Genomic DNA, 57,671 nt, shown 5'->3' with positions numbered 1-57,671 from the left:
CGTGGAGCGTGAGGTTTGAAATCGGGACGAACTTCGGTAAGGGCTTTCTTCATTTCGTTCAGAATATGAAGACGACCCCGCTTGGCCTGATTCAAAGCTTCGGCAACCACTTCGTACGAAAGGCCGTCGATTTTCATATCCATCTGGCAAGCCGTGATTCCGTTTTCCGTACCCGTTACTTTAAAGTCCATATCCCCCAGGTGATCTTCATCGCCAAGGATATCGGAAAGAACGGCGTACTTACCCGTCTCAGGATCGGAAATCAGACCCATGGCAATACCGGATACGGGAGCCTTGATTTTTACTCCGGCATCCATCAGAGCCAGCGTACCCGCACAAACGGTTGCCATCGACGACGAACCATTGGATTCCAGAATGTCAGAAACGACCCGAATCGTGTAAGGGTTGTCCGCGTCAGCGGGCATTACCTTTTTCAGGGCACGCATCGCCAGGTTACCGTGACCTACTTCCCGGCGTCCGGGTCCACGGTTGGGTTTTACTTCACCCGTAGAAAAACCGGGGAAGTTATAGTGCAACAGGAATTTGCTGTAACCAGAAACTAAGGCCTGATCCACAATCTGTTCATCCAGTTTCGTTCCCAGGGTTGCGGTCGTGATTGACTGCGTTTCCCCACGCGTGAACACGGCTGATCCGTGGGCACGGGGTAAGTAATCGACTTCGCACCAGATGGGACGAACTTCATCCAGAGCCCGACCATCCAGACGACGACGCTCGTTTAATACCAGGTTACGAGCCGCGTCTTTTTCAATATCGTGGAAATACGTGCCAACGAGCCCCAGGTCTACGGTATGATCTTCGGGTAAAGTCTCCAGGTATTCTTTGCGAACGGCCTTGAATCCTTCTTTACGGATTGATTTATTGGCGTTACCCTGTGCGGCTACGGCATAAACCTTCTCGTAATAATTATCGTATAAAAACTTCTTCAATTCGAGGTCATGGGTTTCATGACTGTATTCTCGCTTGACCGTTTTTCCTACTTCTGCTTCCAGTTCTTTCTGAGCCGCACACTGAAGTTTGATGGCATCATGGGCCGTCTTCAATGCCGTCAGCATATCATCTTCGGACACCTCATTGCTTTCACCCTCTACCATCAGAATGTCCGTGCTATTACCCGCAACGATCAGATCCAGTTCAGCCCGGCTCAACATGGAGGTCGGCGGATTGATCAGATACAGGCCATCGATTTTGGCTACGCGTACTTCAGAGATGGGACCATTGAAAGGAATGTCGGATACCATCAAAGCAGCAGAAGCGGCCAGACCCGCCAATGCGTCGGGTTGTACTTCAGGATCAGCCGAGATCATGATCACGTTGACTTGTACATCCGCGTGAAAATCACCGGGGAACGTCGGACGTAAGGCCCGGTCTACCAATCGGCTTATTAAAATTTCGTAATCGGAAAGACGGCCTTCCCGGCGTTGGAAACTTCCGGGGATTTTACCCGCAGAAGCAAATTTTTCCTGGTAATCTACCGAAAGAGGTAAGAAATCAGTACCCGGACGGGCTTCCGGTGCGGCTACGGCCGTGGCCAGTAACATCGTATCACCCATACGGACTACTACTGATCCATCGGCTTGTTTAGCCAGTTTGCCAGTCTCGATGGTAATGATTCGACCATCGGGAAGACTGAGTTTTTTGGTTACAACGTTCATAGTTTGTCGTTTTGACCGCTTTTGAGACCGCTCTCCACCAAGTGAGGGACCGCTGTGTAGCTCATCCTGAGGAGGAACCGCTTTCAAGAGGTTAGCCGGGGAAACTCCCCGTAGTTGCATTCAGTTACCTCAACTATTCTATAAGAGTACAAAAACGCGAAGAAGTAATCAATTTGTCGAAGAAAAATTTTCAGGACAAACATAAAACAAGTCAGGGAATCCACTAAACGGAATTCCCTGACTTGCGTATCAACCGATTATTTACGGAGACCTAATTCAGCAAGAATTGCCCGGTAACGGGTAATATCTTTTTTGTGTAGATAGTCGAGCAGACGACGACGCTTACCTACCAATTTCAACAGACCTGCACGCGTAGCGTAGTCTTTTTTGTGTACTTTCAGGTGCTCAGTTAATGAGCTAATCCGATACGTAAACAGAGCAATTTGCGATTCAGCCGAACCAGTGTCGGTTGCTGACTTGGCATGCCCCTGCGATTCAAAAATTGCTTTTTTCTTGTCGGCAGTCAGATACATGTATTGCAGCTAATTTTAGTTGTGAAACGCAAAGGTACGAAAATAATGCTGCAAACGCTTACATTGCTTCGCTTTTTTTCTTAAATAAGGGCGTCTTTTCTCGCCAGGCCATAAATCGCTCTTTTAAACGGTTTAGAGCTATACGATATACGTCAGCTTCAAAGAGTCTGGAATCGTTCAAAGCTTTAGTCAGGAAGTAGATTCCAAAACCTAAGAGAACCAGATTCGACATCCAGGCGGCCAGGGGTACCCACATGGTGCCCTCCTTGGCGTACTTATCCCCCTGAATGGTGAGTACGTACATCAAGATAAAGAAGATGATCGCCACCAATACGGGTAATCCGAACCCCCCTTTTTTAATGATCGCTCCCAGCGGTGCCCCAATGAGGAACATCACCAGACAGGAAATGGCCGTCGTGAATTTGTGATTCCATTCCAGATCATTTTTGTACATTGTTTTGCGACGGTCGTACATGAGTAAGTCGTCCGTCTCAATAGACGTCAAACGTGATTTAGCCGAACTCAAAGCGGAAGCCGTTAGATCGCTATTCTGTAACGTCGCCGGTAATTTCTCGCGAGCGGTGATTAATGAATCTACCCAGGTCGTAGGCATTTTTTTAGCCCCTTCCCCCAGCGTCTGAAAATGATAGGAATAGTACTGCGATGCCATCGTCACCATACTCTTTACGGCTAACTGATAATTCCGCCGTAACGAATCGCCATCATCCGACAACTGCCGAATAGATTTCATAATGGCGTGGTTCTTGAACTGATCTTCGTCAGTGGGTGTCATTTTGAAGGACCGCATATTAATGAACTTCTTGGTATGGCTAAACGAGTTCTTAGCGAAGTCACTCGTATTTCCATCCCCCGAAGATTTATCTACGTCCTCTACGTAATCAACCCCTTTGAATAGTTCAAAGACCAGATACGTTCCTCCCAGAATAGTATACGTCCGGGCTGAATCGGCCACGGTTACATGGCGATTGCCACTATTTTCCGCGTGGTCGTAGATGAGTACGTTCTTGAGTGAACCATCGGCGTACTTCTTGGATATTTTTATACTGTACCCCGGCAGATCATTATTAAAAACCCCCTCCTTAAAGCTCAGCGTAGCTTTCGTGGTTTTAATATCCCACAGCAAACTGTATCCTTTTAAGTTAGCCCAGGGCTGAATCGTATTATTAAACCATAGAATGAAGCCGGTAATGAAGACAATCACTACGGAGATGGGCCGAATTACCCGGCCCACGGAAATACCAGCACTTTTGACGGCGGTCAGCTCGGAAAACTCCCCCAGGTTTCCGAAGCACATCAGCGAGGAAAGCAATACGGCCAGCGGCATGGAAACCGGCACGACCATCAGACCGAAGTAAAAGAAGAGTCTTCCGTACACGTCAAAGCCTACATCACGCCCGGCAATTTCATCAAAATAGAGGAGGATAAAGCGGGTCAGGAAAATAAACTCCGTTACCGCGAAGGTGACCAGAAAGGGTCCCCAGAAAGCCTTTAATACTAATTTATCTAATTTTCTCATGGCAACTCCGTCAATCAGACACAAGTATAACCCGAAACAAACGCATTCATTTCTTTACTGGTTCTGATTTAACAATTCCTAACAATCATCCCCCAACGACTTCCCGCAGCGTATCGATGAGTCCATCCCAAAGTGCCCGCAAGTCTTCTTCGTCCGTATTGTCTGAGTAATCGGTGATCTTCAAAAACGTCGAATTCGTCAGATCGCTCTGATCCAGCCGAAACTCCATGTAATTGTGCTCCTCTTCATTGGCATCAGGCATGAAATCATATTTGATGCTTTTGTTCTGACGCATGGAAACGATCTTAGCCGGGTGATTTTCGCCATCCCACTCAAAAATCATGGACTGGTTTGATCCCACGTTCACTTTGTTAGCAAACCATTGCTGAAGACCCGAAGCCGTACTAACGTAGGGAAAGAGCATTTTAGGAGAAGCCCGCAACTCGTACTCGGTAACAAATTTATGCTTCGTCATAATTTTTTTTGTCAAAGACGTATCCCGTCAATTTACTCAAAATCAGTCCAGTATCAAGTGCGTTGCCGACACGGCCTGAAAAAATTAAGTTTTTTTTTTCACAAGGTATGGATTTTGGCCGAAATACGTATACTTTTGCACCACAAAAAAACGGCGGGGTAGCTCAGATGGTTAGAGCGTCGGATTCATAACCCGGAGGTCACGAGTTCGATTCTCGTCCCCGCTACAAAACCGGAGCAGTGAAAACTGTTCCGGTTTTTTCTTTTCACAAGGTTGACTCCAGTCGCTGGACGCCCCACCCTTCTTCTTCAGCAACCTTTCGTGTTCCTTACGGCTTTCCTACACCAGCCGTACCCAGACCAGACAAATCCGCCCCATATATAGGCTGCTAAATCAACGTACTAAAAGCTCTTTTATAGTTCCAAAACGGGATCGAGTATACCAAACCGCACTTTTACACACGTATCGGCTAGGCACAGTTTTATTAATTATTTTCAGCCCTGAATCAGGCCCATATATTGGTTAAACTTCTGAGAATGAACGATTAATTTTTTTAAACACTACCTAAAAAAGGTAATCTGTCATATTGTCCGCTGAAAGAAAAAGCTACCCATTCCTGGGTAGCCCTTCCTTTTTGATGCTAATCCAGCACAATTGAGTTAGTTTAGTGTAAGATTTTAAATATCAAGTCTTTAAGAATTATTTCTTCACTTACTGCTCCTACTTCTACCCCTTTGGACTGGGCATCGGCCTGTCTCAAATATTTAATCACGCTTACCGTTTTATCGAGTGAGAAATTGCGACTAGCCGTTACGTAATCTTTCGCAAAAAATGGATTCACACCCAGTGTACTCGCCAGATTACGTTCGCTTTTGTCGGGCGTTGCGTGGGTCAGTAAAAGTTTGCTAAAAAAGTTATAAAGGATAATCAGCGTAGGCTGTATGGGATTGTCTTTGGGGTTACGGGAAAAGTGGTAGGCAATGAGATTAGACCGAGCCACATCCCGGTTCAATAGGGCTTTCTGTAATTCAAAATTGTTAAATTCCCGACTGATGCCCACGAAGCGTTCGACCGTTTCAGCCTGAATGGATTCATCGGCTCGCAGGTTCAGAATGATTTTATCCAATTCATTGGCAATTCGCTTTAAATCGTTTCCAATGAATTCAGATAACATTTGTAACGCCTTGGGGGATATCTTTACGCCTTTTTCATGACAATAAGAAGCAATCCAGTCGGGCACTTTATTGTCATACAGCTTCTTGGAAGGAACGTATACACCTTTTTTATCCCAGGCTTTTACCCAGGTCTTCCGTTCATCCACGTTCGACTTAAAACAGAGCACCAGAATGGTAGAAGAAAGTGGGTTAACAATGTAATCTTCCAGAAAACGGACCGTATCCTTCGCATCGAGGCCCTGCATATCCTGGGCTTCCTTCACCAGAATCAGCTGGCGGTCGGAAAGCATGGGGAAACGCTTGGCGTAGCTGAGCAGGGTACCTACATTGGTGTCTTTTCCATACAACACAAACTGGTTGAAATCCCGGGCCGAGGCTGGCAGAGCATTTTCCTCCAGGTACGAAGCAAGCTGATCCGTATAGTAAGGTTCATCGCCCGCCAGTAGGTACAAGGGTGCGAACTGGTTCTTTTTTAATTCTTTCCAGACGGCTTCAAAAGTCTGAGGCATACCTGCTAATCAATTAATGGAAGATAGATAATCGAAGCACCGCTGACTTAAGTCGGGCCAGAACTCTTCGAAATCGGCTTTAAAAAACGCGTATTCCCGTTCCAGTTGCGTAATGCTTCGCTCAATACCAGCAGCTGGAGGAAAGCGACGGCCAATTCCCCGCAACGACCATTCGATACCCTCCAAGGTGGCGTAGTTGGTGAACCAGTCGCGGGAAATCAGGGATTGAACCGTACTCTGCATAGAGGCTGGCAGAAAGGGCCGCTGTCGCTCGACTGCTTCGTAAAACTGCTGGGCAAAGAGCGGAAGCGGGAGGGCCGAATACGTCGCCCATTCGCGGGCCAGTACATAGTCATAAAACATATCGACCAGAATACCCGACAACAAGCCGTACTCCTCGACCAGGCGACTTTTGCTCCGACGGGTTATGGGATGGTGATCCGTAAAATCATCAATAATACGGTGCAGCCGCACGCCCACGAGCATGTCCGTGGTAATGCCCGGCGGATGGTAGTTTTCCAGTCGTCCCTTCACAAACTCACCCAGCAAATTGCCCACCTGCACGTCGGAATTAGATCCGGAAAGTACCGTATGTGCCAGAAAATTCATGAATCAGGGGTTATAGGCGTTTCTTTGGAATGGTTATTTGTGATACAAGGTTCACTCAAAACGGCCTGATATAAAAATCTTTTTGTCGGTTCTTTTTAATTACCCGGCGTATTTACGGTACGTTTGCAAAAAAACAACGCTCATGGAAATCACAAAAAACAAGGTAGTTCTTCTTACGTACGACTTATCCATCAAAGGTCCCGATGAAGAGGAATTTGAATTGGTAGAAGCCATTGGAGAAGACGAACCGATGGGCTATATACATGGAATGAGTGGCTATCCAGAACGGTTTGAAGACAGTTTGGAAGGACTTAAGCCAGGCGATACCTTTGACTTCTCTATTTCACCCGACGAAGGATACGGACAACGCGATCCGGAAGCCGTTGTCGATCTTCCGCTGGATGTTTTCCGGGTGAACGGGGAAATCGATCAGGAACTGATTCAGGTAGGCAATGTATTACCGATGACGAACGATGAAGGCCAGCAAATGAATGGTCGTATCGTGGAAGTTAGCAATGATGCCGTATGGATGGACTTTAATCACCCACTGGCTGAAATGCAACTTCACTTCACGGGTAAAATCCTCGACGTTCGGGAAGCTACGCCTACCGAACTGAGCCACGGACACGTTCACGGTGACGGTGGCATCCATCACTAAGAAAGTCCGTCAAAGAAAGATTATGAATCAAATCATAATCTTTCTTTGTTTACAGGCCTACCGTACTCTTCAACCTGCACCCCAAACTTCCGCAGGAACTCTACTCCCTCATCCACGCCGATGCCTTTGTACTTTGCGTACGAATCTTTGAAAACCACGCGGCGAATCCCCATCGAGTAAATAATCCGGGCACAGGCGATACAGGGCGAAAGCGTTACGTAGATCGTTGCTCCTTCGATGCTGGCTCCGAGTTTAGCCGCGTACAGAATGGCGTTTTGCTCGGCGTGCAGGGCTAATGAACAGCTGCCTTTCGAATCACGGGGACAACCCACTTCCGGAAATTCTTCATCACAATTGTGCGTACCCGCTGGCGGTCCATTGTAACCGATGGAAATAATTCGCGTGTCTTTGGTAAGGACCGCTCCGACCTGAGCTTTAATGCAGTGGGACCGCTTGGCCAAGTTCACGGCCAGATCCATAAAAATATCGTCAAAATGGGGTTTCAAAGGATTCCAATCTTCGTAGGTATCAGCCGATTGATTCTCAGCGATCTACCTTACTGGTTTAATAAATTTGGCAGCAGCGTATCTCACACTGGCCCTTTCCATCGTTTATTTTTGCCGAAAGTTCCGACAATAAAACGACGTACGCTTACTTAAACTATGAAATTATTTCATTTCGTTGGCATGGGCTGTTTAATGGCTCTCTCCGTACAGGCCCAAACGGATTCCACCGCCAAGAGTACCGCCGCTGAAATTATCCAGCCGCAGCTACGGCCCAGTCCGCTGGCTTTAGCCCAATACAAAACCGAAACCTGTTACCTCAAGCTTACGTACGGACAACCCATGCGAAAGGGACGGGAAATTTTTGGGAAACTGGAACCCTACGGAAAAATCTGGCGGACCGGAGCGAACGAAGCTACGGAACTAACCATTACAAAAGAGGTGAAATTGGCCGGACGATCGGTTCGACCGGGTACCTATACCCTTTTCACGATTCCGAACCCGGACTCCTGGACGATTGTTCTTAATTCGGAACTGGGTCAGTGGGGTGCTTTCAACTATAAAGCCGAAAACGATTACTTACGCGTGGACGTTCCCGCTCAGAAAAACGATCAGGTTTACGAAGCCCTTACCTTTCGCTTCGAGGAAACCGAAGCCGGTGCCGATCTTCATCTGATGTGGGACGACGTTCGGGTACGCATTCCTTTCGCGTTCGTTAAATAAGGAAAAGGCCCGAGGCATTCGAATGCCTCGGGCCTTTTCGTATCAAAGCGTTTGTTTAACCCTGGCCAGGCCGTAACCAGTCCGGGCGATTGGTCGTTACGACGGCTTTTAATTCGTTCAGAATCGAATACAGACCAAAGTAGGTACGATTCACGTACAAACCATGCTGACTCCCCCGGGCTACTTTAGACTTTCGGATCTCTTCGATTCGCTGTAACTGATCGGCAAAGGCATACACCTCCTGGAAATACGCATCGTTGCCAAAATCAAAGGTTTCCTCCTTGAAGGGTCGTCCCAGCAGGTGAATCATTTGGATGAACAGACCCGAGAATAACTGCTTTTCGTGGTCTGAATCGGACGGATACAGGAATTCCAGATTATAGAAAATTTGTTCCGTCCGCTCGCGATCCGCCACCGTATCGGGGTTGATCAGGGCGAAATAGTTGTCGTAATAAAAGGTCGGAATGTCTTTGATACAGCCGAAATCGATTACGCCCGTCGTGCCGTCCGGCCGCAGCAGAAAATTACCCGGATGCGGATCGGCGTGTACCTGCCGAAGCGTGTGAATCTGGTAGTCGTAAAAATCCCAGAGCGTCTGTCCAATCCGGTTGCGTACCTCCTGACTGGGGTTGGTTGCCAGAAAATCGCTAAGGTGTTTGCCCTCCAGCCAGTCCATTGTCAGAATCCGGCGAGCTGAAAGTTCCGGATAGTAGGTCGGAAATACCAGGCCCTCAATGTGAGCACAGGCCTGAGTAATTTCACCCCCCCGGCGTAGCTCCAGTTCGTAATCGGTTTCTTCCAGCAAACGCAGCTCTACCTCCGCCGTGTAGCGGTCCACATCCTTTTCATTCAATCCGAAAAGGGTTTTCGCCATGGGCTTCACCATCTTCAGATCGGAACTGATACTATCTGCCACACCGGGATACTGCACCTTTACCGCTAGGTTTTTCCCGTCTTTCGTAGCCCGGTGTACCTGACCAATGGAAGCCGCAGCAGTCGCTTCCACATCAAAAGTGTCGTACAAGGCCGAAGGCGATTTACCGAAAAACTTTTGGAAGGTTTTCACTACCAGCGGAGCCGATAACGGAGGAGCCGAGTACTGCGACAGTTGAAAGCGTTCGGAATACTGCCGGGGCAACAGATTCCGATCCATGGACAGCATTTGGGCCACTTTCAAAGCCGAGCCCTTTAACTGGCTCAGGGACTCGTAAATGTCAACGGCGTTATCCTCGTGTAGCTCATCCCGACTCAGATCCGGGTTCACCAGCTTCTTTACATTATGCTTCAGGTAATTTCCTCCAATTTTGACTCCTGTTTTTACGAATTGCGTCGCACGGGCTACTTTGGAGGTTGGAATTGATTGTTGGGATTTCATAAAACGTGGGCCTGGTTAACGATTTTGGTAAAGAAACTTGGCCAGATCCAGTACAGAATCCAGAGCCGATACGCCAATCAGATCAAATGCCGTGTTGACGGCCTTCTCGATGGCAGTATCCGTTTTCTCAAAACCTTTCGACGTGTCTTTACTCCAGAAATCGAGTAGCCACATCGTCTGGTACCAAAATGCAGTAGGATATTTAGTTTCGACCAGCTGCCGGGACTTTACTTCCTGGCTCTCCCGCCCTTCAGCCATCAGGTCTTTGATGAATTTTTCAAACTGATATTTAAATTCTTCCAGAGCCGCGGGCGTACGCAGGGATCGCTGCATACGGAAATCTTTCAGGCTGCGAAGTACAAAGCTGCGGTTGCTGGTGAGCACTTCGATCCAGGTGTAGTAAAACGCCAGCAACTTTTCCCGAACGGAATACGTGTGAAAAACCTCGTCACTTTTCAGGCGGACGAGCGTCTGCTCAAAAAAGCCTACCCAAACGCCGCTTTCAATCTGTTCGAATGAATTATAGTATTCGTAGAACTCGGTTTCTTTTACCTTTAGCTTCTTGGCAAAGGCATAGATCGACGCCGGTTGCTGCCCCTCTTCGAGCAGATGCATCATGTAAGCGTCTTTGATTTTATCGGGAGAAGTAGCCATAAAGATCGTTTGAAAGAGTACGCACAAATCTATCTTTTCAAACGATAATCTGGTATCAGTAGTTTCTCGGAAAAAGAATATTCAGCCAATAATTTATAAGCGGCCGATTTTTATACGTGAATTCAGCTTTCTTTGCTTTCAAGACCTATTCGTTCAACGAACCCAGCGTACGCTGCATTACATCTTTCCATGAGGTTTCTTTATCTGGCCAGTACCGTTTTACTGGTATCCATCATCTGGCTTACCATTAACAAGTATCGCGACCTGGCATCGCCGGGAGCTTATACCGAACCGGATCATCTCGAAGAGCTACTCGCTGACGTCAAAAAAAAGTTACCCCCCGGTGCTAGCCTTGGTATGAAAGCGAATGTTGCTCCCGACCGGGTTGACATGCTTTATTTTAAATCAACGCTGGTGTTAGCCCCTATGGTAGTCGAGCTGGCCGAAAGGGATACCATGCTCATCCTTGAAGAACCCGGACTTCCTCCCCTCGCTCTGGATAACTACGAACGTATCGTCAGTGGGGGCAATCAAGAGTTAACCTATCGTGTAGTACACCTGAAACGTTAATATGTTAATCTTTGCCTGTATTGCTGCCACCGTCATTGCTTTTATTGAGGTCAGCTCTTTTTTGCATAAAGGAGACCGATCCCGGGGAGGTTTAAGCTATCCCTTTGCCTTTGCCTTACTGCTTGCCCTGGTCGGTTATTCCTATTACCTGAGTTTAGTCGCTTCCATTCCTTACCCGCTCGTATTAGCCGGACTCGTTGTTGTTCCTGGAATAGCCCTGGCCTTATACGCAGTCCGCCACCACGATCGCTCCTGGTCGTTACCGACATTTGAACGGCCGGGCCGGGTGCTTCTTCTGCTCGTCGGGCTGTTGGCGGCCACGCTACCGTTCAACAAGCAAATCTATCGATGGGGCGATTGGGACGCGTGGGCCATCTGGAACCTTCATGCCAAATACCTTTTCTATCCCGAATACTGGACTAATTTATTCACCAACAAGTTAGTCAAAACGCATCCGGATTACCCGCTGATGCTGCCATCGCTGGTAGCGTATATGTGGAGAGGTGTGGAGACGGCAACGCCGCTGGCTCCGATGATTTTGGCTCATCTGGTCTACTTTGCCATTCCGGTAACGGTGTTTCTCGGACTGACCCGCTTCAACTATGTGTTTCCGGCGGTTGTCGCTCTTTGTGTGTTTGCCCTGGATACTAAATTCATCGAGATTGCCCGCTCGCAATATTCCGATACCCTGCTGGCCTTTTTCATTCTCATCGCGTTTGTGATGTACAAGGAAACCCAACAGGGCATCGACCGGCGACTGTTTTTTCTACTGGGCTTCATCGCCGGTAGTACAACCTGGGTAAAAAATGAAGGAGCTCTGTTTTTCCTGACGTTTTCGTTTGCGGTGCTTTGCTTTCATTTCCGAAACTTCAGAACAATCCTGCACTACGCGGCGGGTGCGTTGCTCCCGTTTCTTATCCTGGTCCACTTTAAGGTGGTATACGCTCCCGCCAATGACCTGATTCACGCGGGTCGAGGTACCGATCTGCTTGATTTAATTGTCAATCCGGATCGCTACGGGTTGATCATTACCTATTTCTTTAGAACCGGTTTTACGTATTATTCAGTAGTACTGGTTTTACTGACGTTGCTACTCATCAGGAAAATTGCCTTTGTGAAGTCCCTGCCGATGCTGGTTGTAGGCTTACTGCTTTCAGGTTATTTTGTGATTTACCTTACTACGCCGAATGACCTGGAATGGCACCTCAGTCAATCTATTGAACGGCTGTTCCATCATATTTATCCGGCCTGTCTGTATTTACTCCTGCTAAAAGTAAGTACGCATTCCCCCGGTTTTAAAACGGTGATTGTTTGACCGGGAAAGACTATTCCAATAAAAAAGAGAACGCTCCTCATGAGCGTTCTCTTTTTTATTGGAATAAGACCACAGGTAGCGTTTATACTCCATCGACAGAAATCAAACAAAAAAGGCACACTTGCGTGTGCCTTTCGTGATTCCGCTGGGATTCGAACCCAGGACCCATACATTAAAAGTGTATTGCTCTACCAGCTGAGCTACAGAATCGGTACTTTGTGGCAAGATAGATGATTAAAAACTAACTTCAGATGGTGCCGAAGAGACGCTTAAAGGCGTTAATCTTAACTCTAAACTGCTTTTGGTGATTCCGCTGGGATTCGAACCCAGGACCCATACATTAAAAGTGTATTGCTCTACCAGCTGAGCTACAGAATCATTATCTTTGCTTGACAGAAACTCTTTCCGTTTTTGCGAGTGCAAAAGTAGTGTTATCAGCAGCCGAACGCAAGTGTTACGACTTAAAAATTTACAATTATCTATCTTTTTTTTCTTCGCCAGCCTGCAACTGTCTGCTGCTCAGAATGTCGCACCACGACTTATTCACGCCGATTCTCTGTTCGAAATTCATAGTTTTCGGAAAGCAACGCGGGCCTATGAACAAATTCTAAAGACTTCGCCCCGCATTTCTCCGGCGATTTATTTAAAACTGGCTTATCTCTACGAACAAAAAAAAGACTGGCTTCAGGTACAATACTACCTCAATCTGTACTACGAACAGATTCCGGACGAGCGAGTACTCCGAAAAATGAATGAAATTGCCCGCGATCAGGGCTGGAAAGGATACGAGCTGGATGATTTTAATCTGCTCATTCTACTCTTCAAGCAGTACTCAGGCTATCTCATTGGGCTATTCCTGGTCATCGGGGTGTACGTTTTTGCCGTTTTACTCAGTAAACGAGTCAAGCATCAGTACATTCCCTTCCGGCACAAAATGATCTTCTTTTTCTACTGGGCGGGCGTTGCTCTATTAGTTAATCTGCCGGGCCGGTACCGACAGGCCATCATTCGAAAAGAGGGTTCGATTCTTCGGAGTGATCCTTCGGCGGCGGCCCCTCCTACCGAGATTGTCAAAGAAGGCCACCGCCTGAAAGTGGTCGGAAAATCGGATATCTGGTACCAGGTGCTCTGGGAGAATCAGCTGGTATACGTCAAATCCTCCGACGTCTGGATTGTCCGCTAACGTTTCCGCAGGGGTGAGTTCTCTTCCTTAGCCAGCTCGTTGTAGACCATGGTATCCATAAACTTCGGAAAAAGCTTATTCAGCCATACGGTGAGTTTACCCTGCGAAGTCAGAATCAACTCCCGTTTGCGTTGGACAATGGCCTTGTAAATACGAGCGGCTACCTCCTCCGCCGACATCATCGTCGCTTCATCACGCATGGTCTCCCCCAGGGTCCGCCCGTCTTTCCCCAACGAGGCGACGCGGATATTCGAAGCCGTAAAGCCTGGCGAGGCCGTCAGCACGTGTACGCCCGAATGCAGTAACTCGGTACGTAAGGCTTCCAGAAATCCATTCAGGGCAAACTTTGAAGCCGAGTACCCTACGCGTACCGGCAGGCCCCGATAGCCCGCGATGGAGGAAATACCCACGATGCTGCCCTTGCTCTGGAGCAGGTGTGGCAAAGCTGCTTTAGTTGCGTAGACACTGCCGAAGAAATTAATGTCCATGACTTTACGAATGACTTCAGGATCGAGGTCTTCGAACATGGCCCGCATCGAAATACCGGCATTGTTGATCAGTACATCGAGCTGACCAAACTGAACCATAACCGCTGCCATCACGGCTTCATGGTCTGCCTGTATACTAACGTCAGCAACCAGACTCAGGCAGGAAATACCTTCGCTTTTCAAGAGCTTTTCGACTTCGCCCAACTTCCCGGCATCCCGACCGGTAATCACTACTTTACTACCCTTTCGGCCAAATTCTACTGCCAACGCTTTACCAATTCCGGAAGAACCGCCCGTAATGAGTACCACTTTATCTTTCATTGCTTTCCTTTCGTTCAAAACGGCCCTACTACCGCCTTTCTACACTCTAGCGTAGCAAACTTACTACCCCCTTAAACTGACGTTTGGAATACTTGATGACGTAATAATACTGTCCGGTGGAGAAGTCTTCACCCGTCCAGCGGAAATTGACTTTTGTATCCCGAAAGACGCGTTTCCCCCAGCGGTTAAAGATCTCGACGTACTGGAATTGCTCAATACAGTTGTCCAGCGGTAGATCGTCCACTGAAAAATGATCGTTTTTCCCGTCGTCGTTAGGCGTAAATACGTTGGGTGGCAGAAATTCATAGTCCACCAGCTGATCACGCACCACCAGTTCCACTTTTACGGAATCGTACCGGTTGGGATTACAGGAGTTATCTTCGGTAATGAAGTCCACAATAAATGTTTTCTCGGGTAGACCTTCCATGAGTTCACAGGTTGGTGTCCATTCGAACGGACCACTCACCGTACCTGTACCCGACTGATCATTCCATTGCATACCCGCTCCGCCCAGCGTGAAGCCCCGTCCCTGCCCCCGCAGTACCAAAGGATCTCGTTCGGGATCCTGAGCATTGACCTGGAAACGAATGGGTTGCCCGGTGGTTCCCTGCAGGGTCACGGTAGCCGTATTGCCGGGTAAGGTCGTTGCTACCGACGGGGGCTGACTAGGCCTTCCCGTGGTCGTTAACTCAACGCTGACCGAATCCGTCAGGTTACGGCCGCAGCGAAGATCGATGACGTAGAAATCAACGATGTACGGCTCCCGGCGTACGGCCGCACAGGGCAACGTCCAGCTAAAGGGCGAACGAGCTTTGCCCAACCCCCGGGAGGGTGTAAAGTTCATCCCTGCATTAGCCAGTGAAAAACCACGCCCTCGGGCTTCCAGCCGGATACTGTCCGGATCCAGGTCCAGGCCGTCGATGTCAAAATCAAGCCTGGTTCCTACGACGACCGTAGCCCGGTTATTGGCTAAGGTTGTCGATACCTTCGGTTTTTGATTGGCTCTGGGCCGGACGAATACGCTGATCGTTAACGTATCGTGTTGCGGAAGGGGGCAACTTTCATCACTGGCGATCACTTGAAACCGTAAGGGACGGCTATCGACACTCTCGGCACATTCCCCCAGACAGATTTGAGCCCGAGCCGTATCACTACCCGTCGTCAGCGTCACCTGGGTGGGGGTAATGGTATACTGTAGCGGGTTCGGATGCAAGGCTTGTACCTTTAAATTCAGGCGGGAATTGGGGTCTTTGTCCGTAAAAAACAGATCAATGCACCGCTGCTCGCCCACCGTCATCTCCATGGTTTGGCCCGGTTTATAGAATTCTCTTTTCCCCTGCTCCCGAGCCATTACTACGGGAGGAGCACTCATGGGGCAGTCGATCACTTTCAATTGGAAGTCCCGGCGAACCAGACCAATGCGTTTACCCGCCCGAAACTCCTCCACCATCACCGAAAACACGTGCAGTCCCAGTTGCGTAGCCGTTACTGAAAGTTGTCCTGTACCGGGGTGGATGGCTAACGGGGGATTGCCCACAATGGCCGTCGTCGCCGAAAAGCCCGCCCCCCACGTAATCGCCGGATACGAAGAACTGGGTTGAGCGATTGGCCTGGGATTTACGGTGTTGCTATATCCATTCAGCGGGGTAACAAGGGAGTATCGCAAACTGTCCCCATCGGGATCAATGGCACTAAAATCAAAGGTAAAGGGACGATTCAGACAGATAAAATCCCCTTTTACGGTCGTAAATTGGGGAGAAGAGTTAACGTAGGGCCGACTATTCTGATAGAGCGGTGGCATTTCGAGGTAAAATACGGTAGCCGCATCCTGAGGTCGTACGATGTTGGTAATGATGTTGTTCCGACAGCAGCGTTCCCAGACGATGTAATAGCCCTGCGGATCATCAAATTCCTGTTGCCGGAAAATGACGTCGGAACTGTAGCGAATGAGTCGCGTACGCAGGGAAGCTCCTGCCGACGTACAGAGCGGATTGCTGTAGGGAATCAGGGCACTGGCCACCCGGGGCATTTCCAGATCACCCATTCGGGCATTATCGCGTTTGCGAAAAACCGAAATCACTACGGTCAAATCATTGGCTCCGGGTTGGCCGTTAATGTCATCGAAGTACAGATTCAGCGAGATGCGGTGTGTAGCTCCATTGATACTGCTTCTCAGCGATTCAAACTGCAACTCTCCACCCACAATGTGCGTAGCCCGGGCCAGCAGTACACTCCACAGTAATAAAAAAGTCAGGTAAATTTTTTTCATAGTACAACAGGATCAATTACGGAATTTACGGTTTAGGGCTGAATCAGCAAAGAATCCGACGATGCGGGGACTGAAATAGCGGAGAGGCTCCGGAAAATGTCTAATTTTGCGGGATCAATGAGAAAGAAACAACAAAAAGCCCCGGTGATTCTGGAAAATCTCCGGGTTGAAGATTTTGCCGCCGAAGGAAAATGCCTGGCCCGTAACGATGGGCAGGTGATTTTCATTGAGGGAGAGGTAGCCCCCGGTGATCTGGTCGATGTTCGCATATATAAAACCAAGTCCAGCTTTCGCGAAGGCCGGGCCGTTGCGGTACGAGAGTATTCCAACCTCCGCCAAACACCCCGTTGTCAGCATTTTGGCACCTGTGGTGGCTGCAAATGGCAGCACGTACAATACGAAACCCAACTGGATTTCAAGACCCGTCAGGTACGCGATTCGTTGGAACGCCTGGCTAAAATCCCGCATCCGGGCATCCGTCCCATTATTGGTTCAGCCCACGAATATGGGTATCGGAATAAACTGGAATTTACCTTCTCGACGAACCGCTGGTATACAGATGCCGAAATCGCCTCGGGTGAGACGCTGGAGCGGCGGGCGGCAGGCTTTCACATCCCCAAACGCTTCGACCGGATTCTGGATATCATGCAGTGTCATTTGCAGCCAGAACCCTCCAATGCGATTCGTCTGTCCATCAAGCATTACGCGGAAGAACGCGACTGGGCTTTCTATGACCTCATCAAGCACGAAGGATTTGTGCGTAACGTGGTCATCCGGACGGCCAGTACGGGACAGGTAATGGTGATTGTACAGTTTGGGCAGCCCGACTGGGAAAAAATTGATGAGCTGATGCGTTTCCTTCAGGAGCGTTTTCCAACAATCTCGTCCTTGCACGTTGTCGTCAACCAAAAGGTCAATGATACCTTTCAGGATCAGGATATCATTCACATCGCCGGTACGCCGTACATTGAAGAATCCATGGAAGGGCTGATCTTCCGCGTTGGCCCCAAGTCTTTTTATCAGACGAATTCAGAGCAGGCGTACGTGCTTTACAAAATAGCCCGCGATTTCGCTCAATTGAAAGGCGACGAGCTGGTTTACGATCTATACACGGGTACCGGAACAATTGCCAACTTTGTGGCTCACCAGGCCCGCAAAGTAGTAGGCATTGAGTACGTACCTTCAGCGGTTGAGGACGCCAAAATTAATTCCGAGATCAACGGTGTGGCCAATACTTCCTTCTACGCCGGAGACATGAAGAAGCTATTGAAACCCGATTTCTTCGCGGAGCACGGCAAACCCGACGTGATCATCACCGATCCCCCACGGGCGGGCATGGATGCGGATGTGGTCGAAGCCATTCTGGAAGCCGCCCCCCAACGCATTGTTTACGTGAGCTGCAATCCGGCTACGCAAGCCCGCGATGTAGCTCTGATGGCGGAGCATTACGAAGTCAAAGCGGTACAACCCGTAGACATGTTCCCGCACACGCATCACGTAGAGAACGTGATGTGGCTGGAAAAGAAAAGCGTATAAATGAAAAAAGGCTAAAGTTTAGGTCGCTTTTTTCATTTATAGAACACCGGAATAGTTTCTTTTTATTGATTCATTTCTGCACAACGGCCTCAGGAATTAAAACGCTTATCAGGATTAATTTAATAAATTAGCCCCATAATCGTCACCTAAAAAAGAGCACCGTAACGTGCGGTAATCATGAAACGTATATTGCGTATCCTTTCCCAGTTGAATCTTAATACGATTCGATTCAATTTCAGGTATTTGCCCTTTAATCAAGCCATTCGTTTTCCCGTTTTCGTCGCCAAACAAGTGTATCTCAGCAATCTTCAGGGTGAGATAAAAATTGAAGGCCATTTATGGCCCGGAAAGGTGAAAATTGGATACGGTGAAATTGGCATATTTGATAAGCATAAATCCCGTTCTATCTGGCAGGTAGCTGGTAAAGTAATCTTCAAAGGAGCCTGTAACCTAGGCCATGGCTCTAAAATTTCCGTAGGTGATCACGGGGAAGTTATTTTCGGAGAAGATTTCTCCATTACCGCCGAAAGCTCCCTGGTTTGTTATAAAAAAATTGCGTTTGGGTCAGGCTGTGTACTTTCCTGGAACATCCTTATGATGGATACGGACCTACATTCCATCCGCAATGCCCAGGGAGAACTAATCAATGCCCCCAAAGAAATTATAGTAGGCGATCACGTCTGGATTGGCTGCCGGTGCACCATTTTAAAAGGAGCTACGATTGGCTCAAACAGTGTCGTAGCCGCTGGTACAACCATCAACAAAACACTGCTCAACGAAAACGTCATTCTGGGAGGAAATCCCGCTCGGGTACTCAAAGAAGAGGTCTACTGGCAGGTATAGATGTCCTGATCATACATTTACTTTTCCGTATTTGCGAGAAGCAATCTGCACTAGTTCCCGAATATCGTGGTCTTTGATAAAGAACCACTGGAGCAGCATGTACACCACTACACTACCACTGACCGTAACGATCAATACGGTTAGTGTATCTTCGGTGTACAGATAGGTAAGATTACGAATTCCGAAGAACAGAAACCCAACCAGCATATTTTGCAGTAACAGTTTCCAGGGAAACGTTAGTTTAATCAATCGCTGTGAAAAGATGAACAACAAAAGCGTTACGATACTTTCCGTCAGTACCGTACTAATGGCACTCCCAATGTGCTGGTAGATAGGAATCAGAATTAAATTAAAGATTACACAGACCGCTACGCCAGCCAGCGAAGCAAACATGATGTATTTCTCCTTATTGAGCGGAATTAGAATTTGATAATAGATCTGGGCCAGGCTGATAATGATGACTACACTCGCCAGAATCTTCAGCGATAACGCTGCTTCCGCAAAGTCTTTTCCTGAAATCAACATCACCAGTTCTTTCGACAGGCAGATGATTCCCAGGGCTAGTGGGACGCTGATTAAGAGCGAAAAACGAAGGGCTTTATTTAATAAGAGGGTCGCCTCTTCCCGTTTATCGTCATGCAGCAGGCTGGATAAACGCGGCAACAGCACCCCCACTAAAGAACCAATAATGATTAAAAATAACTTGCTGATTTTTAGGGAAGCCGCGTAAAAAGCAACTTGTATACGCGTCGAAAAAAATCCTAATAATACGGTATCCATCAGCACGTACAGGCTGGTAATGATCGTAATGGATAAGAGAATCAGTAATTGCTTGATATGAGGAACCAGCAGAAGATTTTTCCATCGGAAGTTTACGTACCGTCTGGCGAAGTACATATTGATAATTGCCGTAAATACCAGACTGAATAAGTTAATTCCGTAGTAAATGGATTTGTCATCCGGACTTTTGACAAACAGAAATAATAAGGCAATACAAAAGACCCGTATAGCTAAAGACCGGAAAACGATCAGTTTAAAATTCTCATTACCAGTAAATAGCCACTCGATGGTAAATACGTTACTGATGACAAAGCCAATTCCAATTTTACACAGCGTCAGATCCATGTGCAGCTTGGCAATGTTGATGGCTAGCAGCCAGTAACACAGAGCCATTAGCATCGAAACCAGAAAATGGATTGTGAGCAGTTCCGAAAAGAGCTTACTCATTTTTTCCTTATCCTGCCTGACTTTGGCAATTTCTCGCACGCCATAGATAGGAATACCTAAAGCACTGAATAGCATGAAGTATTGCGTCAGGTTTTCGACAAAACTAATCGACCCCATACCTTCCGGAAGTAACACGCGAGAAGCGTACGGAAAGGTGATTAAGGGCAATAACAACTGGCTCGCGGAGAGCAAAAAATTATAAATAAAGTTTTTTCCGATCGTACGATCCATAAGGTGGGGCTACCAAATATTGAGCTGCGAAAGCAAATCCTGGCACTAAATGTAATTAAAAAATTACAGAAGTTTACTAAACCCCCTAACCCATTTTGCTGTATTTTTATTTATCGATTAAGTATTAACAACTAATACCTAATCATTACTCATAAAAAAAGTGCCCGTCGGTAGTTTTACTACTAACTGGCACTTTTTTATAAAAAACTAATACTTAAAAGGGAACGTCACCCATATTCGTACTGAAACTACCAAACTCACCCGGGGGGGGGGTCTGCGTCTGCTGATTGACCTTACTACCAAACGTTTTCGCTGGTGCCTGACTTTCAAAGGAACCAATCGAATCGCTGGTTTCTACGGTGTTGAAACGCGGAGCTTCAATCATCGAGAAGTCACCTCCACCCAGATCCGCAAACTTGGTAAACTTGTTAATAAATCGGAGTTGTACCGTTTCCGTCGAACCCGAACGGTTTTTACCAATGATTACTTCCCCTACGCCAGTGGTTGCCTGACCGTTCTCATCCTGCGTGATCCCGTAGTATTCGGGTCGGTAGAGGAACATAACCATATCGGCATCCTGCTCAATGGAACCCGATTCCCGTAAATCCGAAAGCTGGGGTTTCTTTTCTCCGCCCCGCGTTTCTACCGCCCGGCTCAACTGCGACAGGGCAATTACGGGTACGTTCAGTTCTTTGGCCAGGTTCTTCAGAGCCCGCGAAATCGAGGCAATTTCCTGTTCACGGTTTCCGCCACCTTTGCTACTATCCCCCTGCATCAATTGCAGGTAATCGATGACCACTAGCTGAATGTCGTGTTGTTGTTTCAGACGGCGGCACTTGGCCCGCAATTCCAGAATGGACAGAGCGGGCGTATCGTCAATAAAAATCGGAGCCGAGTTAAGTTTACCAATCCGGGCGTGCAACTGAGCCCACTCGTGGTTGGCCAGACTGCCTTTCTTGATTTTTTCACTTTCGATCTCTGCCTCCGCTGAAATCAGACGATTCACCAGCTGTACGGAAGACATCTCCAGCGAGAAAATAGCCACGGCCTGATTCCAGTCAACCGCAGCATTCCGGCAGGCAGACAGAATAAAGGCCGTTTTACCCATGGCCGGACGAGCCGCGATAATAATTAATTCGGATTTCTGCCAACCGCCCGTTACGCGGTCCAGAGCCGTAAAGCCGGACGCTACGCCCGTTAGTCCATCCTGCAGGTGTTTCTTGGCTTCGAGTTCTTCCAGAGCCTGCTTTACGACCGCATTCATGTCCGAGAAATTCTTCCGAATGTTCGATTCAGAAATACGGAACAAGTCCTGCTCGGCTTTATCAAGCAGATTAAATACGTCGGTGGTATCCTCGTAAGCCAGCTTGAGTACTTCATTGGACGAAGTAATCAAATCCCGCTTGATGGAATTCTCGGCAATTTTGCGAGCGTAGGCTTCCACGTTCGCCGCCGAACTGATCCGACTGGTGAGCTCCGCCAGATAGGCCGATCCTCCCGAAAATTCGAGCGTACCGTCATTTCGCAGGCGTTGCGTTACCGTTAGCAAGTCAACGGGTTCGGAATTATTAAAGAGCGTGAGTACCGCCGAAAAAATCTTCTGGTGGGCTTCGCGATAAAAACTTTCCGGCTTCAGGATGTCCACGACGTTGGTCAGAGCATCCCTTTCCAGCATAACCGCCCCTAATACGGCTTCTTCCAAATCAACGGATTGCGGGGGTATCTTTCCTAAGCCCGTATCCAGCCAACGATTACCGTTGGCAAGCCCTCCTACTGAAGTCGTTGGTTTTCTTGCAGTTATGTTTTTTCGTTTATCGTCCATACTTACAATGTTACGCAAAAAGAGGGTCTAATTTACAGGATCGTCCTGCATTTTTTTATCCAAAATCTATAACTTCCTGATACTGAAAATTGAACGAAAGGTTGGGTTTACGGGTTTAAAAAAAATAACAAACGAGCCCGCAAATCGTTAGAAAAAAAGATTACTTTGGGCAAAGAAACGATTCACAAAACCTCTTTATAGTTTGATCGAAAAAACCATCACACTCGACGAAGTTTCCTTAGTTGATTTTTTAGGCGTCGAGAATACGAATATCCGGGAGCTCTCGGCAGCTTTCCCGATGAGTAAAATTATTTCGCGGGGTAATGAAATTACCATTCGCGGTACTTCGTCAGAAATTAATCGTATTACGGAAATTCTGGAGTCACTCCAGCAGCATTACCTACGCTACGGTAAGATTACCTCCGACAACGTAAAATCCTACCTCAATCAGACCGAGGATGAGCCAGTAGCTACTGCTCCTCCTACGGACGATGACGTATTTCTCTACGGAAACAAAGGCGTCGTCATTCGGATGAAAACGGCCAACCAGCTGGCGATGGTCGAAGCAGCCGCTAAACACGACATTGTGTTTGCGGTAGGTCCGGCGGGTACGGGTAAAACGTATACGGCCGTCGCCATTGCCGTAAAAGCTCTGAAAAACAAGGAAGTACGTAAAATCATTATCACTCGCCCCGCCGTAGAAGCTGGTGAAAATCTGGGCTTTCTGCCGGGTGACCTGAAAGAGAAAATTGATCCGTACCTGCGACCGATCTACGATGCTCTGGATGATATGATTCCGGCTGAAAAGCTGAAACTGTACATCGAGAACCGGACCATTGAAATTGCTCCACTGGCCTACATGCGGGGTCGTACCCTCAACAACGCTTTTATTCTGTTGGATGAGGCCCAGAATACGACGACGATGCAGTTGAAGATGTTCCTGACGCGGATGGGTCCCACGTCAAAGACCATTATTACGGGTGACCGGACGCAGGTGGATCTTCCGACTAAAATGAAATCAGGACTTAGTGAAGCCCTGGGCATTTTGGATGGCGTACCTGGTATTGGTTTTATTCAACTCGATGGCCGGGATGTGGTTCGTCACAAGCTGGTTCGTCTGATCATTGAAGCCTACGAAAAGTCGGAAGCTACGCATGAGTCCAGAAAATAAACAATCGTACTATTTCTGTAAAAAGCCGCTCTTATGCGGCTTTTTACTTTGCCTGCTCAGTGTCTCCGCCACCTGGGCCCAACGCGTACGGGACTGTGCGTTTTCCCCCGTTTACCAGCAACACGTACAGAAAATCAAGGCCGCGGCCGTACGGCGACAGGCTTTTGAGGATTCCATTCAGGCCTTTGTTGAGCAACGAAAAAACCGGGGTGGCCGTACGGCGGACCGAATCATCCGGATTCCGGTGGTCGTTCACATCATTCATAATACGGCGGATTCAAACCGAATCGGTGGAACGGGCAATGCCAATATTTCAGTAGCCCAGATTGAATCACAGATTCGGGTGCTTAACGAAGATTACCGTCGGCAGGAAGGTACGCGGGGCTATAATACCAATCCCGTGGGAGCGGATATGGAAATTGAGTTTTACCTGGCCAACCGCGATCCAAATGGAAATCCTACCAACGGAATCGTTCGTCGCTACCGGAATCAGGCCGTTTATAACATTCAGTCCGACCTTGAAACCGTCAGTGCCCTTAGCTACTGGCCTTCCAATCGCTATTTGAACATTTGGGTCTTGCCGGATATTCGTAACTATCTTGGTTACGGGCAGTTTCCGGCTTCTACGTCCGTGGAAGGCTTAAACGCTTACTATGAAGATTTCCCGCAAACCGACGGCGTGTTCATCGCTCACCAGTATTTTGGGGATACGGGGAATCTGGCTGATGAGACCTACAGTTATGGCCGTACGCTTACGCACGAAGTCGGTCACTGGCTGGGTTTGATTCATACCTGGGGAGATGAGTACTGCGGGACGGATTACTGCGATGACACGCCGCCCACCGAGTCGGCGAACAACACGCGGTTCTGTAATGATCGGTATTCAACCTGCGTAAGCGGTCAGAGCACCCGAAACATGATCGAGAATTTTCTCGACTACTCCCCCGACGCCTGCATGAATACCTTTACGCAGGATCAGAAAAGTCGGGTACGGGCAGTACTGGAACTGAGTCCGCGTCGTCGGCAACTGGTAGCTACTACGAATTTACTGGAAGAAACCGAAAAGCTGGTACTGAAGGTATACAACCATCCCATCCGAAGCCAGACCATCACCTTTGAAGCGACCTTCAAGGGCATTCAACTCATTGAGTATTCGCTCTTGGATCTACAGGGCCATGTAGTATACTCCGCCCGTCAAAGCAGCCAGCCCAGCAGTTTGTTTTCGATTTCGGGGGTGCATTTGGCTCCTGCTGTGTATGTTTTGCGTTTTACCGCTGGGGCTGAGACCCTTAGTACGCGTCTTGTGGTGCAGTAACCGTTACCTCAAATACTCGCCTTTCCTTTGTACCGTGTGGGTACGAATTCCATCTTTGGGCCTACCTCTTTGTTGACCCATGTTCTGGAATTCGTACCCGCTTATTCGGTATACGCTGGCCTTTACGGCTGGAATCATTCTTTATACGCAGACTTCACTGCCTTTCATAGCTCTAGTCCTTACCGGCTTCGTCACCCTAAGCCTTTACCTCTATTTCCATTTTCTGGGAAAACAGCTATCCTGGCTGAGTGGACCGGCTGGTTTAGTAACGGTCGGGATAGTAGGTTGGCTCTTTACGGCACAGGCGGACGATAGTACGCGTCCTGACTATCTTGTTCATCTTCCGGGACCCGTTGAAGGTTACCGGGCGGTGCTGAGTTCGGCGGTGGAAACGAAAAGCAATACGTTTCGGGTCACGGCTCAGGTAGAACAGGTACGCATTCATTCCCGCTGGATGCCCGCTCGTGGCAACGTATTACTCTTTATAGACCGCAACGTTCCACATAAGCCCGCTTACGGCGATGAGCTTCTGGTACGGAAAGCCCCCGAACGCGTGGAGCCGCCGCACAATCCAAATGAATTTAACTACCAACAGTATTTGAAATACCAGGGTATCGCCTACCAGCAGTACCTCCACGTCGGCGAGTTTGTACGATTGAGCAAACGTCCACCTTCCCGTTTGGTACAACTGGCCCTTCAGGTTAATGATCCGCGACGGCCCTACTAGCCCAACACCTGACCTCCCGAAACGAACTAGCCGTTGCTTCGGCCATGCTTCTGGGGGTACGCGACGAACTCGACAGTGATTTGCTGCGAGCGTATTCGGCTGCGGGGGCGGTGCATACGCTTTCCGTATCGGGTATGCATGTCGGCATTTTGTTTCTAGTACTGAGCTGGTTTCTGCAACCCTTACGCAAAGGTTCGTCGTACAAGAAGTGGGTGTTCGTTGGGATTGTTTTTACCTTTTTATGGGGCTACGCCTTACTCACGGGGCTGTCCGCTCCGGTACTCCGTTCGGCGATCATGCTCAGTGTATTTGTCATTGGCGATACCTTTCGGCTTTCACGGAATTCATTCAATACGCTGACTTTCTCGGCCTTGGTGATTCTCGTGTTTAATCCCTACGCTTTGTTTCAGATGGGCTTTCAACTGTCTTATCTGTCAGTAGCGGGGATTCTGTACCTGTATCCCAGGCTTCACTGGCTCTGGCAACCAGCCAATCCGCTCTGGGCTGAACTCTGGAGTTTATCCTGCGGAGCGGTAGCCGCCCAGGTGGTTACTTACCCACTGGCGGTGTATTACTTTCACCAATTCCCAACGTATTTTCTACTCGTCAATCCACTGGTTTTAGGCCTATCGAGTCTGGGCTTGATTGTCGGCATGTTATATCTGTTGCTGTACGGCGTGCCTTTGCTGAACGACTTTCTGTTATACTGCGTCAAACTCTCCTTTGGGTTACTTAATCAGCTCGTCTTTTATACGGAAAACTGGCCCGGTGCCCGATGGAATCGCCTGATGCTTTCGGACGTTCAGTTACTGCTGCTCTACGGCATTCTTGTTCTGTTCGTAGTACTGTTTGCAACCCGAAGAAAAATCTATCTATGGCCTTGTATGGCCCTGGCGTTCAGCTTTGCTATGACTAAACTGTACGCGTACCAGCAGCAGCGGAAACAGTACTGGCTGGTGGTCCATCACCTGAAGAAACATACGGCGGTCAGCTTTATTCACGGACGTGCGTTACACTTGCTGGCCGATTCCCTGCTGTATACGGACCGCCGTATGCAGGAGCTTCATTTGGAGCAATTCTGGACGGCTCGGGGTATTCACCAAACGCACCATACCCTCGTTCGAACTCTCACCCCTTTTGGACAAGCCCTCTGCTGGCAGGGTAAACGCGTACTCTGGATTCGGAATCCCCTTCCCCGCCGTACAATTTTACGTAGTCAGCAACCGATTGACCTTGTACTCATCACCAACAATGCCCTCCGCTACCCGCCGGACTGGCTGAATGAATTTCCTGTCCGGCAAATTGTACTGGATGTTACCAACAGTCGAAACGTGGCCGAACGCTGGCGAACGTTCTGTGCTGATCGAAATATTGCTTGTTATGACGTTCGTACGCGGGGAGCTTTCGTAGCCTCCTGGTAAAAATAACCCAATGATCTTACCGGGCTGGAGCAAGCTGAATTAATTTGCGGTACAAACCGAACGAAAGCAAATGAAAAAAATTGGTGTTATTCTGCACGGCAACGGTGTTTTTGATGGTTCCGAAATTCACGAAGCGACGCTTTCGCTCCTGGCAATTCGGGAAGCCGGAGCGGTATACGAGTGCTATGCCCCCGATGTCGATCAATACCACGTGATCAATCATACGACGGGAGAAGAAATGCCCGAAAAACGGAATGTGCTGGTGGAATCCGCTCGCATTGCCCGGGGTGAAATCAAAAATCTCATGGAACTGAACCTCGACGCAGTTGATGGTCTACTAATTCCGGGCGGCTTTGGAGCGGCTAAGAATCTGTCAACCTGGGCCTTCGACGGACCCGCTGGTCAGGTACTACCCCAAATCAAAGACGTTATCTTGGCGGCGGTTCGCAAACAGGTTCCCATTGCTTCGCTTTGCGTGAGTCCAGTAGTAGTTGCAAAAGCCTTAGAAGGCAGCGAATATCACGCTCAGCTTACGCTCGGTACAACTGAACAAGCATCGCCCTACGATATTGCTGGCTTTTCGGCAGGTATCGAAAGCGTGGGAGCTGTAGCCCAATCGGCTAGTATTGAAGAAGTCTGGGTAGACCCTGCCTTAAAAATTGTAACGGCTCCCTGTTACATGATGGAAACCGACATTTTAGGCATTCGGGCCAATACGAAGCAGGCCGTTGAGCGATTACTCGAGCTCATCGGGTAGCCTCTACAATCAAAAGTAACAAAGGGTGGTCAGCTACGGCTAACCACCCTTTGTATGATGCGTCTTCTAGAAAGGAAGATCGTCCGTATCGTGTGTCGGCCGGAGGCAAGGTGGGCGAAGACGGCATGTGTGTCGGCTCACTTCCGCCGATAAAGGCGTTGGTATCGACCGCATCCACTCGCCAGGCTCGGGCTTCCGTGTACCAGCGACCGTTATATTCCCGCGATTCAAGGTTAAAGGAAACCTTGATTTTATCGCCAGGAGTGTATTGTTTGAATTCAGCTACTTTATCTCCCCAGAGAGAAAAGTTCACTTTCTTCGGATACTGTTCATCCGTTTCGATTACAAAATCCTGTTTTACCCAGGAATTACCGCTCTTGCTGGTACCCGTCACTTCCGGCAGCACTTGTTGCAGCACACCTTCAATTTCTAATGCCATTTATTTTTTCGATAAGAGGATTTGATTATCAGCACGTAGGCACTAAATCGGCCCTATGCCGATGCAAAAATAACATTCCAGACTTGCTTTTGCTTTCAAAAAAATATACTTTTGCACCACATTCATCAAGGGGCGTTGTGGTGGAATTGGTAGACACGCTACTTTGAGGGGGTAGTGCCGGTTCCGGCATGGGAGTTCGAGTCTCCCCAACGTCACAGTCAAAAACCCGTTCTGGAGCAATCTGAACGGGTTTTTTCTTGTTCTGATGGGGCTGTGATACTTTACTTAGCTTTTTGCGACAATCTCCTACCCGCCTAATTACCATCATAGCCGATACTCCTAAGGGAAATTAGCGAAACGATGGATCCTCGTTACTTCTTCTGGTTTGTGGGGCACCCGTGCTTTTTCTCAATGATCACATATAAAAAAGCTACAAATACCTACTCCACTCTCGAAAAACCAGAAAACTGATTGAAAGCATTGATTGGTACACGTAGTACATTTACGCTCCTTTCCTGAGAAGAAATCAGAATATTTCTACTTCACAGCTTAGAACTTTATCGGTTATAGCAAACTTTAAACTTATATATTCTTACCGTATATTATCTATTGTTACTTTATCATTAACTTACTAGCCCTTATGGAGGTGCCTTTTCTTTTGTAGGCACAGATCCGTAGCACTACCCTATTTCTGCTCAAGGTTATTCAATCCAGGTTAATCATAGAGTATCTAGCATGAAACGTCAGTTTTCGCTTCCGCTTAACAAAAGTCGTTTTTCCGACTTGGAGCGGCTTTCCTTTGCCCTACAGGCCGCTCAGGTAGGAACCTGGGATTTAGATCTGGAACGCAGGCAAGTCTGGTGGGATGAGCGATGCCGGGAACTACATGGGTTTGTTAAAGAAGTGGAAGTTGCCTACGAGACTTCCCTTGAGTACGTCCATCCCGCCGATCAGAGCCGGGTAGATCAGGCCGTTACCTGGGCGTTGAATCCGAAATCCCTGGGAGATTACGACATAGAGTTTAGAACCATTGGCGGCGAAGACTATAAGTTACGCTGGGTGCACTCCAAAGGGCAGGCCTTCTTTGATGAGCATGGAAAAGCTTACCGTTTTTCGGGCATTATGCAGGACATTACCTCGCTGGTACTGGCCCGCCAGCAGTTAGAGGCGAGTGAACGCCACTGGCGTAGTATGATTGAAAGTTCGCCCGCTCCTACAGCCGTCCTCATTGGCCGTGAAATGAATGTCCAGGCGGCGAACAAAGCCATGCTTGACATCATTGGAAGAGACGAAAGCATCCTGGGCAAAGACCTCCTGGAAGCCATTCCTGAATTTGAAAGTCAACCGATGATTGGCCTGGCCCTAAACGTTCTTGAACAGGGCCACATTTACCATGATCCGGAAGGAAGAATAGCGATTCTGAAAGAAGGCTGTTTACAAGAATACTGGTTCAGTTACACGTATACACCATTGGTTAACGAGAAGAAAAAAATATACGGCGTGATGGTTACGGCTATAGATGTCACCATTCTGGTACAGGCTCGCCGCACCTCGCAAGGGAAGTAGTTCGTTCCCCAAGTATTTAGAGGCTACTCCAGATTCGGAGCCTAGGAAAGTTGTGGTCCCATCACTGAAAAAGGTGCCTTGAAAGGATCATCTTTTCACCGAGCGATGCGAAAGGCTTTCCTCCAGCATCGCTCGATTGTATATTCCATCCATTCGGCTAAAGCCATCGGGTTTCATCTTCAGCATTCCCGTCCTTCTGCCACGCTCTACGGTTCTATTTTTAAGAAATGTGTTTTTCTGACGCTATTTCCTCGGGTACTAGTTGTATAGATGAATACCCCTGGGTATGTTTACGTAAGGCATTGAAAAGTAGTAGTGATTGAACCTTAAACCTTTGTATTTATGGTCTACACAGCCACTAGTTTCCAATCAAACCGCCAACTTCAAAAAACCATCTTTGCCCAGCTTTCCGATCCGCCACTGAGTACCCCCAGCCGTTATGGGATTCGATCAAAACCCTACCAGTGGGGTGATGATATCGTCTATTACGAACTACTTCAGGAGCAGGGACTTTATTATTTACGTGTCCCTGAACCCATGGAGGGAAAACAGGCCGTCTTCACTCGCTATTACCTTTTAAGTTCGGACGAAATCATGGAGGTCAATACGTACAACCTGTACTTGTTTTCTCCCCATATCGGCCATGCCGTTCTGAAGGGTGACGACACGCCCGTCTTTTCAGAGGTTGAGTGCTACTAGGCTGCCCAATGGTCAGCCCCCGATTTCGAGAAGGTTGGTTGCTTGTTAGTTAATCAATGCCTGAGTAATCAACCTTTTCCATTCCTATCGCTTTTCTGTTACCCCATCTGATTAGCTGTACCTTCCTGCTTGGGTAGGGTGGAGAGTCCCCTGCATTCAGAAATGGGTCCATTGCTGTAAAACCCGCATGGTCGTCGCCGTAAGAAATTAACCCTGCATACATGCCTACGTTTTAACAAATTCCTATGCGAAAAGTCATTGATCTACAGGTATGCAATCGCCAATTTAGAGCTATCGAAAGAGGCGTTTGGACGGGTGGTTCCTTCGGTCGTTTTCATGGTTTGACTGTAAATCTCAGCCAGCATCTGGCTGAGATTTATTTGGTTCAGGGCTTATGTGCGTTGTACGTTCAACTTTGTCGTTTTCCGATGCGAAAAATCATTTTTTGTGGAAATTCATTGGGCCACCTTTGTGAGCGAATAATGATGATCGCGGGTCGGTATAGACGCTGCGTTTTATTTTGGCGAAGGATAAATCTCAGCTGGCATCTGGCTGGGATTTATTATACCCAAATCCGGAATGCTTAGACCATCGTAGCCGTTTATCACCTTCAGGCTGGCGTGAAAACAGTTCATGACTCCCCCGCAATCTGCTCCGTTCTTTCTTTTAGCATCAGTGGCTCACCTCTATGCGTACTTAATAACTTGTGAGTCAGCCCTGAATCTACGTGCAGAGAACTAGTCTACCCGGAACCATCCCAGACCTATTGCCGTTTGTTAATCTTAGTTTTATAGAAAAACCGGACTTAATTACAGGAATTTTGTATTTTTTCTATGGAATGGTATGGCCTTTTCTCGTAAATTGACACGGAAAGGAATAATCTGAAAAAGGTCTGTTCGGCATCACGCATAGACTTCCTGCTTATTCCTAACCTTAGCTTGCAAAGTTCTTACTTGTTTAGCCTTTGCTTTGATTAAAATTATCACGGGCTGATCCGGATTTATCATTACGTTTGATTAACGGAATAGTAGGCTTCCTATAATTAGATGTTTAATGCGAAGAGTAGTCCTTTAAGGACCATACTCAACCCATTAACATTTGGTAGTAAAAACTAGTAAGCTGCAAAAAATAAAGTGATAATAAACTATTGTTAACATTAAATTGGTCATATTTGACGTATAGTCTTAATTGATTTACTTGTAAACACTTGTATTACCCAAACCCCTTTTGGTTTCCGAAAGGGGTTTATTGCGAGGTCCATTTCACTAGCCAATTCATAGCTTTTTTCTATAGGTTATCGCATTGATAGCCTTATCATATCTATTTACTATCCGATGTTCAGAGGAGTTCTCTCATTTAATTCGTAAATTTGCGAATTATTTGAAAAAGGATTAGTATAACCTCATTGGCCTTGCTGATGAGGTTTATTGTAACCGGTGAAAAGAACGGCCTATGGCCGAATTTTATTTAAGAATAAACGTTAGTGTTATCTGTATGCTGGCTGTTAACTTATTCGTGTTTGTGGTACGTATATTACAGATGATCAGCCCATTCCTTGTTACCCCCTATGCTTGATTTTATTGCTATAGACTTTGAAAATGCTAACAATGCCAAATCCAGTGCCTGTTCGTTGGGCATTGCCGTGGTAGAAAAAGGCGTTATTACCGATATAAAGCATTGGTACATCAAGCCCCATCCGTTCGAGATGGGCTATTATCAGCAACGTGTCCATAAAATTCCGCTTGAATCGCTTACCCTCGCTCCGGCGTTCGACGAGCTTTGGCCAGCGGTGCTTCCGTTTCTGGAAGGTAAAACGATACTTGCCCATAATGCGGCGTATGATTTAAATCTCCTACGCGGCTTGTTTGAACACTATCACTTGTCTATTCAGTCCCTGCAATACGCCTGTACGGTAGATATGGCTCGTGCGACTTGGCCCAATGAACCTAAACATTCGTTGGGTTATCTGGCTTATTACAATCAGCTGACGTTTACGCATCACCGGGCCGATGATGATGCCCGGGTCTGTGCCCAGCTGGCTTTGCGAATGGCTGATTTACACGAAGCCGAAGATGTGGATGACCTGATTTATCGTACGAAGGTCAGCAAGCGAAACTTCGACGGAACTTACGCCACGCTGAAACCTCGGCCCCGTACCCGTCAACAAACACCGCTCATTCCGAATCTGCATGCGGAGATTAATGTTACGCACCCGTTTTACGGAAAGTCAGTCGTGTTTACCGGTGATCTTACCGGACTGGGACGTACGGAGGCTCAACAGCTGGTCTGGCAGTGTGGCGGTATTGCAGCTAAAAATCTTTCCTACACTACGCACTACATGGTAGTAGGCAAACAGAACGCTCAATTGGTTGGTGAAGAGCTGATGTCTTCCAAAATGAAAAAAGCGGAAGAACTCCTTAGCCGTGGTTTTCCGCTGGTTATCCTGAATGAAGAAGAATTCCTGGCCATGCTGTAAGACGTTCTATTTGGCTTTAAATACCCATTTTTCTTCGGTAATGAGTGCCTGCTGCATGGCATTAAACAATTCTTTATCGTCTTTGAAGATCATCTGATCCACGTCATAGCTTTCTACTTCTACAGTGAATGCTTTCTGCCTGAACGGCCAGGGCTCCACACCAACCGTTCCATTACTGCGTTGAAAGATGTAGTAACTGGTGCCATCGGGGCCGGGACTGATTTCCAGGCGACGTTCACCCGCTGGAATCTGGTCCTGGCAAAGGATCAACGATAAGGCATCGCACCACTGGATAAAGCTGTACGCGTATTCGGCCTCCTCGCGGGTAATCTGGTAATGAGCACACCAGTCCTTCTGATTCCGTTTCTGTTCGTCCAGAAAGTCGTTCAGTTCCTTACTGACTCCCCGCTTGGGTTCGTACAGATAGGACGTATGCATGGAGACCATCAGGGCATTCCAGCGGCTTTTTTCCAGACCAATCTGAATAACGTTACGGCACTGCTCAACGGAATATTCCATCATTTGAAAATTCAGCGGTGCTCCCGCTTCATTCAAGTGGTTTTTGCCTTCCCAGGGTTCCTGTCCATCATCATGTTCGGTAAGAGCCACAATGGTCTTGATCCAGTGCATGGGCCGTTTCTTAACGGGCCACTGTAAAGCTAGCTGCAATGCCAGCATACCGTGAGCCTGCTGATGAATAATCTCCCATCCCGAAGAAGTTGGTTTAACAATCATGCCGTACGTTTTTGTTTAGTTCAGTAAGACTACAAAAGCTATACCCAGGCTGAAGGGTACGATCAAAAACGTGTTCTTCAGCCTGGATTCCGAAGTAGGGGTTTACTGTTCCTGTAAATACTCTAAAGCAGCCTGTCCGACAAATTTTCTGCCCGGATTATTCCCCTGCATCCACTCTTCCGGCGGAAACAGTGAAAACAGGCCCATCTTCACCAGAGCGGGTATGGCAGCCCGAAAGGCGGCCTCTACTTTTTCGCTTTTCGTAAGATTGTACAGGTCAATGTTATGCAGCAATGTCGCCAGGGTTCCAGTGGGTTTACTTTCCTGGGCGGGTGCTGCGGGTTGACGCAGAATCTGCTCATTGATGCGGGATAGCTCGTCGATATTGGCAAGGTTCTCGTCCATAGCTTTATAGGTTTAAGTGGAATACGCAGGGATTTTAACCGTGATGTACCTTTCCGTACGATCTATAAAAAAGTAAGCCTGATCCGCATCGAATCAGGCTTACTGGTTAACCGTACAACAAAGCTCGGTCTACTTCTTTGATTATGAATTCAAAATCTTCCGGGCGATTGACGTAATCCAGGTGATTCACGTCCAGAACCAGTAGTTTTCCGTCGGTATAACTGGCAATAAATTCTTCGTAATGAGCATTCAGATCGGTCAGGTATTCCACACTCATATTCAATTCATACTCTCGACCCCGTTTCTGAATCTGATGCAGCAGCTTGGGTAAATCCGCTTTCAGGTAGATCATTAGATCCGGTGGTTTCACCACGTCCATCATCGTTTGAAAGAGGGAGAAGTACGTCTCGTAATCGACCGCACTCATGTAGCCGGACCGATACAGATTTTTGGCGAAAATGTGAGCGTCTTCGTAAATCGTACGATCCTGAATGATACGTTTGGTCGAATGCATGATCTGTCGGGCCTGATCAAATCGACTTCGCAGGAAGTAAATCTGCAAGTGAAAGGCCCAGCGTTCCATATCCTCGTAAAAGTCAGCGAGGTACGGATTATTTTCAACGGCTTCGTAGAAAACCTCCCAGCCAAAGTGCTCGGCCAGCATGCGGGCCAGGGTGGTTTTCCCGGCTCCAATGTTACCGGTAACGGCAATATGCATGAGGGAAAAAAGTTAAGAATACGGATCACTAAATTTTGGGGCAACAAAGATACAACGCAACGGCCTTGTGGCTAGGCAAGTTCGTCGTTCGGTGAGAAATTACCGATGAAAATGTCATTAACGCAGGTTCTTAAACTTTTCTAATCCCGTACCTACGTCCTTAAAACCTGCTTTTACAGCCAAAAAAGCTTACCTTTGCACCCGAATGATCCACTTTACAGGTGGCTTCTACTTATTTTATGAAAGCATATCGCATTTTATTGTATTACCTCTATACGCCCATCGAAGATTGCCTGGCGTATCGGGAAGAACACCACCGTTTTTGTCTGGAAAACAATCTGCTGGGCCGGGTCATTGTGGCACCGGAAGGATTAAACGGTACGGTATCCGGACTGGCTGAAGATTGCCAGCGGTACATGGACTGGCTGCACGCCGACCCGCGTTTTGCGGCGATCCAGTTCAAGATTGAAGAACACGAGCAGCACGCCTTCCACAAGCTGCACGTACGGGTCAAAGAAGAAATTGTCAATTCCGACTTACCCGTTGATCCTCTCAAACAAACGGGCGTTCACCTGGAGCCGAACGAGTTTCGTCAGCTCATGAACGATCCGGACGTGGTACTGGTCGACATGCGTTCGAATTATGAACATAACGTAGGGAAATTCAAGGGAGCCATCACGTTTGATATGGAGAACCTCCGCGAATTACCCGATCATGTAACTGAGATCGAACACCTGAAGGGCTCCGGCAAGAAAATCATTACCTATTGCACGGGCGGTATCAAATGCGAAAAAGCCTCGGCGTATCTGCTCCACCAGGGTTTTGAAAACGTGTACCAGTTGCACGGCGGTATTATCCGGTACGGACTGGAAGAAGGCGGTGAGAATTTCGACGGCGAATGCTACGTATTCGATGGCCGAGTAACGGCCCCGGTCAATCACGTCAACCCAGAGATCATTTCGACCTGCCATGTGTGCGGTACGACGACGAGTCGAATGGTTAACTGTGCGAACCCCGAGTGTAACGAGCACTTGCCCATTTGCGAGCAATGCGGCTGGGACATGGACGGGGCCTGCTCAGACACCTGCCGGACGCACCCCCGCAAACGTCCGTACAACGGCCAGGGCTATTATCCGAAAAAATTCGAAGATTATACGCCGGTCATGGGTTTCAAGAGTGCTCAGGGAAGCTTCAGAAAAGAGTAAATAGTTTACAGTTTTCGGTTTACAGTTTTCAGTAAAGCAGTTGATCGAAATATTTCAGATCTATTCATGGGTGTAAATTCGAAGATCACTGAAAACTGTAAACCGAAAACTGACAACAGTAAACTAGACCAACTCCTTTCTCAACACATAATCGTTCATCCAGTAGCCTCTGCCGATGTAGTTGTCTTCTTCACGCGTGACCTCGAAGCCTAGTCTTTCGTAAAACTGACGGGCTGAGTTACTCCGGTTGACGTTCAATTCCAGAAAATGCCCGCCGCGTTGCAGAGCTTGCCGGAACACCTCCTCCAAAAGCTGCCGTCCGTATCCCCGCCCCTGCTGATCCGGTAGAAAATAAATTTTGTGCAGCTTGACGAGTTGGTTTTCTTTGAGTTCGAAGGCAGCGAAACCGACCGCCGTTTCCTGGTCATCATACGCCAATAGAAAAACGGTTTGGTCTGTAAAGCTCTTCGTCAGGGTTTCTGTACTGTACATCCAGTCCAGCATAAACTTCGACTGTTCCTCGGAAAGAATAGCTCCGTACGTAGGACGCCAGGCAGCATAGGCAATGGATTGAATGGTGGAAACATCGGACGATTGAGCAGTACGAATGTGCAGCATAGCGAAATAAAGTTTAAGGCAATCCAGCCACTAAGTTAAAAATTGCAAAGGCAGCTTTGCGAGTTTACGAATAGATTATGTCCGAAAAGAAACCCATTATTCTCGTCACCAACGACGATGATATTACCGCCAAAGGCATCAGTATATTAGCTCAGGCGATGCAGGAACTGGGAGAAGTGATCGTCATTGCTCCCGACCGTCCACAATCCGGACAAGGCCACGCCATTACGATCAATAATCCCGTTCGTATCCGGAAGGCTCGCTTCTTCAAAGACGCCATTGTGGCCTACGAAACGACTGGCACGCCTGCCGACTGCGTGAAGATGGGTAAACACCTTATTTTGAAAGATCGTAAGCCTGATCTGGTCGTTAGTGGCATCAATCACGGTAGCAATACCGCCATCAGCATTCTGTATTCGGGTACGATGTCGGCGGCAATGGAAGCTGCCATCGAAGGTATTCCGGCCATTGGCTTTTCACTGGCTGATTACCACCCCGAAGCCGATTTTTCGCATACGGTCGAAGCCATTCAGGCCATTGCCCGTCAGGTACTGGAGAAGGGTTTGCCCAAACACGTAGCACTCAATGTAAACTTCCCGGCAAAGTCGGAGGAGCCGCTGAAAGGCATTCGCGTATGTCGTCAGGCCGATGCCCGCTATCTGGAAAGTTTTCAGGAACGCGAAGATCCCTACGGACGTCCGTATTACTGGCTGGACGGTGATTTTGTAAATTTCGACGAAGGTACGGATACGGATGAATGGGCCTTATTGAATAATTACGTTTCTGTTGTACCTTGTAAGTGCGATCTGACTGCTTACTCGACGCTGGAAGCCTTGAAAACCTGGGAGTTTTAACGTCTTTTTTTCCTCATGGAAAGATTCTCTCCTTTTTCCCCCATTGAACGTGTATTTTTGAATTATCCGTAGTGTTTTTGAAATATATCCATTTAAGTTATGGCCGTACTCGGAAGTCTATTGAAAAGAGGTATTGGGTTGACAGGCACTGTCATACGCCGACGCCGAGTCAATGGATCGAAATCACAGCGTAAAGCCTTTATCAAGTTACTTAACAAAGCCCGCTATACCGCTTTCGGGGAGAAGTATCACTTCGAAGATATTCTTTCTTCGGCTCTTTTCCGCAAAGACAATCAGTTTTACGAACAGTACCGACAGCACGTGCCCATTCACGACTACAACAAAATGTACGAGGAATGGTGGCACCGCACCAAGGAAGGCGAAAAGAACGTCTCCTGGCCGGGTCGCGTGAAGTTTTTTGCCCTTAGCTCTGGTACTTCCGAAGCTGCCTCCAAGTACATTCCGGTGACCAAAGACATGGTGAAAGCCATGCAACGCACCAGTATCCGGCAAATCATCGCTCTTTCCGAGTTCAAGGACCTGTCCAACGAGCTGTTCGAAAAAGGATACCTGATGCTGGGCGGTAGTACCGATCTGAAATTCAGCGGTCGTTACTTCGAAGGCGATCTGAGTGGAATCAACGCTTCGCAAATTCCCTTCTGGTTCGAACGTTTTTACAAACCGGGGAAGGAAATCGCCCGGATTCGCGACTGGGAACAGAAGCTCGACGAAATTACCAAGCAAGCCAAAGACTGGGACATTGGTTACGTCGTGGGCGTGCCCGCCTGGATTCAGTTGTTGCTCGAACGCATCATCAAGCACTATAAGCTTAAGCACATCCACGAAATCTGGCCCAATCTCGAAGTGTTCGGCTGGGGTGGCGTTTCCTTCGAGCCGTACCGGGTGGGCTTTGAGAAGCTGCTGGGAAAACCCATTACCTACATCGAGACCTATCTGGCCTCGGAAGGTTTTATGGCCTATCAGTCCAGACCTAATGCCAAGGGGATGCAACTGGCCTTGAATCAGGGGATTTTCTTTGAATTCATTCCGTTTACGGATGAAAATTTCAACGGTGAAGGCGAAGTAAAGCCCAATGCCAAAACCCTGATGATTGATGACGTGGAGGAAGGCGTAGAGTATGCCCTACTCATTTCGACCTGCTCAGGAGCCTGGCGTTACCTGATTGGGGATACCGTTCGTTTCACGGATAAAAAACGCTACGAAATCACCATTACGGGTCGTACCAAGCATTACCTGAGCCTTTGCGGGGAGCACCTTTCGGTAGATAACATGAACCGGGCTCTGGAACTGGCCTGCCAGGAATTACGCATTTCGGTACCCGAATTTACCGTAGCGGGCGTTCCGCACGATTCGCTGTTTGCTCACCATTGGTACGTAGGCACCGATGATCCAGTGGATGCCCAGCGATTACGTAACCTCATCGATCAAAAACTGAAAGACCTCAACGACGATTACGCCGTGGAGCGTACGCACGCACTGAAGGACGTCATGGTTACGGTATTGCCCGTTCAGGCGTTTTACGACTGGATGGCATCGAAGGGGAAAATGGGCGGTCAGCACAAATTCCCCCGCGTATTACGCAAAATGATGATTCAGGAATGGGAAGAATTTCTGGTCAAACGGGGATACGACGCTCCCGTAGAAGCCAGCAAATGATCCGCTTTTTCCGGGAGAAAATGAGTATCGCAGAACCAGTTGAGATGCATTAATTCCCGCTGACATACTTCACTCAGGTACTGAGGAGCCAGTCCGTCTTTCACGAGGCGGACTGTTTTTTTTAAGTCCAGAAAACGCATTTCATCCGTCTGCGATTGCTTGGCCCCCCAGTTGTACACGGGTAGCACCTGTACCTGCGTCAGTAAGGTTTTCTGCTGTCCGTTTTCCGTTCCTTTTTCGATGGTCAGTTTCAGTAACGGTATCAGTCGGTCCCAGACAAAAATGTCGTAGGCTACGAAGTCTGCCAGGGAGTAAATCGCAAATCCGGCTTTGGCTTCGCCCGTAAACGGATCGTTGAATTCCACGCGTTCCATCGGCTGCGGATTGTGCGGGTGACTCCCTAGAATGATGTCTACGCCACACTCCCGGAATACGCGGTGGTAAATCTCGACGGTATGAGCCGAAGGATACGCCTGATAGGCATTGCCCGTATGAAAGAGAAATACGACTACATCCGCCCCGTGCTCACGAGCGGTCTGCACCTGAGTTTTGATCCGGGAGACATCCGCTCCGGCCCGGTTGAGGCGGTCGTAATTAACCAGCCATTCGCTTCCTGGCTCGGTTTCGAATTTATTTAGATTCGATGTCCAGGACAGAAAGCCAATCCGAATGCCGTTCCGTTCCAGCATTACAGGCTGATCGGCTTCTTTCGCCGAAGCTGCCGTGCCTGCGTAAGCAACCCCTTTTTTGCGTAGAAATTTTATGGTTTCGTGTACGCCCGATTCGCCCTGATCCAGACTGTGATTGTTGGCCGTGGATAGCAGGTCATAGCCCCGAAATTTTCCGTTCCCGGAAAAAATGCGAAACATTTCGTCGGAACCGTTGAAATGCATGTCGTTGAGCATGATCTCAGGTACGGCGGCGGCGGGCTTGTCTTCCACGATCGGCGTCTCCAGATTAGCCACTACCAGATCGGCGTTGAAAAACCACTCGCCTACTTCGTCCCACAAATGCTGCGTGGCCCGCGAATTGATTCGCTCGTACGGCATCAGATCGCCCCCCGCCGATAAGGTCAGTTTCGATTGGCTTTGGAAGGCTGGAGAAGGTGTAAAATCCAGCCGTTGCGAGCGGAAATGGGCTTGTAAATTCCCCTGGGCCTGTACTGGTGGAGCAATGTAGTATTTGTAGCCCAAATACGCCGCTCCCACGTAAGGCGATAGCTTGGGATTTTCTTCGAAATCGTTGAGAGGCACTTGCCACGTTCCTTTCCGCAACCAGTGCAGGGGGCGGTATACCCGGGTGAGCGTGCGTAACAAACGTTCGCCCTTGGCTGTATAAGGCATGACGGGAAATACCGTTGCCTCCGAATATCTTTTTTTCATATTGATTCAAAACCGCTTCACCTTTCCGCCAAGGGATCTAGTGACCCATGATCCAAATTTCGAGCTGTCGGTACAACAGATACACGCCCGTACCGACAAATACGCATCCGCTTACCCGGTTGATCCACATGATGACGTTCTCGTTGAGAAAGCGTTTGATGCGTTGGGCAAAAAAGGCAATAGAAACCTGCGTCAGGAAAATCGCTAGCAAGCAGGCCGCAAAATAGGCAATCCGTAAATCCAGGGCGTATTTTAGTACGCCTTTGACGTAGGCCGATACGGATACCCAGATAATGAAATTCGCGGGATTGGTGGCGTTGAGGGTAAAGCCGATACTGAAGTACTTGAGAAAGCGGAAAAACTTACGTTTGGGTTGAGCAGTCGTTTCCTGCACACGGGCTTTACGGATTGTATTAATCCCCATGATCGTCAGGAAAATAGCTCCTCCCAGTCGTAAAATGGTATCAAAGTACGGGAAGTTGGGAATGAAGGAGGTACCCGTGAGAGCTACGAAAATGAAGATCGAATCACAGATGATTACGCCCAGGGAAATGCGTAAGCCGCTCGTCCAACCGTAATCAAGGCTATTGCGAATGAGGGCAAAAAATACGGCTCCTAACGTAATACACATCACAAAGCCCGACGAAAAACCGAGGAAAATTGCTTCCCAGAACTGCCAATTCATTTAGTAAAATTATTGCAATGATGTAGTGTGGTTGGGTGATAAGGTTTTCAGGTTTGAGGTTTGAAAAGTTTGAGGTTGAAGCGGAGAAGGGAGACGTTCTTTAGCAGTCACTACAACCTACCTTTTACTTTACTCAAACCTGAAACCTTTTCAAACGTTAAACAAGGCCAGGGAATACGCGTGTCAGAAAGTTACTACGGCTTGCCTACCACTTTTCTCAAACCCTTTCAAACCTTATATTAACTTAAATTCCTTTCAGCCGGGCGACTTTCAACAGTCCGTATACGCTCAGCGAGTCGGTAATGCGGTTATCCATTACCATTTCGATGGCTTCGCTGAGGGGTAGTCGCCAGATTTGCAGTACTTCCGTCTCGTCAAATTCCGTTTCTCCCTGCTCCAGGTCCTGGGCTACAAAAATAAAGCCTTCTTCGTCGGTAACCGAATTAGAGGTATGGATCCGACCAATCATCTGCCAGTCCATAGCGATGAGACCCGTTTCTTCCTTGAGTTCGCGTTGAGCCGAGATCAGCGGATCCACGTCGATACTGCCACCGCCCATGGGAATTTCCCAGGAATATTCTTCCAGTGGATACCGATACTGGCCCACCAGCCAGGTATAGCCTTCCTTATCAATGGGAATGATACCGATGGCCTTATTTTTGAAATGAGCGACCCCGTAAATGCCGGACGTACCAGCGGGGGTGATGACTTCTTCGTGACGAAGACGAATCCAGGGATTGTCGTAAACGACCGTCGATGAAACCGTTTTCCAGGGAGATTGATCCGTTTGCATGGTGCAAAAATATACGATGACGGTAGAAAGGGCATTTAATTCCGTAATTTTGCAACTATTTCGCTCCCCGGCGACTTATAGTTTTTTCCCTAAGTCATGTCCATTAGTCGTAAACAGCAACTCATCTGGCTCTCCTTTGGCGTTAGTGTCATTTTGATGCTGCTCAAATTTGTCGCCTGGTGGCTAACGGGTTCCAGTGCCATTTTATCCGATGCTCTGGAGTCAATCGTCAACGTACTGGCGAGTGGGTTTGCGACGTATAGCGTATACCTGGCCTCCCAACCCAGTGATTTAAACCACCCCTACGGTCACGGAAAAATTGAATTTTTCTCCGCGGGTCTTGAAGGCGTACTCATCCTGCTAGCCGGTATTTTTATCATCGTTCAGGCCATTCGGCAATGGATTTACCCCGAACCGATTCAGAAACTGGATACGGGGATGATCCTCGTTGGTATTACGATGATTGTCAATTACGTGGTGGGCTATTACGTTCAGAAAGAAGGCGAAAAGCAGGGCTCTCCTTCGCTCATCGCGGACGGAAAACATCTGCAATTGGACGCCTTATCTACCCTGATTTTGCTTTTTGGTATTGGACTGGTATTACTTTCCGGCTTCGTCTGGCTGGATCGTCTGATTTCGGTGGTCTTCGGGGTGATTCTGATTTTTAATGGCTTTCAGATTGCCCGTAAATCCGCGGGTGGTTTGATGGACGAAGCGGATGACTCCACGGTCAAACGCGTTGTGGACATTCTCAGGGATCATCGGAAAGACTACTGGATTGATATTCACAACCTGCGGATCCAGCATTACGGAGCTGATCTGCACATCGACTGCCACCTGACGCTCCCCTATTACTGGGATCTGGAGAAGGTGCATACGGCGGTGCACGAGGTTGAGGCCATTCTGGAAGTAGAGTTCAATTCCCGCGTGGAGATTTTCGTGCACGTCGATCCCTGCCTGCCTGCCTGCTGCCATCACTGTCAGTTAAAAGATTGCCCGGTCCGGCAGTTTCCCCGCAAGAAGGAAATCAACTGGACCCGGCAGAATCTGGTACTCAATCAAAAGCACTTTCTCGAAGCTCTCAAGGAGTAATTACTCCGTCAGCTCATCGTTTGCATTTTTCTGAATCAGCCCCTGTAACTGCTTGAGCGTGGTTTGTAAGCCATCGTTTGAACCGTCCAGGAAAATGACGTTCCCTTTTCCGTGTTCGGCAAAGTGGCGAATGGCTTCCGTCCACATCGAGAACAGCACCAGCGAGGGGTCCATGTTGCGATCTTTCAGTTCCTGCACGGCCTGAGCCATCCCCTTGGAAACTTCTTCCCGGAATAAAGCAATCCCCTGCCCGCGTAACTGAGCGGCTACCCGTTCGGCTTCCGCGGCGATTTTAATGGCATTTCCTTCCGCCTCGGCCGATTTGGTTTTGGTAATCAGCAGAGCCTGTCCTTCGTTTTCGGCGGCGGCTCTCAGGTTATTGGACGCCACGACCTGAGCCATGGATCGCATAATGGCCTCGTCAAAGGCAATGTCGTTGAGTTGTAAATCAATGAGGTGATAGCCCCAGGTGACGAGCATTTCGTCGATCTCCGTTTTCACGTGAGATACAATTTCCGAACGCAATGCCAGAATTTCGGCCTGTTTTTTTGTGGCAACGTAACTCCGTATGGACCTTCGATGGTTCGAATCAAGGCCTGCATCAGGCTCCGCTGATCGACGAACTTAAAGGCTACGTTCTGGATGGCTTCTTCCGACTGATTGAGTACCGAATACACCAGCATCGCTTTAAATCGCACATTCGCCTGATCATTGGTGATGGCCTGAAACTCCAGTTCTACCGATTGATTCTGGATGGAAATACGGCGGTAGACGTACTCAATAAAAGGAATTTTGAAGTTTAAACCGGGCGTCATGACCCGCTGATATTTTCCGAAAATTGTAATGACAGCAACGGTTCCCTGCTGTACAATCACGACGGACAAAAACACAACCAGAGCGATCAGCCCAAAAAATACAAAAGCACCAGGTACAAAGGTCATAGTAGTAGTGGTTAAAATAGAATAACCCAAAGGTCCGTATCCAGGCCACATGTACCATACCCAATTTAAGGCAGTCGAGATTTTTTCGGGGTAAATGGTCAAAAATCAGTACAAAAAAAAAACGTCTGCTGGTCAGCAGACGTCTCGATAAGTCTTTATCGGGTTATTCTTACAATTGCAGGTACTTTAAAAACTCCTGCTTTTTGGCTTCTTCTTCAAATTTACCCCCGTAAAAGGACGTCACCGTCGAGGAGGTCGGATCTTCAATTCCCCGCATGGACACGCACAGGTGACGGGCATCCATGAGTACCGCTACATCGGGCGTTTCGAGCACACGCTGCAATTCACGGGCAATCTGCACCGTCATCCGTTCCTGTACCTGCGGACGCTTGGCAAAGTGTTGAACCAGGCGGTTCAGTTTCGACAGGCCAATCACTTTACCGTTGGAAATATAGGCAACGTGAGCTTTACCAATGATGGGAACAAAGTGGTGTTCGCAGTTGGAATAGAACTGAATATCCCGCTCCACGAGCATTTCCTGGTAGCGGTATTTATTGTCGAACAGCGTGGCTGCCGGCATATTTTTGGGATTGAGGCCGCTAAAGATTTCCTGTACGTACATTTTAGCTACCCGGCGGGGTGTACCTTTCAAGCTGTCGTCGTTCAGGTCGAGGCCCAGCGTGAGCATGATTTCCCGAAAATGTTCCTGAATTTTGTCGATTTTCTGCTCGTCGGTCAGGTCAAAGGCATCGGCCCGTAAGGGCGTCTGGATCGAAGTGGCAATGTGGTCTTCTCCGATTTCTTCGTCAGAAAATACGATTGAATTATCCGACAACAGGGTATTCAACGAAATTTCGTTCGGTTTCATACAAGCGAATTTTTAGGTCAAGCTGCGGGGCAAGGTTCGCCTTGAGCTTTTCGTAAATGACAATGGCAATGTGTTCTGCCGTAGGATTAAGCTGAGCGAACTCTTCGGTATCCAGATTGAGATTTTTATGGTCGAAGCGGTCGGTTACGTGCGTTTTGATCAGATCAGACAGATACTTAAGATCCACCACGTAACCCGTTTCCGGATCGATGGGTCCAGTCACCTGCACAATCAGCTCGTAATTATGACCGTGATAGTTGGGGTTGTTACACAATCCAAAGACGGCCTTATTTTGTTCATCCGACCAATTGGGATTGTGCAATCGGTGAGCAGCGTTGAAATGCTCCTTGCGGAACACCGCAACTCTCTTTTCTTCCATAAGCTATGGGTTTCAATCTACAGGTACTGGTTACGATCGGTGATGGAAAAGTCGTCTGAAAGTTTGTCAGCAACACTTCTGCCCATCAGGAAAGCGTGGTTTGTGAGTCTCAAAATAACGGAAGTCGGCAAACAAATGTTCCAGGACTTCTCTAAAAACTTTGATTTATCTGATTTTCAGTGCTACAACAGTCGATTGGCAAAACCCTGATTTCACCGAGGAATATTCGTTTTCTGCCTTAAAATAAATGACACGAGGTTTATTTTTGAACGGGTTTCCAAACGTTATTTGGAAGTCTTTATCCATAGAAAGCTCTATTTATTAAAATTATTTATAAATTCACGAACTTTTACAAACGCTATCACACACTCCATCATTCCCTTTCTATACCTAACTTTCTATGGCTCAACCAGGCAAACCGCAGTCGTATCTCGTACCGATGATTATTGTTGGGGTACTTTTTTTTACCCTTGGTTTTATCACTTGGACCAATAGTACGCTGATTCCTTTTTTGCAAATAGTATGTCAGCTTACTGATTTTGAGGCTTTTTTCGTTACTTCTGCTTTTTACATGTCCTACTTTTTTCTGGCTATTCCTTCTTCTTCTATTCTACAGAAATTTGGATTTAAGAATGGGATCATCATTGGGCTGGGAGTTGTGATCGTAGGATCACTTTTATTCATACCTGCTGCACAAAGCCGTCTTTTCGGACTATTCCTATTAGGCCTTTTTATACAAGGGATGGGGTTATCTCTTTTACAAACAGCTGTTAATCCGTACGTTAGTCTATTAGGTCCCATCGAAAGTGCTGCCAAACGAATCAGTCTGGTAGGTATAGCTAACAAGTTTGCTGGAATTATTAGTCCCATTATCATGGGTGGTTTAGTACTGAAAGGATCTGAAGAACTCCGAGTAAAGCTCAAAACTGCTTCCGGAATTGAGATGGATACTATTTTACAGGAAATGAGTAACCGTGTAAATTTGCCATACATTGTTCTTGCCGTTTTCCTTGTATTCGTTGCCCTTCTGGTTAAAGTTTCCAAATTGCCTGAAATTGAAGGAGAAGACAATGCCGTTGTATCTGCCCATACACGTTCCAGCGTTTTCTCTCACCCAAACCTTGTCCTAGGTATTTTTGCAATTATGTTTTACGTAGGTGCTGAAGTAATAGCTGGCGATGGAATTGCTCAATATGGTAAAAATATTGGGATCAGTCTTGACAAGTCTAAATATTTCACTTCCTTCACCCTAGCGGCTATGCTAGTAGGTTATATCATTGGAATTATTGCTATTCCTAAATACATTAAGCAGGAAAAAGCTCTAGTTTGCTCAGCGGTTGCAGGTCTTATTTTCACGCTTTTAGCTATTTTCACTTCAGGCTACACTTCGGTATATGCTATTGCTCTTATGGGGTTGGCAAATGCCCTTATGTGGCCTTCCATTTTCCCACTAGCCATCAAAGGACTAGGCAAATTTACAAAGCTGGGTTCTGCATTACTGGTAATGGGTATTGGGCCAGGGGGCGGTTTAGTACCTTTAGCATATGCTGCTCTAGGTGGCGAAGCTAATCCTCAACGCGGTTTTTGGGTTATGGGGGTATGTTATGTATACATCCTCTTCTACGCATTGATTGGTCATAAAAGACAGTCTTGGTAAGAATAGTAAGATAAGATCAGCAAAAGAGGCCGTTTCCTAAAAGGAGCGGCCTCTTTTGCTGATACACAACTCCTTACAACGCATGACTGAATATACATTCATATATTCGGTCTGCATTCAGCGTAGAAATGGGGCTAAAATAAGCGTAAGATCTTAAGAACAATTCGCCCGAATGCAGCGTTAAGAATTCGGCGAGAATTTCTAAAATTCCGTGGCTATACGCCTCCCCCCTGCTACCTTTGTCTTACGAGCGTTTTATTTTTTACATGGAAGTCACTTCGGAACTACAAATGCCTGATTTAATGGCAGCTGGATCAGAATATTGTCAATCATTAACGGCTTACTCCCGCCGACCAACCACGCAGGTTCGGGTTGGTGATTTATGGATAGGGTCGGATTACCCCATTCGGGTGCAGTCCATGACTACCATCGATACCATGGATACGCTGGGTTCCGTCGAACAGTCCATCCGTATGATTGAGGCGGGTTGTGAACTGGTTCGGATTACGGCTCCAAGTGTGAAGGAAGCTCAAAATCTGGACAATATCCGCAAGGAGCTCAACCGACGCGGCTACCGGACGCCCATTTGTGCGGACATTCACTTTACGCCCAACGCGGCTGAACTGGCGGCTCGTCTGGTGGAGAAAGTCCGGATTAACCCCGGCAACTACGCCGATAAGAAACGTTTTGAGATTGTAGACTATACTGAAGCCGCGTACCAGGCCGAAATCGAGCGAATTCGCGAAAAGTTTGTTCCGCTGGTCCGCATCTGCAAAGAATACGGAACCGCCATGCGGATTGGTACGAACCACGGTTCGCTCTCCGACCGCATCATGAGCCGCTACGGCGATACGCCCATTGGCATGGTGGAATCGGCACTGGAGTTTTTACGCATTTGCGAAGACGAACACTTCACGAACATCGTGATTTCGATGAAGTCGTCCAACCCTCAAGTCATGGTAGAGGCGTATCGCCTGCTGGTAAAAAAATTAAAGGATGAAAACCTGCAACCCTACCCCCTGCACCTGGGTGTAACGGAAGCGGGCGAAGGCGAAGACGGTCGTGTCAAGTCAGCCATGGGCATCGGTACGCTGCTGGAAGACGGCCTGGGCGATACCGTACGCGTGAGTTTGACGGAAGACCCCGAATTTGAAATTCCCGTCGCCCGTACGCTGGTAGATCGCTATGCCGAACGGGCAGCGACGGCACAGCCCATCGAAGCCCTTACGACGTCGCCCATCAATCCGTTTGCGTACACCCGCCGAATCACGGCGGAAGTCGAGAATTTCGGCGGTAAGAATGTACCCCGGGTCATTGCTGATTTTTCAACGCAGGAAATTAACAATCCAGTGGATTTACAGCCGATTGGACATTTCTATTTGCCCGCCACGGACAAATGGGCCATGAACGATCTGGGAGCGGACTACCTCTATACGGGTTCGCGTCCGGTACCTTTCATGTTACCAAACGGCTTGAAGGAACTGATCGATTATCCCATCTGGCGTACCCTTGGTGAGCAGGCTCACAAGTTTCCGGTCTTTACTACGACCGAATATCTGACCAGTATTCAGGAACGACAGGCTTTTCCCTTTCTGCACCTAGTACGGCTAAGTCTGGCTAATTGCGAAGGGGATTTACTGGGTTATTTACAGGAAGATCCGTACGCAGTCCTGCTGGTTGAAACGACCAACAGCCACGCCATGCCGGAGCTTCGTCGGCTGTTCTTCAAACTGATTCAGCAACGGATTAACCTGCCCGTAGTCATTCAATGGTCGCAGGGCCAGACTACGGCGGACGCCACCACGCTCTACGCGGCGACGGATTGCGGCGGACTTCTGGTGGATGGTTTGGGGGATGGCCTGATGCTCAAACCTTCAGTCGAAAATCCCGGTCAGCAGAGTAAATTTCTGAATTCCCTGGCGTTTGGCATTTTGCAGGCGGCCCGTACCCGGATGAGCAAGACGGAATACATTTCCTGCCCTTCCTGCGGACGTACGCTGTTTGACTTACAGGACACCACTGCCCAGATTCGTCAGCGTACGGATCACCTCAAAGGCATTAAAATCGGCATCATGGGCTGTATTGTCAATGGTCCGGGCGAGATGGCCGACGCCGATTATGGCTATGTGGGCATGGGTGTAAACAAGATTGCTTTGTACCGGGGTCAGCAGGTCGTGAAACGTTCCGTACCCGCCGATCGGGCTCTGGATGAATTAATTGAATTAATGCGGGAAGATGGCGTCTGGCGGGAACCGGAAGCTGCATTATTGGCTTAACAGTATAGGAATAGAACCTGGAATGCTCTCTTTTTCAGGTTGATCTATTTACTTGAATGAGGATACCATGGATAGCAATCGCATCAAAAACCAATTTAAACTCGGAGAAGCCTTTCGATACTTTTTTCGGGTTTTTGGGAAGAAAGATCCTTCCCGACCGGATAGTTTCAATCTCCGCATGATGCACGGCATCAATCGGATCAGTATTATCATGTTCCTTTTTTGTCTGGTGGTGATGCTTGTGCGTGCTCTCACCCGTTAAGACCGTTTATCCGTTTAAGCGTGTGGATTTAGAACAGTTTCGCGAGTATTGTCTTCGTAAAGCCGGGGTGTCGGAAGAAACGCCCTTTGGACCCGACACGCTGGTGTATAAAGTCATGGGAAAAGTATTCGCTCTCACCTCGCTGGATGCCGAAGAGTTTGCCTGTAATTTAAAATGTGATCCGGAGCGAGCGTTGGAGTTACGCGAGCAATACGATTGGATTGTGCCGGGTTATCACATGAACAAAAAACATTGGAATACGGTAAAAGCCAATCGAAATCAGACCCTTTTCCGTGAATTGATTGACCACTCGTACGCGTTGGTTGTGGCGAGTTTACCCAAGAAAGTACAGGCTGAGCTGGCTCAGTCGCTCAACGGTTAGTTCAGTATATGGAAACCATTGCTCTCATACTATTGCTGATTCCCTATGTAATCATCCGGTATTTTACGGAAGATCATGACACACCCGCTGATAAAGACCGCAAACGCTTTGCCGAGGGTATTGAACTGGTGCAGAATAAGCAATACGAGGAAGCTCACGCGTACTTTACCTTATTAGTCAATCGGTATCCGAAATCGGCCGTTGCTTATCTGTATCGGGGTATTTGTAATTACTACCTGAGCAACTATTACTCGGCTTTATACGATTTTACGCACTCTTCGGCGTACGATAATACCTTGTGGGAATGTTTTCTCTACAAAGGCCTTTCTCATTTGGAACTGGAAGAAACGGATCAGGCCTTTCTGGAACTGGACAAAGCCGTGTGGCATTCCCGCTCGGAGAATGCCAATGTACTCCGTTTTCGGGGGGAAGCCCGGTACCGTCTCAAACAATTTGATTCCGCTCGCATGGATTGGGAACAGGCTGCTCAGTTGGGTGACGAAAATGCGGCTTACTATCTTCAAACGCACTTTGGAAAACCCATTCAGCTGCGGAAATAAGGGCTTTTGCTTAAATTGATTTTAATTTTCATTCTTTTTTCAGGGATAGGGTTCAAATGTCAGGTCTTGACAGAAAGAACGCTATTCGTATGAACGCCACCTTATTGTCAGTCAAGCCGTTCCTGAGCGAAGATTTCCTCCTTCAAACTGAAACCGCTCGTACCTTATATCATGATTTTGCCCGGGCCATGCCCATCATTGATTACCACTGCCATCTCCCACCCGACCAGATTGCAGCCGATAAAAATTTTTCCAATCTGACTCAAATCTGGTTGTATGGCGATCATTACAAGTGGCGGGCGATGCGTACCAATGGCGTAGCGGAACGATACTGTACGGGTGATGCTTCGGATTTCGAGAAATTCCAGAAATGGGCCGAGACCGTTCCGTATACCATGCGGAATCCACTGTACCACTGGACTCACCTGGAGCTGCAGCGGTATTTTGGCATTGACCGGGTACTGAATGCGGCTTCAGCGAAAGACATTTACGACGAAGCCACCGCCCTGCTCAATACATCGGATTATTCCGTACGGAATCTGCTTCGCCGCATGAATGTAGAAGTGGTTTGTACAACGGATGATCCTTCCGATGATCTGAAATACCACCAGCAAATTGCCGCCGAAGGCCTTGACCTGAAAGTACTCCCGACGTTTCGTCCGGACAAGGCCATGCTTTCCATCGACAATCCGGCGGAGTTTAACGCCTACGTTGATAAAATTGAGGCCGTTTCGAACCTCTCGGTTAGTACTTACGATGAATACGTAGCGGCTCTGCGGCAACGTCATGACTTCTTCGCTTCCCTGGGCGGACGTTTGTCTGATCACGGCCTGGAGCAGGTTTATGCCGCTGAATATACTGAATCTGAGATTCGTACCATTTTCGCCAAAGCCCGTAGCGGCCAGTTACCTACGTTTGAAGAACGGCAGAAATTCAAATCGGCCATGCTGATTGAGTTTGCCATCATGGACTGGGAAAAAGGCTGGACGCAACAGTATCACCTGGGAGCTTTACGGAATAACAATACGCGTTTGTTACGCGAACTCGGCCCCGATACGGGCTGGGATTCCATTGGCGACTTCCCACAGGCCCGTTCGTTGAGCACGTTCATGGGCATGCTCGATAACGAGAACAAACTGGCAAAGACGATTCTGTACAACCTGAACCCGGCCGACAATGAGGTGTTCGCTACGATGATCGGAAACTTCAATGATGGTACCACGCCGGGTAAAGTCCAGTGGGGCTCGGGCTGGTGGTTCCTGGATCAGAAAGATGGCATGGAAAAGCAAATCAATGCTCTTTCCAACATGGGCTTGTTGAGTCGTTTTCTGGGTATGCTTACGGATTCCCGCAGCTTCCTTTCCTATCCCCGTCACGAGTATTTCCGCCGTATTCTGTGTAACATGATTGGCAACGATGTGGAAAATGGCGAGTTACCGGCGGATATCGAATGGCTGGGTCAACTGGTGCAGAACATTTGCTACCGCAACGCGAAAGAATATTTCCAGTTTTAATAGGGTTTTGAAGCCTATCGTTAAAAAGGCCTGCGATATCGCAGGCCTTTTTCTATTATCAATTTCCCCGGCTGGCTAATGTAGCCGCTTTTTGAAGAATTTGCGGGTTATTCGATTTACTTCGCAGATACGAAGCCAGGTACGAACATTCAGCCGCACCGGGACCACCCACTTTCTCGTACCGATTGATCCGATCGAGCAATTGTCCCCACCGCTGAGCCCGCAATAAAGCGTTCAAATCGGGTATCAGAGTTCGGTTTTCTACTGATTTTGCATCCAGTCCCAGGGTAGTCAGGTACGATCCAATTTTCTGGATTCGTTCCGGAGCCATAAACGCCGCCCGACCTGCGTACAAAGTATTCATCACAATGGATTCCCCGGCTTTCGTCACTTCCTGCGGAGGATATTTTCCTTTATACGCCGTTAAATGCGACATGAAGTACGTAAAAAGTGGATTCTCCGCATCCATCACTACCTTCTGCAACGCCGTGAACGCAGGTTTGCTGGTGTACGCACTGTTGGGTAAAGCCTTAGCATACGCCTGCATCACCTGTACATTCGCTACCGTATCCCGGACGATTCGCGTAAATGAGCCGTACTCTAGCAAAAAGGCAGTAGTACGTTCTCCTTTTTTAAAACGATTGGCATACCCACTGCTCCGTTTCGTAGCGTCTAGGGCCGTATTAGCTACAGAAATCACCTCTTTAGCTGAATTACTCACGTTCTGAGCATGTAGTAATTTCACGTCCGCATCAAAAAATAAGAACAGTGGCAAAGAAGGTACTACCAGGTGCTGCTTAGCCAGAAAAGCCTGAGCTTCGGGTGAATTAATATCGAGCTTGTAGCTTATGAAACGGGCATTGTAAGCGGCACCTACTGAAGCTTGCTGAAACGTGGGTTTAAAGCTCTCGCAAACGTGGCAGGTAGGTGAATACACTTCCACGAAAACCGCCTTTTTTTGAGCTTTCGCCTGCGTAAAAGGCGTACGGAGGTTACCCTGAACAAAGGATACGCCCTGAGCCCACACCGACCCCATCAACAGGCTAAAATAGCCGAAGAGCAGGGCCTTTTTCAGGTTTCCCATGCTCGTTTATTTACTGTTACGCTGCAATTCTTCCAGTTCGGCCTTCAGGTTACGACTCAGGATTTTGCAAACGTCGTGAATCTGTTCGGCCATTTTTTTGTCGCCCGTAGCAGAAATTACGGAATCCGCCACACCCGACATAATTTCAATGTAGAATTGCTTCATATCTCCTACTTCCATGTCTTTGGTCCACAAATCCAGTTTCATCGTTGCCCGGTGATAGCGATCCCAGGTAGCAATCGAAATGGCTTGTGTATCATTGAGACCCTCATTCGGGTTATCCGAAGCGTCCCAGTAAATCTTATTGGGAACGTTATTCTCGTCAAGCTCAATGTCGAAATGGATTTCTGCTTTTTTCATACAATATGGCACAAGGCCCGTTACAAAGAATTAAATCAGGTAAGTAAAGACTGAAAACTTCCGATAAGTTCCGGATGCGTTTTGAGTTTTCAGGGTAGAATCGTCTATTCTGGTTTTCGGTGTGTTGTTTTTTAGACTAACTCACCCTTACCAAAACTCAAAACCGCCGCTACTGCTGCCCAAATACCTTCTTCAGCAAATCAGTTACGCGGGCGGCGGGGTTCTCCCGAATTTTTGCTTCTTCCTGTTCGACTAGCAAAAACAATCCGTCAATGGCTTTACGGGTGGCGTAATCATCCAGGTCAGGATTGAGTTTCTGGGGGACCAGAGGAATTCGATTATAGGCCGTCACAATCGTTCCGTAATACTTAGTGGCCTGCGTCTTATCAATGGAAGTTTGAATGATCGGGTTGAATTCCTTGTAGAGGGCATCAAACGATGTACGCTTCAGGTACTCGGTGGCGGCGTTTTTCTCTCCTTTCAGAATCGAAATTGCATCCGTAATCGTCATTTTAGTAATCGCATCCACGAAAATAGGGAATGCTTTCTTGGATGCGTCCTCCGCTCCCCGGTTTAGCGTGAGTACAAACTGATCGACCTGTTTGCCTAAGCCAATTTTTCGTAAGGTTCCTTCTACTTTTTGTACTTCGGGAGGCAGCAAAATTTTGATGAGTGCATTTTTATAGAAACCATCCGTCTTTGAAGCCTGTTCGGAGCCCTTTTTAATACCTAAGGTCAAAGCCTCTTTCAACCCATTCGCAATCTCGTCCGAACTGGATGTCCCCTGGGAGCCTTGTTTTAATATACTCCCTGCTTTTTCTAAAATCCCACCCCAACCACTTTTCCGCTGCGTATTCTGTGTACTATCGCTTTGAGCCTGAGCTAACTGTATGGATAAGCATACAACAAGTAAACTTCCTATAACCTTTTTCATTGGGTTTCTGTTCTAGTAGGTGGTTGTAGATTTAAACGGTTAAACTTCGTTTTTTATGTAGTTTTAAGCCGCAAAAATAGACCAAAATCGAAAACATCACATCAGACTTTCGATAGTCCAGCTGCGTAAGGGTACTCAAGAATCTATGCCAGTCCCCTACTTTCTTGATTATTGACATTCAAGTTTACTCTCATGAGACCCGTTACGGCAGAAATTATAACGATTGGCGATGAAATCCTTTTTGGCCAAATCACCGATACGAATACGCAATGGATTGGGGCTGAGTTGTCAGCCATCGGCGTACGTACCGTTCGCAAAAGCTCGGTGGGTGACCAGCGAGCCGCTATTTTGAGTATTTTGAGCGAAGCCGAACAACGAGCTGACATTGTCATACTAACAGGCGGCTTAGGTCCTACCAAAGATGACATCACCAAAACTACCCTTTGTGAATACTTTAATACCGGCCAGGCCATCCACCCGGAAGCGTTAGTATTCGTAACCGAATTTTTCCAGAAAAGGGGGAGGGAACTTACCGAAATCAATAAGTTACAGGCTTCTCTGCCCCTGAATGCCACCTACCTTCCCAATACGCGGGGTACGGCTCCGGGCATGTGGTTCTATGAACGCGGTACGGTATTTGTTTCCTTACCCGGCGTTCCGCATGAAATGAAGGGACTGATGACGGATGAGGTGCTACCCCGCATTAAGTCGACGTTTCCCTTACCAGTTATTCACCATAAAATGCTGCGTACCATTGGTATTGGTGAATCTTTTCTGGCCGAACGTATCGAAGCTTGGGAAGATGCATTGCCCTCACACATCAAACTGGCGTACTTACCTTCGATGGGTATGGTGAAACTTCGGCTGACGGCCACCGGCGAATCGCTGGAAGTCCTGCAAGCGGAAGCGAACGCTGAGATCGCCAAGGTTTTACCGCTGATTTCTACCTACGTATATGGCTACGATAGCGATGAGATTGAAGACGTAGTAGCCCGCTTACTACGTGAATCCGGCCATAGTTTAGCCATTGCCGAAAGCTGTACGGGTGGGTACCTCTCCCACCTGATTACAAAGATTCCGGGAAGCTCAGCGTATTTTCAGGCAGGCGTGGTGAGTTATTCCAATGCGGCCAAGATGAATACACTCGATGTTCAGTCCGCTACGCTGGAGAACTACGGAGCTGTTTCAGAGCCAACCATCCGGGAAATGGCCGAAGGCGTACGCGAACGCTTCGGAACTACCTTCGGACTCGCTACCAGTGGCATTGCCGGTCCCGACGGTGGTACTACCGAAAAACCCGTAGGAACCATCTGGATTGCCCTGGCATCTCCCGAGCAAACCATTACGAAAAAACTGACTTTAGGGGGGGACCGTCCACAGAATATTCATCAAACGGCCCTTTCTCTCTTAAATTTGTTGCGGAAAGTGCTAGTAGGCCTTCCCTTGGATTAATACGTGAATTGGGCAGAAGTACCTAGTACCTTTGCCCGAAACGCCAAACAGAATCAATCTATGACTGAGATTCTTATGCCTGCCATGGGCGAAAGCATTCATGAAGCCACGGTACTCACGTTGCTCAAAAAGCCGGGTGATCGTGTGGAAATGGATGAACCTTTGCTGGAAGTGGCGACGGACAAAGTAGATACGGAAATTCCGGCAACCCAGGCGGGTATCTTGAAAGAATGGCTCGTGCAGGAAGGCGATGTGGCGACCATTGGCAAACCCATTTGCCGGGTCGAAACCGATGCCGTGGGTACAACATCTTCGGAAGCTACAACATCGCAACCGAAAGCTCCTGAAGAAATAAGCGATACGGAAGAAGCCGCCAGTTACCTCGAAAATCAGGTACAGACGGCCATTAGTGAACCGGTTCGTACGGAAAATACTGCGAACGTAGGCCGGTATTATTCGCCGCTGGTGCTGACGATCAGTCAGACGGAGGGGATTTCCATGGACGAGCTGAATACCGTTCCCGGTACGGGCGTGGATGGTCGGGTCACCAAAAACGATATGCTGGACTACGTTGCCCGACGGTCAACGCCGCCCGCTACTCCCGAGCCCAAGCCGACTCCAGTAGCATCAGCTCCCGTCGTAAGCAAGCCCAGCTTTAGTACAGGTGACGTAGAAATTCAGGAGATGGATCGTATGCGGAAACTGATTGCGGAACGAATGGTGGATTCCAAACGCATTGCTCCGCACGTCAGCAGTTTCGTCGAAACGGACATGACGGCTATTGTTCGCTGGCGTGAACGCATGAAAGTTCAATTCCAGAAAGAATATGGAGAAAACCTTACCTATACCCCGCTACTGATCGAAGCCGTAGTGAAAGCCATCAAGGATTTCCCGATGATTAACAGTTCGGTGGAGGGGGATCGTATTCTCATCAAAAAAGCAGTAAACGTAGGTATGGCCGTGGCTTTGCCCAGTGGCAATTTGATTGTACCGGTGATTCACAACGCCGATCAGTACAATTTGGTGGGATTAACCAAGAAGATCAACGACCTTACCAAAAGAGCCCGCGAAAACAAGCTCAAAGCCGATGACCTGGCCGATGGTACCTATACCGTCTCGAACATCGGTACTTTCGGAAACCTTATGGGTACACCCATCATTGTACAGCCGCAGGTAGCCATCATGGCCTTTGGAGCAATCCAGAAAAAACCGGCCGTCATTGAAACCCCCGAAGGAGATCTGATTGGTATTCGTCACAAAATGTTCATTTCCCATTCGTACGACCACCGGATCGTCGATGGTTCACTGGGTGGGCAGTTCGTGAAACGCGTTTCGGATTATCTGGAAGCGTTTGATGCGGATCGAAAACTGATTTAACTGGTACCTCGTGCACCCTATACAGCGGGGAGAGGGCAAATCCGGGTTTCTGGGCTACCATCTCCCCCTTTTTAATACGGATGGGCAGCGTCACGACTCTTTCATCCGGTATACATTGACCAGCCTGGCCTGCTCCGGTAAAAGGAACTGAGAATATCGAAAATACGTACGCTAGTAAAAGCGTTTGCAGGATCAATTTCCTAGTATAAATACTTATATTAGCAGTGCCTCCTATCTATTCAAAAACGTTTATGCTGAATGTCAGAAAATACCGCGTTCCGCAGGTCATCGGCTTTACTGGGATCTGTCTTAGTTTTATAATTAGCTCCTTGAATGGGATCTTTTCTTCTGCTCCTGCCTTACGGGCTTACGTACAGGGCTTTACACGACTAAGTGCCGTTCTATTTTTTATAGTAGTAACGGTTGTACTGATCAGAATCTTGAAACATAGAAGCCTAAGACTTCTTTATTTTAAAAACAGCATCTATCTCTACTGTTTCTATTTTAGTTATGTCCTCTTTCTAGTGGTTCTAGTCTATCTGTATCCCCTGTTTTAAGACAGATTTAGACCTTGTTGGTCATACAAAAAATAATTGAATTATAAAAAAAAGGACGACTTAACTAAGCCGTCCTTTTTTTATAATCGTAATTCGCTTACGCT

General features: G+C 47.9%; 53 protein-coding genes, 4 tRNA genes and 1 pseudogene (1 of these 58 running past the window's edge). 29 read left to right on the top strand and 29 right to left on the bottom strand.

Annotation, left to right across the window (positions count from 1 at the left end):
- The 4 genes from pnp to BWI97_RS01330 all read right to left on the bottom strand — a co-directional run.
- Positions 1-1,673, bottom strand: partial view of a polyribonucleotide nucleotidyltransferase gene (gene pnp, locus BWI97_RS01345; protein WP_094810400.1) — the 5' portion only. The gene continues 544 nt to the left of window position 1, outside the view; only the first 1,673 of its 2,217 coding nucleotides appear in the window; it begins with the start codon at positions 1,671-1,673; the stop codon falls past the left edge of the window.
- Positions 1,674-1,930: 257 nt separating this feature from the next.
- Positions 1,931-2,206, bottom strand: coding sequence for a 30S ribosomal protein S15 (gene rpsO / locus BWI97_RS01340; RefSeq protein WP_094810402.1), 276 nt, complete (start codon positions 2,204-2,206; stop codon positions 1,931-1,933).
- 58 nt (positions 2,207-2,264) lie between these two features.
- Positions 2,265-3,743 carry an LptF/LptG family permease gene (locus BWI97_RS01335; RefSeq protein WP_102199760.1) on the bottom strand — a complete coding sequence of 493 codons (1,479 nt, stop codon included), beginning with the start codon at positions 3,741-3,743 and terminating at the stop codon, positions 2,265-2,267.
- A gap of 85 nt (positions 3,744-3,828) precedes the next feature.
- A complete protein-coding gene (locus BWI97_RS01330; protein ID WP_094810434.1) occupies positions 3,829-4,218 on the bottom strand; it encodes an START-like domain-containing protein in 390 nt (129 codons plus the stop codon).
- A 152-nt stretch (positions 4,219-4,370) separates the two neighbouring features.
- On the opposite strand from BWI97_RS01330, the gene BWI97_RS01325 reads away from it, so the two are divergent.
- Positions 4,371-4,444: transfer RNA gene (locus BWI97_RS01325), tRNA-Met, on the top strand.
- A 438-nt stretch (positions 4,445-4,882) separates the two neighbouring features.
- Here BWI97_RS01325 and holA read toward each other — a convergent pair.
- Together holA and BWI97_RS01315 are read right to left on the bottom strand one after the other, a co-directional pair.
- A complete protein-coding gene (holA, locus tag BWI97_RS01320; RefSeq protein WP_094810406.1) occupies positions 4,883-5,902 on the bottom strand; it encodes a DNA polymerase III subunit delta in 1,020 nt (339 codons plus the stop codon).
- Positions 5,903-5,911: 9 nt separating this feature from the next.
- Positions 5,912-6,511: an ACP phosphodiesterase gene (locus BWI97_RS01315; protein WP_094810408.1), complete on the bottom strand. Its 600-nt coding sequence runs from the start codon at positions 6,509-6,511 to the stop codon at positions 5,912-5,914.
- 142 nt (positions 6,512-6,653) lie between these two features.
- Here BWI97_RS01315 and BWI97_RS01310 point away from each other — a divergent pair, with 142 nt between their 5' ends.
- Positions 6,654-7,169, top strand: a complete 516-nt coding sequence (locus tag BWI97_RS01310; protein ID WP_094810436.1) for a peptidylprolyl isomerase — start codon at positions 6,654-6,656, stop codon at positions 7,167-7,169.
- A 32-nt stretch (positions 7,170-7,201) separates the two neighbouring features.
- Here the strand turns inward: BWI97_RS01310 and BWI97_RS01305 are convergent, their stop codons facing one another.
- The gene (locus BWI97_RS01305) at positions 7,202-7,648 is read right to left on the bottom strand and encodes a dCMP deaminase family protein (protein WP_094810410.1); all 447 of its coding nucleotides are present in this window, start codon (positions 7,646-7,648) and stop codon (positions 7,202-7,204) included.
- A 183-nt stretch (positions 7,649-7,831) separates the two neighbouring features.
- Here BWI97_RS01305 and BWI97_RS01300 point away from each other — a divergent pair, with 183 nt between their 5' ends.
- A complete protein-coding gene (locus tag BWI97_RS01300) occupies positions 7,832-8,395 on the top strand; it encodes a DUF2911 domain-containing protein (RefSeq protein ID WP_233207718.1) in 564 nt (187 codons plus the stop codon).
- A 55-nt stretch (positions 8,396-8,450) separates the two neighbouring features.
- Here the strand turns inward: BWI97_RS01300 and BWI97_RS01295 are convergent, their stop codons facing one another.
- Both BWI97_RS01295 and BWI97_RS01290 read right to left on the bottom strand, forming a co-directional pair.
- A complete protein-coding gene (locus tag BWI97_RS01295; RefSeq protein WP_102199759.1) occupies positions 8,451-9,770 on the bottom strand; it encodes an AarF/ABC1/UbiB kinase family protein in 1,320 nt (439 codons plus the stop codon).
- Between the two features lie 15 nt (positions 9,771-9,785).
- Complete coding sequence (locus BWI97_RS01290) at positions 9,786-10,424, bottom strand: TetR family transcriptional regulator C-terminal domain-containing protein (protein WP_094810414.1); 639 nt, start codon at positions 10,422-10,424, stop codon at positions 9,786-9,788.
- A gap of 189 nt (positions 10,425-10,613) precedes the next feature.
- Here BWI97_RS01290 and BWI97_RS01285 point away from each other — a divergent pair, with 189 nt between their 5' ends.
- Together BWI97_RS01285 and BWI97_RS01280 are read left to right on the top strand one after the other, a co-directional pair.
- Positions 10,614-10,994, top strand: coding sequence for a hypothetical protein (locus BWI97_RS01285; RefSeq protein WP_102199758.1), 381 nt, complete (start codon positions 10,614-10,616; stop codon positions 10,992-10,994).
- A 1-nt stretch (position 10,995) separates the two neighbouring features.
- Complete coding sequence (locus BWI97_RS01280; protein ID WP_102199757.1) at positions 10,996-12,309, top strand: hypothetical protein; 1,314 nt, start codon at positions 10,996-10,998, stop codon at positions 12,307-12,309.
- A gap of 137 nt (positions 12,310-12,446) precedes the next feature.
- Here BWI97_RS01280 and BWI97_RS01275 read toward each other — a convergent pair.
- A tRNA-Lys gene (locus BWI97_RS01275) sits at positions 12,447-12,519 on the bottom strand.
- A gap of 92 nt (positions 12,520-12,611) precedes the next feature.
- Positions 12,612-12,687 (bottom strand) — tRNA-Lys (locus BWI97_RS01270).
- A 73-nt stretch (positions 12,688-12,760) separates the two neighbouring features.
- Here BWI97_RS01270 and BWI97_RS01265 point away from each other — a divergent pair.
- Positions 12,761-13,492 (top strand): SH3 domain-containing protein, encoded by a 732-nt coding sequence (locus BWI97_RS01265; RefSeq protein ID WP_102199756.1) that lies wholly within the window; start codon positions 12,761-12,763, stop codon positions 13,490-13,492.
- On the opposite strand, the gene BWI97_RS01260 is transcribed toward BWI97_RS01265, so the two are convergent.
- Entirely contained in the window at positions 13,489-14,301 is an 813-nt protein-coding gene (locus tag BWI97_RS01260; RefSeq protein ID WP_094808987.1) for an SDR family oxidoreductase, read from the bottom strand. The two genes, BWI97_RS01265 and BWI97_RS01260, sit on opposite strands and share 4 nt — an antisense overlap.
- A 46-nt stretch (positions 14,302-14,347) precedes the next feature.
- Positions 14,348-16,570 (bottom strand): gliding motility-associated C-terminal domain-containing protein, encoded by a 2,223-nt coding sequence (locus BWI97_RS01255; protein WP_102199755.1) that lies wholly within the window; start codon positions 16,568-16,570, stop codon positions 14,348-14,350.
- A 117-nt stretch (positions 16,571-16,687) separates the two neighbouring features.
- Between BWI97_RS01255 and rlmD the strand changes: the two genes are divergently transcribed.
- Together rlmD and BWI97_RS01245 are read left to right on the top strand one after the other, a co-directional pair.
- A complete protein-coding gene (rlmD, locus tag BWI97_RS01250) occupies positions 16,688-18,106 on the top strand; it encodes a 23S rRNA (uracil(1939)-C(5))-methyltransferase RlmD (RefSeq protein WP_102199754.1) in 1,419 nt (472 codons plus the stop codon).
- Between the two features lie 177 nt (positions 18,107-18,283).
- Positions 18,284-18,949, top strand: a complete 666-nt coding sequence (locus tag BWI97_RS01245) for a DapH/DapD/GlmU-related protein (protein WP_094808990.1) — start codon at positions 18,284-18,286, stop codon at positions 18,947-18,949.
- Between the two features lie 9 nt (positions 18,950-18,958).
- Here the strand turns inward: BWI97_RS01245 and BWI97_RS01240 are convergent, their stop codons facing one another.
- Together BWI97_RS01240 and dnaB are read right to left on the bottom strand one after the other, a co-directional pair.
- Entirely contained in the window at positions 18,959-20,407 is a 1,449-nt protein-coding gene (locus BWI97_RS01240; protein WP_102199753.1) for a flippase, read from the bottom strand.
- Positions 20,408-20,621: 214 nt separating this feature from the next.
- Positions 20,622-22,229 carry a replicative DNA helicase gene (dnaB, locus tag BWI97_RS01235; protein WP_102199752.1) on the bottom strand — a complete coding sequence of 536 codons (1,608 nt, stop codon included), beginning with the start codon at positions 22,227-22,229 and terminating at the stop codon, positions 20,622-20,624.
- A 202-nt stretch (positions 22,230-22,431) separates the two neighbouring features.
- Here dnaB and BWI97_RS01230 point away from each other — a divergent pair, with 202 nt between their 5' ends.
- The 5 genes from BWI97_RS01230 to elbB all read left to right on the top strand — a co-directional run bounded on the left by BWI97_RS01230 (position 22,432) and on the right by elbB (position 27,620).
- Positions 22,432-23,400, top strand: coding sequence for a PhoH family protein (locus BWI97_RS01230; protein ID WP_094808993.1), 969 nt, complete (start codon positions 22,432-22,434; stop codon positions 23,398-23,400).
- The gene (locus BWI97_RS01225; RefSeq protein WP_094808994.1) at positions 23,384-24,715 is read left to right on the top strand and encodes a zinc metalloprotease; all 1,332 of its coding nucleotides are present in this window, start codon (positions 23,384-23,386) and stop codon (positions 24,713-24,715) included. The genes BWI97_RS01230 and BWI97_RS01225 overlap by 17 nt, the downstream gene beginning before the upstream one ends.
- Positions 24,716-24,794: 79 nt before the next feature.
- A complete protein-coding gene (locus BWI97_RS01220; protein WP_102199751.1) occupies positions 24,795-25,442 on the top strand; it encodes a ComEC/Rec2 family competence protein in 648 nt (215 codons plus the stop codon).
- 44 nt (positions 25,443-25,486) lie between these two features.
- Positions 25,487-26,863, top strand: coding sequence for a ComEC/Rec2 family competence protein (locus BWI97_RS01215; protein WP_102199750.1), 1,377 nt, complete (start codon positions 25,487-25,489; stop codon positions 26,861-26,863).
- Between the two features lie 70 nt (positions 26,864-26,933).
- Positions 26,934-27,620 (top strand): isoprenoid biosynthesis glyoxalase ElbB, encoded by a 687-nt coding sequence (gene elbB, locus BWI97_RS01210; RefSeq protein ID WP_094808996.1) that lies wholly within the window; start codon positions 26,934-26,936, stop codon positions 27,618-27,620.
- Here the strand turns inward: elbB and BWI97_RS01205 are convergent.
- Positions 27,610-28,059 carry a DUF3127 domain-containing protein gene (locus tag BWI97_RS01205; RefSeq protein WP_102199749.1) on the bottom strand — a complete coding sequence of 150 codons (450 nt, stop codon included), beginning with the start codon at positions 28,057-28,059 and terminating at the stop codon, positions 27,610-27,612. The two genes, elbB and BWI97_RS01205, sit on opposite strands and share 11 nt — an antisense overlap.
- Positions 28,060-28,190: 131 nt before the next feature.
- Here BWI97_RS01205 and BWI97_RS01200 point away from each other — a divergent pair.
- From BWI97_RS01200 to BWI97_RS01185, 4 genes are all read left to right on the top strand, one after another.
- A tRNA-Leu gene (locus tag BWI97_RS01200) sits at positions 28,191-28,274 on the top strand.
- 520 nt (positions 28,275-28,794) lie between these two features.
- A complete protein-coding gene (locus BWI97_RS01195; protein WP_102199748.1) occupies positions 28,795-29,625 on the top strand; it encodes a PAS domain-containing protein in 831 nt (276 codons plus the stop codon).
- 342 nt (positions 29,626-29,967) lie between these two features.
- Positions 29,968-30,324 carry a hypothetical protein gene (locus BWI97_RS01190; RefSeq protein ID WP_102199747.1) on the top strand — a complete coding sequence of 119 codons (357 nt, stop codon included), beginning with the start codon at positions 29,968-29,970 and terminating at the stop codon, positions 30,322-30,324.
- A gap of 1,567 nt (positions 30,325-31,891) precedes the next feature.
- The gene (locus BWI97_RS01185) at positions 31,892-32,800 is read left to right on the top strand and encodes an exonuclease domain-containing protein (protein ID WP_094809000.1); all 909 of its coding nucleotides are present in this window, start codon (positions 31,892-31,894) and stop codon (positions 32,798-32,800) included.
- Between the two features lie 6 nt (positions 32,801-32,806).
- Here BWI97_RS01185 and BWI97_RS01180 read toward each other — a convergent pair whose 3' ends face one another.
- The 3 genes from BWI97_RS01180 to BWI97_RS01170 all read right to left on the bottom strand — a co-directional run bounded on the left by BWI97_RS01180 (position 32,807) and on the right by BWI97_RS01170 (position 34,658).
- Positions 32,807-33,535, bottom strand: a complete 729-nt coding sequence (locus BWI97_RS01180) for a DUF3891 family protein (RefSeq protein ID WP_094809001.1) — start codon at positions 33,533-33,535, stop codon at positions 32,807-32,809.
- 102 nt (positions 33,536-33,637) lie between these two features.
- On the bottom strand, positions 33,638-33,940 hold the full coding sequence (locus BWI97_RS01175) for a hypothetical protein (protein ID WP_094809002.1): 303 nt from the start codon (positions 33,938-33,940) through the stop codon (positions 33,638-33,640).
- Between the two features lie 106 nt (positions 33,941-34,046).
- Positions 34,047-34,658, bottom strand: coding sequence for a deoxynucleoside kinase (locus BWI97_RS01170; protein ID WP_094809003.1), 612 nt, complete (start codon positions 34,656-34,658; stop codon positions 34,047-34,049).
- 239 nt (positions 34,659-34,897) lie between these two features.
- On the opposite strand from BWI97_RS01170, the gene BWI97_RS01165 reads away from it, so the two are divergent.
- Entirely contained in the window at positions 34,898-35,863 is a 966-nt protein-coding gene (locus BWI97_RS01165) for a rhodanese-related sulfurtransferase (protein WP_102199746.1), read from the top strand.
- Between the two features lie 123 nt (positions 35,864-35,986).
- On the opposite strand, the gene BWI97_RS01160 is transcribed toward BWI97_RS01165, so the two are convergent.
- A complete protein-coding gene (locus tag BWI97_RS01160) occupies positions 35,987-36,481 on the bottom strand; it encodes a GNAT family N-acetyltransferase (protein WP_102199745.1) in 495 nt (164 codons plus the stop codon).
- A 77-nt stretch (positions 36,482-36,558) separates the two neighbouring features.
- Between BWI97_RS01160 and surE the strand changes: the two genes are divergently transcribed.
- Both surE and BWI97_RS01150 read left to right on the top strand, forming a co-directional pair.
- The gene (surE, locus tag BWI97_RS01155; RefSeq protein ID WP_102199744.1) at positions 36,559-37,335 is read left to right on the top strand and encodes a 5'/3'-nucleotidase SurE; all 777 of its coding nucleotides are present in this window, start codon (positions 36,559-36,561) and stop codon (positions 37,333-37,335) included.
- Positions 37,336-37,434: 99 nt separating this feature from the next.
- A complete protein-coding gene (locus tag BWI97_RS01150; RefSeq protein ID WP_102199743.1) occupies positions 37,435-39,012 on the top strand; it encodes a GH3 auxin-responsive promoter family protein in 1,578 nt (525 codons plus the stop codon).
- Here BWI97_RS01150 and BWI97_RS01145 read toward each other — a convergent pair.
- From BWI97_RS01145 to BWI97_RS01135, 3 genes are all read right to left on the bottom strand, one after another.
- Entirely contained in the window at positions 38,949-40,394 is a 1,446-nt protein-coding gene (locus BWI97_RS01145) for a CapA family protein (RefSeq protein ID WP_102199742.1), read from the bottom strand. The two genes, BWI97_RS01150 and BWI97_RS01145, sit on opposite strands and share 64 nt — an antisense overlap.
- Positions 40,395-40,431: 37 nt before the next feature.
- The gene (locus BWI97_RS01140) at positions 40,432-41,079 is read right to left on the bottom strand and encodes a LysE family translocator (protein ID WP_102199741.1); all 648 of its coding nucleotides are present in this window, start codon (positions 41,077-41,079) and stop codon (positions 40,432-40,434) included.
- 244 nt (positions 41,080-41,323) lie between these two features.
- Complete coding sequence (locus tag BWI97_RS01135) at positions 41,324-41,872, bottom strand: NUDIX hydrolase (protein ID WP_102199740.1); 549 nt, start codon at positions 41,870-41,872, stop codon at positions 41,324-41,326.
- Positions 41,873-41,968: 96 nt separating this feature from the next.
- Between BWI97_RS01135 and BWI97_RS01130 the strand changes: the two genes are divergently transcribed.
- Positions 41,969-42,964 (top strand): cation diffusion facilitator family transporter, encoded by a 996-nt coding sequence (locus BWI97_RS01130; RefSeq protein ID WP_102199739.1) that lies wholly within the window; start codon positions 41,969-41,971, stop codon positions 42,962-42,964.
- Here BWI97_RS01130 and BWI97_RS01125 read toward each other — a convergent pair.
- The 3 genes and pseudogenes from BWI97_RS01125 to BWI97_RS01115 form a co-directional block, all read right to left on the bottom strand.
- Positions 42,965-43,905, bottom strand: a pseudogene (locus BWI97_RS01125) (SPFH domain-containing protein).
- A 169-nt stretch (positions 43,906-44,074) separates the two neighbouring features.
- Positions 44,075-44,773: a GTP cyclohydrolase I FolE gene (gene folE / locus BWI97_RS01120; protein WP_102199738.1), complete on the bottom strand. Its 699-nt coding sequence runs from the start codon at positions 44,771-44,773 to the stop codon at positions 44,075-44,077.
- Positions 44,730-45,152, bottom strand: coding sequence for a 6-carboxytetrahydropterin synthase (locus BWI97_RS01115; protein ID WP_102199737.1), 423 nt, complete (start codon positions 45,150-45,152; stop codon positions 44,730-44,732). Before BWI97_RS01115 ends, folE begins: the two co-directional genes overlap by 44 nt.
- Before the next feature lie 400 nt (positions 45,153-45,552).
- Here BWI97_RS01115 and BWI97_RS01110 point away from each other — a divergent pair, with 400 nt between their 5' ends.
- From BWI97_RS01110 to uxaC, 6 genes are all read left to right on the top strand, one after another.
- The gene (locus BWI97_RS01110; RefSeq protein ID WP_199181972.1) at positions 45,553-46,809 is read left to right on the top strand and encodes a sugar MFS transporter; all 1,257 of its coding nucleotides are present in this window, start codon (positions 45,553-45,555) and stop codon (positions 46,807-46,809) included.
- A gap of 302 nt (positions 46,810-47,111) precedes the next feature.
- On the top strand, positions 47,112-49,085 hold the full coding sequence (gene ispG, locus BWI97_RS01105; protein WP_102199926.1) for a (E)-4-hydroxy-3-methylbut-2-enyl-diphosphate synthase: 1,974 nt from the start codon (positions 47,112-47,114) through the stop codon (positions 49,083-49,085).
- A gap of 67 nt (positions 49,086-49,152) precedes the next feature.
- On the top strand, positions 49,153-49,347 hold the full coding sequence (locus tag BWI97_RS01100; protein ID WP_094809056.1) for a DUF6728 family protein: 195 nt from the start codon (positions 49,153-49,155) through the stop codon (positions 49,345-49,347).
- Between the two features lie 22 nt (positions 49,348-49,369).
- The gene (locus BWI97_RS01095) at positions 49,370-49,729 is read left to right on the top strand and encodes an MmcQ/YjbR family DNA-binding protein (RefSeq protein WP_102199735.1); all 360 of its coding nucleotides are present in this window, start codon (positions 49,370-49,372) and stop codon (positions 49,727-49,729) included.
- An 8-nt stretch (positions 49,730-49,737) separates the two neighbouring features.
- Positions 49,738-50,289, top strand: a complete 552-nt coding sequence (locus BWI97_RS01090; RefSeq protein ID WP_233207717.1) for a tetratricopeptide repeat protein — start codon at positions 49,738-49,740, stop codon at positions 50,287-50,289.
- Between the two features lie 89 nt (positions 50,290-50,378).
- Entirely contained in the window at positions 50,379-51,803 is a 1,425-nt protein-coding gene (uxaC, locus tag BWI97_RS01085; RefSeq protein WP_102199734.1) for a glucuronate isomerase, read from the top strand.
- 58 nt (positions 51,804-51,861) lie between these two features.
- Here the strand turns inward: uxaC and BWI97_RS01080 are convergent, their stop codons facing one another.
- From BWI97_RS01080 to BWI97_RS01070, 3 genes are all read right to left on the bottom strand, one after another.
- Positions 51,862-52,887, bottom strand: a complete 1,026-nt coding sequence (locus tag BWI97_RS01080; protein WP_102199733.1) for a thioredoxin family protein — start codon at positions 52,885-52,887, stop codon at positions 51,862-51,864.
- Positions 52,888-52,893: 6 nt separating this feature from the next.
- Entirely contained in the window at positions 52,894-53,247 is a 354-nt protein-coding gene (gldC, locus tag BWI97_RS01075; RefSeq protein ID WP_094809018.1) for a gliding motility protein GldC, read from the bottom strand.
- Between the two features lie 169 nt (positions 53,248-53,416).
- Positions 53,417-54,181, bottom strand: a complete 765-nt coding sequence (locus BWI97_RS01070; RefSeq protein ID WP_094809019.1) for a DUF4197 domain-containing protein — start codon at positions 54,179-54,181, stop codon at positions 53,417-53,419.
- A 192-nt stretch (positions 54,182-54,373) separates the two neighbouring features.
- Between BWI97_RS01070 and BWI97_RS01065 the strand changes: the two genes are divergently transcribed.
- Both BWI97_RS01065 and BWI97_RS01060 read left to right on the top strand, forming a co-directional pair.
- A complete protein-coding gene (locus BWI97_RS01065) occupies positions 54,374-55,633 on the top strand; it encodes a competence/damage-inducible protein A (protein ID WP_102199732.1) in 1,260 nt (419 codons plus the stop codon).
- A gap of 60 nt (positions 55,634-55,693) precedes the next feature.
- A complete protein-coding gene (locus BWI97_RS01060; protein WP_102199731.1) occupies positions 55,694-57,010 on the top strand; it encodes a dihydrolipoamide acetyltransferase family protein in 1,317 nt (438 codons plus the stop codon).
- The last annotated feature ends 661 nt before the right edge of the window (positions 57,011-57,671 follow it).

It is taken from the genome of Siphonobacter sp. BAB-5405 (genome assembly GCF_002872335.1).
Lineage (GTDB): Bacteria > Bacteroidota > Bacteroidia > Cytophagales > Spirosomataceae > Siphonobacter.
This window is presented reverse-complemented; position numbering and strand designations above follow the sequence as displayed.

Coding starts and splice junctions, on each gene's coding strand:
- rpsO (WP_094810402.1), bottom strand. CDS start 2,206: ATGTATCTGACTGCCGACAAGAAAAAAGCAATTTTTGAATCGCAGGGG.
- BWI97_RS01335 (WP_102199760.1), bottom strand. CDS start 3,743: ATGAGAAAATTAGATAAATTAGTATTAAAGGCTTTCTGGGGACCCTTT.
- BWI97_RS01330 (WP_094810434.1), bottom strand. CDS start 4,218: ATGACGAAGCATAAATTTGTTACCGAGTACGAGTTGCGGGCTTCTCCT.
- holA (WP_094810406.1), bottom strand. CDS start 5,902: ATGCCTCAGACTTTTGAAGCCGTCTGGAAAGAATTAAAAAAGAACCAG.
- BWI97_RS01315 (WP_094810408.1), bottom strand. CDS start 6,511: ATGAATTTTCTGGCACATACGGTACTTTCCGGATCTAATTCCGACGTG.
- BWI97_RS01310 (WP_094810436.1), top strand. CDS start 6,654: ATGGAAATCACAAAAAACAAGGTAGTTCTTCTTACGTACGACTTATCC.
- BWI97_RS01305 (WP_094810410.1), bottom strand. CDS start 7,648: ATGGATCTGGCCGTGAACTTGGCCAAGCGGTCCCACTGCATTAAAGCT.
- BWI97_RS01300 (WP_233207718.1), top strand. CDS start 7,832: ATGAAATTATTTCATTTCGTTGGCATGGGCTGTTTAATGGCTCTCTCC.
- BWI97_RS01295 (WP_102199759.1), bottom strand. CDS start 9,770: ATGAAATCCCAACAATCAATTCCAACCTCCAAAGTAGCCCGTGCGACG.
- BWI97_RS01290 (WP_094810414.1), bottom strand. CDS start 10,424: ATGGCTACTTCTCCCGATAAAATCAAAGACGCTTACATGATGCATCTG.
- BWI97_RS01285 (WP_102199758.1), top strand. CDS start 10,614: ATGAGGTTTCTTTATCTGGCCAGTACCGTTTTACTGGTATCCATCATC.
- BWI97_RS01280 (WP_102199757.1), top strand. CDS start 10,996: ATGTTAATCTTTGCCTGTATTGCTGCCACCGTCATTGCTTTTATTGAG.
- BWI97_RS01260 (WP_094808987.1), bottom strand. CDS start 14,301: ATGAAAGATAAAGTGGTACTCATTACGGGCGGTTCTTCCGGAATTGGT.
- BWI97_RS01255 (WP_102199755.1), bottom strand. CDS start 16,570: ATGAAAAAAATTTACCTGACTTTTTTATTACTGTGGAGTGTACTGCTG.
- rlmD (WP_102199754.1), top strand. CDS start 16,688: ATGAGAAAGAAACAACAAAAAGCCCCGGTGATTCTGGAAAATCTCCGG.
- BWI97_RS01245 (WP_094808990.1), top strand. CDS start 18,284: ATGAAACGTATATTGCGTATCCTTTCCCAGTTGAATCTTAATACGATT.
- BWI97_RS01240 (WP_102199753.1), bottom strand. CDS start 20,407: ATGGATCGTACGATCGGAAAAAACTTTATTTATAATTTTTTGCTCTCC.
- dnaB (WP_102199752.1), bottom strand. CDS start 22,229: ATGGACGATAAACGAAAAAACATAACTGCAAGAAAACCAACGACTTCA.
- BWI97_RS01225 (WP_094808994.1), top strand. CDS start 23,384: ATGAGTCCAGAAAATAAACAATCGTACTATTTCTGTAAAAAGCCGCTC.
- BWI97_RS01220 (WP_102199751.1), top strand. CDS start 24,795: ATGTTCTGGAATTCGTACCCGCTTATTCGGTATACGCTGGCCTTTACG.
- BWI97_RS01215 (WP_102199750.1), top strand. CDS start 25,487: ATGCTTCTGGGGGTACGCGACGAACTCGACAGTGATTTGCTGCGAGCG.
- elbB (WP_094808996.1), top strand. CDS start 26,934: ATGAAAAAAATTGGTGTTATTCTGCACGGCAACGGTGTTTTTGATGGT.
- BWI97_RS01205 (WP_102199749.1), bottom strand. CDS start 28,059: ATGGCATTAGAAATTGAAGGTGTGCTGCAACAAGTGCTGCCGGAAGTG.
- BWI97_RS01195 (WP_102199748.1), top strand. CDS start 28,795: ATGAAACGTCAGTTTTCGCTTCCGCTTAACAAAAGTCGTTTTTCCGAC.
- BWI97_RS01190 (WP_102199747.1), top strand. CDS start 29,968: ATGGTCTACACAGCCACTAGTTTCCAATCAAACCGCCAACTTCAAAAA.
- BWI97_RS01185 (WP_094809000.1), top strand. CDS start 31,892: ATGCTTGATTTTATTGCTATAGACTTTGAAAATGCTAACAATGCCAAA.
- BWI97_RS01180 (WP_094809001.1), bottom strand. CDS start 33,535: ATGATTGTTAAACCAACTTCTTCGGGATGGGAGATTATTCATCAGCAG.
- BWI97_RS01175 (WP_094809002.1), bottom strand. CDS start 33,940: ATGGACGAGAACCTTGCCAATATCGACGAGCTATCCCGCATCAATGAG.
- BWI97_RS01170 (WP_094809003.1), bottom strand. CDS start 34,658: ATGCATATTGCCGTTACCGGTAACATTGGAGCCGGGAAAACCACCCTG.
- BWI97_RS01165 (WP_102199746.1), top strand. CDS start 34,898: ATGAAAGCATATCGCATTTTATTGTATTACCTCTATACGCCCATCGAA.
- BWI97_RS01160 (WP_102199745.1), bottom strand. CDS start 36,481: ATGCTGCACATTCGTACTGCTCAATCGTCCGATGTTTCCACCATTCAA.
- surE (WP_102199744.1), top strand. CDS start 36,559: ATGTCCGAAAAGAAACCCATTATTCTCGTCACCAACGACGATGATATT.
- BWI97_RS01150 (WP_102199743.1), top strand. CDS start 37,435: ATGGCCGTACTCGGAAGTCTATTGAAAAGAGGTATTGGGTTGACAGGC.
- BWI97_RS01145 (WP_102199742.1), bottom strand. CDS start 40,394: ATGAAAAAAAGATATTCGGAGGCAACGGTATTTCCCGTCATGCCTTAT.
- BWI97_RS01140 (WP_102199741.1), bottom strand. CDS start 41,079: ATGAATTGGCAGTTCTGGGAAGCAATTTTCCTCGGTTTTTCGTCGGGC.
- BWI97_RS01135 (WP_102199740.1), bottom strand. CDS start 41,872: ATGCAAACGGATCAATCTCCCTGGAAAACGGTTTCATCGACGGTCGTT.
- BWI97_RS01130 (WP_102199739.1), top strand. CDS start 41,969: ATGTCCATTAGTCGTAAACAGCAACTCATCTGGCTCTCCTTTGGCGTT.
- folE (WP_102199738.1), bottom strand. CDS start 44,773: ATGAAACCGAACGAAATTTCGTTGAATACCCTGTTGTCGGATAATTCA.
- BWI97_RS01115 (WP_102199737.1), bottom strand. CDS start 45,152: ATGGAAGAAAAGAGAGTTGCGGTGTTCCGCAAGGAGCATTTCAACGCT.
- BWI97_RS01110 (WP_199181972.1), top strand. CDS start 45,553: ATGGCTCAACCAGGCAAACCGCAGTCGTATCTCGTACCGATGATTATT.
- ispG (WP_102199926.1), top strand. CDS start 47,112: ATGGCAGCTGGATCAGAATATTGTCAATCATTAACGGCTTACTCCCGC.
- BWI97_RS01100 (WP_094809056.1), top strand. CDS start 49,153: ATGGATAGCAATCGCATCAAAAACCAATTTAAACTCGGAGAAGCCTTT.
- BWI97_RS01090 (WP_233207717.1), top strand. CDS start 49,738: ATGGAAACCATTGCTCTCATACTATTGCTGATTCCCTATGTAATCATC.
- uxaC (WP_102199734.1), top strand. CDS start 50,379: ATGAACGCCACCTTATTGTCAGTCAAGCCGTTCCTGAGCGAAGATTTC.
- BWI97_RS01080 (WP_102199733.1), bottom strand. CDS start 52,887: ATGGGAAACCTGAAAAAGGCCCTGCTCTTCGGCTATTTTAGCCTGTTG.
- gldC (WP_094809018.1), bottom strand. CDS start 53,247: ATGAAAAAAGCAGAAATCCATTTCGACATTGAGCTTGACGAGAATAAC.
- BWI97_RS01070 (WP_094809019.1), bottom strand. CDS start 54,181: ATGAAAAAGGTTATAGGAAGTTTACTTGTTGTATGCTTATCCATACAG.
- BWI97_RS01065 (WP_102199732.1), top strand. CDS start 54,374: ATGAGACCCGTTACGGCAGAAATTATAACGATTGGCGATGAAATCCTT.
- BWI97_RS01060 (WP_102199731.1), top strand. CDS start 55,694: ATGACTGAGATTCTTATGCCTGCCATGGGCGAAAGCATTCATGAAGCC.